Annotated in this window: 63 protein-coding genes and 2 pseudogenes; 15 read left to right on the top strand and 50 right to left on the bottom strand. The window is 57.3% G+C overall.

Annotation, left to right across the window (positions count from 1 at the left end):
- Window positions 1-758: 758 nt before the first annotated feature.
- The 5 genes from DXT77_RS05645 to DXT77_RS05665 form a co-directional block, all read right to left on the bottom strand.
- Window positions 759-1,616, bottom strand: a complete 858-nt coding sequence (locus DXT77_RS05645; RefSeq protein WP_119426919.1) for an SDR family oxidoreductase — start codon at window positions 1,614-1,616, stop codon at window positions 759-761.
- 272 nt (window positions 1,617-1,888) lie between these two features.
- The gene (locus tag DXT77_RS05650) at window positions 1,889-2,266 is read right to left on the bottom strand and encodes a Rho termination factor N-terminal domain-containing protein (RefSeq protein WP_119426920.1); all 378 of its coding nucleotides are present in this window, start codon (window positions 2,264-2,266) and stop codon (window positions 1,889-1,891) included.
- A 168-nt stretch (window positions 2,267-2,434) separates the two neighbouring features.
- The gene (locus DXT77_RS05655) at window positions 2,435-2,674 is read right to left on the bottom strand and encodes a hypothetical protein (protein WP_119426921.1); all 240 of its coding nucleotides are present in this window, start codon (window positions 2,672-2,674) and stop codon (window positions 2,435-2,437) included.
- A gap of 3 nt (window positions 2,675-2,677) precedes the next feature.
- The gene (locus DXT77_RS30050) at window positions 2,678-2,926 is read right to left on the bottom strand and encodes a DUF6555 family protein (protein ID WP_119426922.1); all 249 of its coding nucleotides are present in this window, start codon (window positions 2,924-2,926) and stop codon (window positions 2,678-2,680) included.
- A gap of 408 nt (window positions 2,927-3,334) precedes the next feature.
- Window positions 3,335-4,459 carry a sensor histidine kinase KdpD gene (locus DXT77_RS05665; protein ID WP_119426923.1) on the bottom strand — a complete coding sequence of 375 codons (1,125 nt, stop codon included), beginning with the start codon at window positions 4,457-4,459 and terminating at the stop codon, window positions 3,335-3,337.
- Window positions 4,460-4,908: 449 nt separating this feature from the next.
- Between DXT77_RS05665 and DXT77_RS05675 the strand changes: the two genes are divergently transcribed.
- On the top strand, window positions 4,909-5,634 hold the full coding sequence (locus DXT77_RS05675) for a hypothetical protein (protein WP_119426924.1): 726 nt from the start codon (window positions 4,909-4,911) through the stop codon (window positions 5,632-5,634).
- Between the two features lie 220 nt (window positions 5,635-5,854).
- Here the strand turns inward: DXT77_RS05675 and DXT77_RS30055 are convergent.
- Window positions 5,855-5,935 (bottom strand): annotated as a pseudogene (locus DXT77_RS30055) (general stress protein); the annotation flags it as partial.
- A 63-nt stretch (window positions 5,936-5,998) separates the two neighbouring features.
- Window positions 5,999-6,163, bottom strand: a pseudogene (locus tag DXT77_RS30060) (general stress protein); the annotation flags it as partial.
- A gap of 318 nt (window positions 6,164-6,481) precedes the next feature.
- Between DXT77_RS30060 and DXT77_RS05685 the strand changes: the two are divergent.
- Entirely contained in the window at window positions 6,482-6,778 is a 297-nt protein-coding gene (locus tag DXT77_RS05685) for a hypothetical protein (protein WP_119426926.1), read from the top strand.
- A gap of 227 nt (window positions 6,779-7,005) precedes the next feature.
- Here the strand turns inward: DXT77_RS05685 and DXT77_RS05690 are convergent, their stop codons facing one another.
- From DXT77_RS05690 to DXT77_RS30350, 34 genes are all read right to left on the bottom strand, one after another.
- Window positions 7,006-7,800, bottom strand: coding sequence for a DNA adenine methylase (locus DXT77_RS05690; protein ID WP_119426927.1), 795 nt, complete (start codon window positions 7,798-7,800; stop codon window positions 7,006-7,008).
- Between the two features lie 150 nt (window positions 7,801-7,950).
- Entirely contained in the window at window positions 7,951-8,493 is a 543-nt protein-coding gene (locus tag DXT77_RS05695; protein WP_119426928.1) for a lysis system i-spanin subunit Rz, read from the bottom strand.
- A complete protein-coding gene (locus DXT77_RS05700) occupies window positions 8,475-9,038 on the bottom strand; it encodes a glycoside hydrolase family 19 protein (RefSeq protein ID WP_119426929.1) in 564 nt (187 codons plus the stop codon). Before DXT77_RS05700 ends, DXT77_RS05695 begins: the two co-directional genes overlap by 19 nt.
- Before the next feature lie 30 nt (window positions 9,039-9,068).
- Window positions 9,069-10,118 carry a phage late control D family protein gene (locus tag DXT77_RS05705; RefSeq protein ID WP_119426930.1) on the bottom strand — a complete coding sequence of 350 codons (1,050 nt, stop codon included), beginning with the start codon at window positions 10,116-10,118 and terminating at the stop codon, window positions 9,069-9,071.
- Between the two features lie 88 nt (window positions 10,119-10,206).
- Window positions 10,207-10,413, bottom strand: coding sequence for a tail protein X (locus DXT77_RS05710; protein ID WP_119426931.1), 207 nt, complete (start codon window positions 10,411-10,413; stop codon window positions 10,207-10,209).
- Window positions 10,388-11,233 (bottom strand): phage tail protein, encoded by an 846-nt coding sequence (locus DXT77_RS05715; protein ID WP_119426932.1) that lies wholly within the window; start codon window positions 11,231-11,233, stop codon window positions 10,388-10,390. The genes DXT77_RS05710 and DXT77_RS05715 overlap by 26 nt, the downstream gene beginning before the upstream one ends.
- A gap of 9 nt (window positions 11,234-11,242) precedes the next feature.
- Complete coding sequence (locus DXT77_RS05720) at window positions 11,243-13,696, bottom strand: phage tail tape measure protein (protein WP_119426933.1); 2,454 nt, start codon at window positions 13,694-13,696, stop codon at window positions 11,243-11,245.
- A 152-nt stretch (window positions 13,697-13,848) separates the two neighbouring features.
- A complete protein-coding gene (locus DXT77_RS05725) occupies window positions 13,849-14,163 on the bottom strand; it encodes a phage tail assembly protein (protein WP_178083442.1) in 315 nt (104 codons plus the stop codon).
- A gap of 10 nt (window positions 14,164-14,173) precedes the next feature.
- Window positions 14,174-14,677 carry a phage major tail tube protein gene (locus DXT77_RS05730; protein ID WP_119426935.1) on the bottom strand — a complete coding sequence of 168 codons (504 nt, stop codon included), beginning with the start codon at window positions 14,675-14,677 and terminating at the stop codon, window positions 14,174-14,176.
- 12 nt (window positions 14,678-14,689) lie between these two features.
- A complete protein-coding gene (locus DXT77_RS05735; RefSeq protein WP_119426936.1) occupies window positions 14,690-15,856 on the bottom strand; it encodes a phage tail sheath family protein in 1,167 nt (388 codons plus the stop codon).
- Between the two features lie 103 nt (window positions 15,857-15,959).
- Window positions 15,960-16,337: a hypothetical protein gene (locus tag DXT77_RS05740; protein WP_119426937.1), complete on the bottom strand. Its 378-nt coding sequence runs from the start codon at window positions 16,335-16,337 to the stop codon at window positions 15,960-15,962.
- Between the two features lie 9 nt (window positions 16,338-16,346).
- On the bottom strand, window positions 16,347-17,882 hold the full coding sequence (locus DXT77_RS05745; protein WP_119426938.1) for a phage tail protein: 1,536 nt from the start codon (window positions 17,880-17,882) through the stop codon (window positions 16,347-16,349).
- Window positions 17,879-18,484 carry a phage tail protein I gene (locus DXT77_RS05750; RefSeq protein ID WP_119426939.1) on the bottom strand — a complete coding sequence of 202 codons (606 nt, stop codon included), beginning with the start codon at window positions 18,482-18,484 and terminating at the stop codon, window positions 17,879-17,881. The genes DXT77_RS05745 and DXT77_RS05750 overlap by 4 nt, the downstream gene beginning before the upstream one ends.
- A complete protein-coding gene (locus tag DXT77_RS05755; protein ID WP_119426940.1) occupies window positions 18,485-19,369 on the bottom strand; it encodes a baseplate J/gp47 family protein in 885 nt (294 codons plus the stop codon).
- Window positions 19,366-19,692, bottom strand: a complete 327-nt coding sequence (locus DXT77_RS05760; RefSeq protein ID WP_119426941.1) for a GPW/gp25 family protein — start codon at window positions 19,690-19,692, stop codon at window positions 19,366-19,368. Before DXT77_RS05760 ends, DXT77_RS05755 begins: the two co-directional genes overlap by 4 nt.
- A gap of 5 nt (window positions 19,693-19,697) precedes the next feature.
- On the bottom strand, window positions 19,698-19,967 hold the full coding sequence (locus tag DXT77_RS05765) for a hypothetical protein (protein ID WP_256662907.1): 270 nt from the start codon (window positions 19,965-19,967) through the stop codon (window positions 19,698-19,700).
- A 54-nt stretch (window positions 19,968-20,021) separates the two neighbouring features.
- Window positions 20,022-20,573 carry a phage baseplate assembly protein V gene (locus DXT77_RS05770; RefSeq protein ID WP_119427027.1) on the bottom strand — a complete coding sequence of 184 codons (552 nt, stop codon included), beginning with the start codon at window positions 20,571-20,573 and terminating at the stop codon, window positions 20,022-20,024.
- Between the two features lie 32 nt (window positions 20,574-20,605).
- Window positions 20,606-21,127: a hypothetical protein gene (locus tag DXT77_RS05775; RefSeq protein ID WP_119426942.1), complete on the bottom strand. Its 522-nt coding sequence runs from the start codon at window positions 21,125-21,127 to the stop codon at window positions 20,606-20,608.
- Between the two features lies 1 nt (window position 21,128).
- A complete protein-coding gene (locus DXT77_RS05780; protein WP_119426943.1) occupies window positions 21,129-21,785 on the bottom strand; it encodes a hypothetical protein in 657 nt (218 codons plus the stop codon).
- Window positions 21,782-22,102, bottom strand: a complete 321-nt coding sequence (locus DXT77_RS05785; RefSeq protein ID WP_119426944.1) for a hypothetical protein — start codon at window positions 22,100-22,102, stop codon at window positions 21,782-21,784. The genes DXT77_RS05780 and DXT77_RS05785 overlap by 4 nt, the downstream gene beginning before the upstream one ends.
- A 2-nt stretch (window positions 22,103-22,104) precedes the next feature.
- Window positions 22,105-23,100, bottom strand: coding sequence for a major capsid protein (locus tag DXT77_RS05790; protein ID WP_119426945.1), 996 nt, complete (start codon window positions 23,098-23,100; stop codon window positions 22,105-22,107).
- 63 nt (window positions 23,101-23,163) lie between these two features.
- Entirely contained in the window at window positions 23,164-23,508 is a 345-nt protein-coding gene (locus DXT77_RS05795; protein WP_095139914.1) for a head decoration protein, read from the bottom strand.
- On the bottom strand, window positions 23,505-24,674 hold the full coding sequence (locus tag DXT77_RS05800; protein ID WP_119426946.1) for a head maturation protease, ClpP-related: 1,170 nt from the start codon (window positions 24,672-24,674) through the stop codon (window positions 23,505-23,507). The genes DXT77_RS05795 and DXT77_RS05800 overlap by 4 nt, the downstream gene beginning before the upstream one ends.
- Window positions 24,671-26,149, bottom strand: a complete 1,479-nt coding sequence (locus DXT77_RS05805; RefSeq protein ID WP_119426947.1) for a phage portal protein — start codon at window positions 26,147-26,149, stop codon at window positions 24,671-24,673. The genes DXT77_RS05800 and DXT77_RS05805 overlap by 4 nt, the downstream gene beginning before the upstream one ends.
- Complete coding sequence (locus tag DXT77_RS05810) at window positions 26,149-26,355, bottom strand: phage head-tail joining protein (protein ID WP_095139911.1); 207 nt, start codon at window positions 26,353-26,355, stop codon at window positions 26,149-26,151. The genes DXT77_RS05805 and DXT77_RS05810 overlap by 1 nt, the downstream gene beginning before the upstream one ends.
- 1 nt (window position 26,356) lies before the next feature.
- Entirely contained in the window at window positions 26,357-28,417 is a 2,061-nt protein-coding gene (locus DXT77_RS05815; RefSeq protein WP_119426948.1) for a phage terminase large subunit family protein, read from the bottom strand.
- 4 nt (window positions 28,418-28,421) lie between these two features.
- The gene (locus DXT77_RS05820) at window positions 28,422-29,012 is read right to left on the bottom strand and encodes a terminase small subunit (RefSeq protein ID WP_119426949.1); all 591 of its coding nucleotides are present in this window, start codon (window positions 29,010-29,012) and stop codon (window positions 28,422-28,424) included.
- Window positions 29,013-29,177: 165 nt separating this feature from the next.
- A complete protein-coding gene (locus DXT77_RS05825) occupies window positions 29,178-29,522 on the bottom strand; it encodes a phage holin family protein (RefSeq protein ID WP_119427028.1) in 345 nt (114 codons plus the stop codon).
- 191 nt (window positions 29,523-29,713) lie between these two features.
- On the bottom strand, window positions 29,714-30,196 hold the full coding sequence (locus tag DXT77_RS05830; protein WP_119426950.1) for a hypothetical protein: 483 nt from the start codon (window positions 30,194-30,196) through the stop codon (window positions 29,714-29,716).
- Window positions 30,193-30,528 (bottom strand): hypothetical protein, encoded by a 336-nt coding sequence (locus DXT77_RS29690; RefSeq protein WP_147406985.1) that lies wholly within the window; start codon window positions 30,526-30,528, stop codon window positions 30,193-30,195. The genes DXT77_RS05830 and DXT77_RS29690 overlap by 4 nt, the downstream gene beginning before the upstream one ends.
- Complete coding sequence (locus DXT77_RS05835) at window positions 30,525-33,224, bottom strand: bifunctional DNA primase/polymerase (protein WP_119426951.1); 2,700 nt, start codon at window positions 33,222-33,224, stop codon at window positions 30,525-30,527. The genes DXT77_RS29690 and DXT77_RS05835 overlap by 4 nt, the downstream gene beginning before the upstream one ends.
- Window positions 33,221-33,427: a TraR/DksA C4-type zinc finger protein gene (locus DXT77_RS05840; protein ID WP_119426952.1), complete on the bottom strand. Its 207-nt coding sequence runs from the start codon at window positions 33,425-33,427 to the stop codon at window positions 33,221-33,223. Before DXT77_RS05840 ends, DXT77_RS05835 begins: the two co-directional genes overlap by 4 nt.
- On the bottom strand, window positions 33,420-33,908 hold the full coding sequence (locus DXT77_RS05845; protein WP_119427029.1) for a phage regulatory CII family protein: 489 nt from the start codon (window positions 33,906-33,908) through the stop codon (window positions 33,420-33,422). Before DXT77_RS05845 ends, DXT77_RS05840 begins: the two co-directional genes overlap by 8 nt.
- A gap of 139 nt (window positions 33,909-34,047) precedes the next feature.
- Entirely contained in the window at window positions 34,048-34,257 is a 210-nt protein-coding gene (locus DXT77_RS30350; protein ID WP_119426953.1) for a Cro/CI family transcriptional regulator, read from the bottom strand.
- A 118-nt stretch (window positions 34,258-34,375) separates the two neighbouring features.
- Here DXT77_RS30350 and DXT77_RS05855 point away from each other — a divergent pair, with 118 nt between their 5' ends.
- The 8 genes from DXT77_RS05855 to DXT77_RS05895 all read left to right on the top strand — a co-directional run bounded on the left by DXT77_RS05855 (window position 34,376) and on the right by DXT77_RS05895 (window position 38,697).
- Complete coding sequence (locus DXT77_RS05855; RefSeq protein ID WP_119426954.1) at window positions 34,376-35,173, top strand: helix-turn-helix transcriptional regulator; 798 nt, start codon at window positions 34,376-34,378, stop codon at window positions 35,171-35,173.
- A 353-nt stretch (window positions 35,174-35,526) separates the two neighbouring features.
- Entirely contained in the window at window positions 35,527-35,898 is a 372-nt protein-coding gene (locus tag DXT77_RS05865) for a hypothetical protein (RefSeq protein WP_119426956.1), read from the top strand.
- 10 nt (window positions 35,899-35,908) lie between these two features.
- Window positions 35,909-36,184 carry a hypothetical protein gene (locus DXT77_RS05870; RefSeq protein ID WP_119426957.1) on the top strand — a complete coding sequence of 92 codons (276 nt, stop codon included), beginning with the start codon at window positions 35,909-35,911 and terminating at the stop codon, window positions 36,182-36,184.
- Complete coding sequence (locus tag DXT77_RS05875) at window positions 36,181-36,564, top strand: hypothetical protein (protein WP_119426958.1); 384 nt, start codon at window positions 36,181-36,183, stop codon at window positions 36,562-36,564. The genes DXT77_RS05870 and DXT77_RS05875 overlap by 4 nt, the downstream gene beginning before the upstream one ends.
- Complete coding sequence (locus DXT77_RS05880; protein WP_119426959.1) at window positions 36,561-36,803, top strand: pyocin activator PrtN family protein; 243 nt, start codon at window positions 36,561-36,563, stop codon at window positions 36,801-36,803. Before DXT77_RS05875 ends, DXT77_RS05880 begins: the two co-directional genes overlap by 4 nt.
- A gap of 167 nt (window positions 36,804-36,970) precedes the next feature.
- Complete coding sequence (locus tag DXT77_RS05885) at window positions 36,971-37,435, top strand: hypothetical protein (RefSeq protein ID WP_119426960.1); 465 nt, start codon at window positions 36,971-36,973, stop codon at window positions 37,433-37,435.
- Window positions 37,432-37,707, top strand: coding sequence for a pyocin activator PrtN family protein (locus DXT77_RS05890; protein WP_119426961.1), 276 nt, complete (start codon window positions 37,432-37,434; stop codon window positions 37,705-37,707). Before DXT77_RS05885 ends, DXT77_RS05890 begins: the two co-directional genes overlap by 4 nt.
- Before the next feature lie 93 nt (window positions 37,708-37,800).
- Window positions 37,801-38,697 carry a DNA adenine methylase gene (locus tag DXT77_RS05895; protein ID WP_119426962.1) on the top strand — a complete coding sequence of 299 codons (897 nt, stop codon included), beginning with the start codon at window positions 37,801-37,803 and terminating at the stop codon, window positions 38,695-38,697.
- Here DXT77_RS05895 and DXT77_RS05900 read toward each other — a convergent pair.
- The gene (locus DXT77_RS05900) at window positions 38,663-40,150 is read right to left on the bottom strand and encodes a ParB N-terminal domain-containing protein (RefSeq protein WP_119426963.1); all 1,488 of its coding nucleotides are present in this window, start codon (window positions 40,148-40,150) and stop codon (window positions 38,663-38,665) included. The two genes, DXT77_RS05895 and DXT77_RS05900, sit on opposite strands and share 35 nt — an antisense overlap.
- Before the next feature lie 128 nt (window positions 40,151-40,278).
- On the bottom strand, window positions 40,279-41,412 hold the full coding sequence (locus tag DXT77_RS05905) for a site-specific integrase (RefSeq protein ID WP_178083443.1): 1,134 nt from the start codon (window positions 41,410-41,412) through the stop codon (window positions 40,279-40,281).
- Between the two features lie 102 nt (window positions 41,413-41,514).
- Between DXT77_RS05905 and dusA the strand changes: the two genes are divergently transcribed.
- Both dusA and DXT77_RS05915 read left to right on the top strand, forming a co-directional pair.
- The gene (dusA, locus tag DXT77_RS05910; RefSeq protein WP_119426965.1) at window positions 41,515-42,525 is read left to right on the top strand and encodes a tRNA dihydrouridine(20/20a) synthase DusA; all 1,011 of its coding nucleotides are present in this window, start codon (window positions 41,515-41,517) and stop codon (window positions 42,523-42,525) included.
- An 84-nt stretch (window positions 42,526-42,609) separates the two neighbouring features.
- Window positions 42,610-42,981, top strand: coding sequence for a DUF2388 domain-containing protein (locus tag DXT77_RS05915; RefSeq protein WP_119426966.1), 372 nt, complete (start codon window positions 42,610-42,612; stop codon window positions 42,979-42,981).
- Here the strand turns inward: DXT77_RS05915 and DXT77_RS05920 are convergent, their stop codons facing one another.
- Entirely contained in the window at window positions 42,982-43,812 is an 831-nt protein-coding gene (locus tag DXT77_RS05920) for an undecaprenyl-diphosphate phosphatase (protein ID WP_119426967.1), read from the bottom strand. It abuts the gene before it with no gap.
- A gap of 506 nt (window positions 43,813-44,318) precedes the next feature.
- On the opposite strand from DXT77_RS05920, the gene DXT77_RS05925 reads away from it, so the two are divergent.
- The 3 genes from DXT77_RS05925 (at window position 44,319) to DXT77_RS05935 (ending at window position 47,773) form a co-directional block, all read left to right on the top strand.
- Window positions 44,319-45,059 (top strand): winged helix-turn-helix domain-containing protein, encoded by a 741-nt coding sequence (locus DXT77_RS05925; RefSeq protein WP_085713182.1) that lies wholly within the window; start codon window positions 44,319-44,321, stop codon window positions 45,057-45,059.
- A gap of 292 nt (window positions 45,060-45,351) precedes the next feature.
- A complete protein-coding gene (locus tag DXT77_RS05930; RefSeq protein WP_119426968.1) occupies window positions 45,352-45,996 on the top strand; it encodes a helix-turn-helix domain-containing protein in 645 nt (214 codons plus the stop codon).
- 382 nt (window positions 45,997-46,378) lie between these two features.
- Entirely contained in the window at window positions 46,379-47,773 is a 1,395-nt protein-coding gene (locus tag DXT77_RS05935) for an undecaprenyl-phosphate glucose phosphotransferase (RefSeq protein ID WP_119426969.1), read from the top strand.
- 290 nt (window positions 47,774-48,063) lie between these two features.
- On the opposite strand, the gene DXT77_RS05940 is transcribed toward DXT77_RS05935, so the two are convergent.
- From DXT77_RS05940 to galE, 6 genes are all read right to left on the bottom strand, one after another.
- The gene (locus DXT77_RS05940; protein ID WP_119426970.1) at window positions 48,064-50,142 is read right to left on the bottom strand and encodes a YjbH domain-containing protein; all 2,079 of its coding nucleotides are present in this window, start codon (window positions 50,140-50,142) and stop codon (window positions 48,064-48,066) included.
- A complete protein-coding gene (locus tag DXT77_RS05945; protein WP_119426971.1) occupies window positions 50,139-50,903 on the bottom strand; it encodes a capsule biosynthesis GfcC family protein in 765 nt (254 codons plus the stop codon). Before DXT77_RS05945 ends, DXT77_RS05940 begins: the two co-directional genes overlap by 4 nt.
- Window positions 50,900-51,565: a YjbF family lipoprotein gene (locus DXT77_RS05950; protein ID WP_119426972.1), complete on the bottom strand. Its 666-nt coding sequence runs from the start codon at window positions 51,563-51,565 to the stop codon at window positions 50,900-50,902. Before DXT77_RS05950 ends, DXT77_RS05945 begins: the two co-directional genes overlap by 4 nt.
- Before the next feature lie 12 nt (window positions 51,566-51,577).
- Window positions 51,578-52,639, bottom strand: a complete 1,062-nt coding sequence (locus DXT77_RS05955; protein ID WP_119426973.1) for a polysaccharide biosynthesis/export family protein — start codon at window positions 52,637-52,639, stop codon at window positions 51,578-51,580.
- A gap of 143 nt (window positions 52,640-52,782) precedes the next feature.
- Window positions 52,783-53,019 (bottom strand): hypothetical protein, encoded by a 237-nt coding sequence (locus tag DXT77_RS05960; protein ID WP_003226528.1) that lies wholly within the window; start codon window positions 53,017-53,019, stop codon window positions 52,783-52,785.
- Window positions 53,020-53,247: 228 nt separating this feature from the next.
- Window positions 53,248-54,264, bottom strand: a complete 1,017-nt coding sequence (gene galE, locus DXT77_RS05965) for a UDP-glucose 4-epimerase GalE (protein WP_119426974.1) — start codon at window positions 54,262-54,264, stop codon at window positions 53,248-53,250.
- Between the last annotated feature and the right edge of the window lie 214 nt (window positions 54,265-54,478).

A 54,478-nucleotide genomic window follows, 5' to 3' on the forward strand; every position in this document is an offset into this window, starting at 1 on the left:
AAAAAACATCAGAAGAACCTGTGGCGATGGAGTTGGTGCCATGCCCTGGTAAAGGGCAGTTAGATGGGTCGCTCTTACGCGCAGCCGGCTTGGCCATGGTGACGTCCTGTCAAAAGCTCTCTTGGGCAGTAGAATCTATCACGAACTCCGCGCCCACCAGCACTTTTTGACCAATCGCGGATCTTGGTAGGGGACTGCTTTCGGCCAGAAGCGGACGCTGCCAGTGAAATTCAGCGTTAGCGTTAACGAGCCGGCAAGGATGATGTGTTAATAACTTAGCCCACCCTTCTGGGTCTCATTATCCGCCACACTAATGCCGCGGTGATAAATGCACCAATTACGGTTCCTGGCATGACAACGAAGGCCCCCAGTAATCCAAGACCAAAGTCATCTGCTAACTCAGCTCTTGATTTGGCTCCCGTGTTCGCCATTTCAAACATCACGACTGCTTCACTGAGCAACCAGTAGGCTGAAGGGAGTGCTATGAGAAAGGCCAATATAGTGATTGCGGCACGCTTATACATTCTGAAAGCCTAACGATGAGGGTTTACGGAATTCAGTATAAATCAGGCAGCTCCTAGCCGAGCAGCAGCCACACGCGAATGGGGCGCTATGCGTCGCGGGGGCTGCTTTGGGTCGATGGCAGCCTACCGTGACAGGCAGAAAGCGGCCAATAGCTGCCAGTCACGCATGGCAATTTTCGCTCCAAAAGTGTCCTTCTAGGAGGACAGTATCGTGGCGACAGCTTGTGTTCTCGTTCAAAGAATGGGCTTGCCTCCAGTTACGGCATACCGCGATCCGGAGATGTAGCTGGCCTCATCAGAACCGAGCAGTACGAAGATAGGCGCCACCTCCACCGGTTGTCCGGGTCTACCCATCGGGTAGCCGGAACCAAATTTACGGACTGCCTCGTCGGGCATGCTCGATGGAATCAGCGGTGTCCAAATTGGACCTGGTGCCACGCAGTTAACCCGAATTCTTTTTTCTGCCAGCAACTGGGCTAGCCCTGCCGAGAAGTTGGCAATGGCGCCTTTAGTCGTTGCATAGGGAAGAAGCTTGGGTGAAGGGTCGTCTGAATTGACTGAGCTGGTATTGATGATGGAACTGCCTTCAGGCATTGAGGGGAGCGCGCGCTGGCAGAGGCGGAAAATTGCGGTAATGTTCACTTCGAAGGTCCTGAGCCACTCGTCATCATTGATCTCTTCCAGCGTCTCATGGGTCATCTGGAATGCCGCGTTGTTTACCAGGATGTCGATCCGGCCGAAGTGAGCCACGGTTTTGTCCACCAAGTCATAACAGTGCTGTTTCTGCGCAAGATCGCCGGAAAGCAGCAAGTACTGTTGCCCGGCTGCTTCGACCCAGCGGGCGGTTTCCTCGGCATCTTCATGCTCATCCAGGTAGGCAATAGCAACATCCGCCCCCTCACGGGCGTATGCAATGGCTACAGCGCGTCCAATGCCACTGTCCGCACCAGTGATCAAGGCGATCTTGCCGGCCAGTCGGCCATGGCCTTTATAGGTATGTTCACCGCAGTCCGGGGCGGGCTCCATCTTGCGTTGCGAGCCGGGGATCTGTTGAGGCTGGGAGGGGAAAGGTGGAGTGGGATACTTGCGCATGGCAGAAACTCCTCGAGTGGGAAACGCACATACTTTGTTCGAAAGCAGCGATGCCCAAGTGTTGGAACGCATGTACTTACACGGCGACGAATGGGCATAGGGGCTGTTACCCGGGGCAAAACAAGATGTCGCCGTCGCACTCGACGATGGTGCACATGTTCTGCTGGGCCTTTCTCAAGGGTGCGGGAAACCATCCCCGACGGGCATCTACTTACCGTTCTTGAACACAGAAGAACAACCTTCCTTGGAACGCGACGGCCTCCCTTACAGGCTCAGCCGATTTTGGCCAGTGCTTCGACAAGTTCGCTTTTGCGCATGGTCGAGCGCCTCGCGATGTGATGCTTGCGTGCCCGGTCCATAAGTTCGGCCTTGGTCATTTCTTCCAGTTGCTGACCTGGCCGCGGCTCTCCCTTCCGAGTGGCGGCGGCACGTTTGCCAGAAGACTTTCGGGCTTTTTTCTTGGCTGTCTCGCTGTTTTTTTGTCCGGAGCCGCCCTTGCGCTCGCCGCCGCCGGACTGCTTGTTGACCGTGGCCCAGGCGCGCGCCTCGGATTCTTCTTTTGAAACGCCCTTGGCCTCGTAGCTCTCCTCGATATGCTCGGCCTTGCGTTTTTGTTTATCGGTGTACTTGTCTTTGTCTCCGCGCGGCATGGTGGTTGACCTCCTCTCGATTAATTGGTTTTTCGCTCCGCTCGCAGTCGGCGCGGACATGAACCACGTCCGCCTTGGCGTGATTAAGGACATAATTTCAGGTATCGGCGGCCGCGGGTGGCTAACCAAAGCAACGGGCGCTAACCATCCAATTAATGCCGATTTTAATCAGCCCATCATCAGCCTTTTGATGCGTATCCAGTCTTGATATGCAGCATTCCTTTTCTCATCAGCCAAAGCTTTGGCTTCAGAAAACTGCTGCCAGATTTCACTATTGGTTGTGCCGACTTCGATGATCAGATACGCAGCCTGGTCCAGTCTGTCAGCATCACGAAACATCTGCGTGTTGAGTGCTATTTCAGCATCCCAGCTACTGTCAGCGTTCTGCCTGGTCAATGGATGCTTCATTTTCTAAACCTCGTCCCACACGACTGGAGCAGGTTCTCGCCAGAGGACATCTGTGACCCCGAAACGCTCAGCCATTGGCTTGGACATGCGCTTCAACGGTGGTTTGCCGGGTTTGGGTATCGGAGCGATTCCTGCATCACAGCACGCCCAATGCCAAGCGTGTGCATTACTCATTTCGCCAGTACGAATCACGAAAGACGTCGGAACGCCATGAAGCTTGTACTCGACTATCCATGAACGGACTTTGTTCACGACACTCTCCTATGCTCATAAGCAAAGGATCACGTAAGCGTGCGAATAATTCAGAACATTTGCTGACCAATTGACATCGTTGAAACAAACGCCAAATTTATTGTACAAACACTAGGAGACTGTACAGATTACGGAGCAATCCTATGTCAACGGCAGACTTGCTTGTTTCGTGGAGCAAACGCTGGACGCTGCGAAACGGCGTGGTGGTTTGCAGGGGATGTGGTGCTTCTCAAGCCGAACGCGATAAAGGTGCCGCCTTTGAGCATGCTATCAGTTGCCCCAACGCCCGCACTGGAATGAAGCCCTGGGAAGATCTCCTCGCGGCAGCGGATAGCGACAACTCACGTCGATGAGAGGGTTATGTGGAGGGATTATCATTGAAGCGAGCATGACCTGGCGCTGCCTACATCAGCCAAGGGGAAGCGTCACAGTGAATGTCGTACCCAGCTCTAATGAAGACTCGACACCGATTTCCCCACCATGACCTTTCACGACTTCTGCGGCGATAAACAGTCCTAGCCCCAAGCCCGCTGACGGCCCGTCTTCATTCTCGGCAAACGCAGAGTAACGCCCTTCTGGCGTGAACAGAAAAGGCATTGCGCTTGCGGGGATGGGATCACCAAAATTTTGCACCGTGAAATGCACTTCTCTTGCAGTTTTTTTCAATGATGCTCGAATAGGCTGCTGACGGTCACCATGCTGAACAGCATTGTTCACCAAGTTGGAAAATGCCTGTTCTATCCGCAGTGGATCGAATTGACCTACAACGGTGGCGGAGTTAGTCAGCGCTATTTCAGTATCGGGGAAGCGAGCGGCGACCTCTGCCAGGATGGATTGGCAAACGGCACTAAGGTCAATCTGCTGCTTGTTTACCGGAATTCCATTACCGAGGTTAGACCGCGCAAGATCCAGCAGGTCATCAACAATCTGATTGGCCCGACGAACGCTGACGCCAATTTGGGTCGACAAGTGCGAACGCCGATCGGTGTTTTCACTGGACTGTTGAAGTAGATCAGCGGACATCATGATGGCACCCAGAGGGCTGCGCAAATCATGACCAAGTACGCCCAATACCATTTTTCGCGTGGTCTCGACGGCTTGACCATAGGAAGCAATGGACTCAACCAATGCCTGATCGATCGCCTCATTAAAACGGATCATGTCCTGCAACTGGTGACTTTCACCCGAAAACACTTCAGCCAACCAGAGCCTTAGTACCGTTGAACGCAGCGCACGATATTCCGAAACCATCTGGTCAAGCGTGAAGCCGTCCATCAATCGCAGTACGGCGTGAGTTTGCGCTGGTGTCTCTTCATCCTCTGGTGGCGCTCGGCCCTGCGATTTATCGATCTGCTCCTGCTCTGTCTGAAACTTACGCATGTCCGATGCAACGCGATGAAGAATCTGCTGAGCGTGATTTCTGAGGCCTTTCTGATCCGAAATTGGCACAGGAGTGACCACCGTCCGAGCGAAATGCTCCCACTCAACCAAAATCGACTCCATATTCGAAAAAATGAACGTCGAAAGCCTCATGCCGTTCTCCCGCTGCTGAAAGGTCACGCTCGGAGGCGCATCTGCAAGCCTAGGATACTGAGGTTAATAGATAAAGATCCGACTAGACCCAATGTGTCTAAGCGTGATGGACCACAATTTCTAGATGATCGAAGAAAGGTTGTGATTGCTGAGTATCTGAATGACCGCTTATGGCCGAAAGCTGACAGCCAGAGCTGACCTTTTATGGTCGGTAGCAGTCGTCACACGCCACACTCAATGAAGTCGCAAGGCAGCTAAATAGCCCCCCCCTCGGAAAACACTAGAGTACGAAACACAGGCAGAACGATTCAGCCAATCTGTTGCGTCGACCGGTTGAATCCACAGCCAGAAAGCAGTCGTTCGTTACAGCTCGTCGCCTCATCCTCGCTCAACGCTTCGGCCTCCATTACTGTACATAAAAACAGTATTTGTACAGCGAATCCGTTTCCATGAATTTCGACCAAGCCAAATCCCTACGGCTCCAGCGATGGCGCGACACTCTCGACGACCACGACTTTCGTATGCAAAACCCTGAAGGCCACCGGGAAACTCTCCACGAGATGACTGCAGCCCTCCATGCAGAGAATCTAATCGACCAGCTTGAACAATTCGACATGAATGAGATGGCGAACGCTGCCTACTGGCACGCAGTCGAGGAGCTGCAAGATTCGCCAAGTCATTACCGCGGGGCTTCGACTTACGACGTCGTGCAGGTCGATAACGGTAAGCTGCTGGGCACGATCAGCCGTTCGATATTCAACTTCGCTACCGACAAACCCCGAGGTGCATCCTTCACCTATGACGGGAAGGTGTACTCAGGCCCGGAAGGAATACATCTGGATCTGGGGCTCTCTAGGAATATCGGCAAGATTTCGGGACTAATCCTGTATATGTACGGGAAGCAGTACCAACTGATTGAGACTGAACGGGTAATCAGAGGTGTCAACCTCCGGCCCATCGATGACCCTCTCACTTACCGGGCTTTAGTGGATGCCGCCCAAATCGCAAAGGAAGAGCGCGATCTGCATGCGTTTGAAAAGGTGCGACCACATATTGAATCAGCGGCGTTCTGTATCTGTCCCTCCTGCCTTGATCGCTTTGGCCCACGGGACGACTGCCTGATGTGCGCCGGAAGGGGATTTGTTACAAAGCTAGCATTCACGGATCTACGTTGAGCATCCGTACGGACGGTAATATCGCGGTGCGGGAGAAACGCTCGAAATGTAATGAATACAGTCAAGCAAAGGCTATCGAGTAGATAGCTAACGCGACCACAGTAATCCAAACCATTGTGATACAAACAAAAGTACAGATAAACCAAAGCTGCATAAATCCACCTCATTAAGTTGCGCCAGGCCTCGCAACAGAAAGCGAGACCTGACGGCTTACGCTGCTTTACGATTTATGATTCCCTCCATGGCTATGCTGACCACCTTTCTTGCCAGCCTCAGAAGCTTTTTCGGGATCATTGGCGAAATTTCCTCCATGGCCCGAACCGCGATTCTGCCCTTCTGAGGACGACTCACTAGCCTGCCGGCCACCGCCATGACTGTTTTCACCACCCTTCTTGCCGGCTTCGGACGCTCGTTCTGGATCATTCGCGAAATTTCCGCCAGAAGCATGACCACCTTTGCGTCCTGCTTCAGACGCTTTTTCGTGATCGTTTGCGAAATTGCCAGGATTGTTATTTCCGCTATTAGCCATTTCATTTCTCCTAGAGATTCTCGTTACGGACTGTGTTGTCCGCTAAATTACGAAAAACAAACATGAGCAAGAGTTGTAAAAAATTACGACATCCACGACCAGCGGCTCCTGGAAATTAGTTCAAACAATACAACATACCCCCGACTACTGGAAAAGCCTCACTAACCAATTGATAATCCACAAATAAGACACATCATATTAAAGCCACCATATAAAGACCTATACAAACCCTTCGCCAATGTACAAGAAAAAACATCGAAGACATGGCCCTTTGCCTTATTTTTTAAGATTACATTAATAAAAAAGGAGGCATAAAAGATGCCACTAACTATTGCTCCAAAATATAATGACTCTCTACAAAAACTGATATTACTTAGCCCGATAGTTTCCGAACTTACATTTGGAATAATTGAAAAAATCGATAATGAGGCGCTAAAAAATTCAGAAGAGATCACGGTAGCGCTGCTTGAAGGCAGCTTTGAATTAATTGGCGCCACTCCTAGCTCGATAGATTCCTTTATAACTATTTTACTAGAGCTAGAGCGTTCAAAAGCTTTACCCCATGATGAGGCCCAAGCCTTTACCTATTTAACATTAGACCTGGGACGCTCTTAAATTCAACTCCATCATAAATAAAACCCTTACTCTACCGGGACCAATCAGCAGCATTTGGCATTGTTCGAGAGTGCATCCAGAACTTACTGGGCGCGACGATAATAGCTCGTATCTAATATACACTCGACCTAGATATTCTCCAGACATATACACAAATCGTTGAGGCACCAAATAAAACCAATCGCCCGAGCCATCTATTTTCTAATTTTTTCACCGCGAAAAAAATTTCAGAATAATCCCGCTAACGCTTCCGGCTGCCAGTTCATGATTACCAGTTCGCCACTGACTTCGGCCTTACCCTGCCGCTGATTGGCTGTGGTGTAACGGATGTCCAACGTTTCGAAATGGAAGCCTTCGAACACGCGCCGGATGTCGGGATGATCGTTGATGCTGACCATCACTTTGCCTTTGCAGCGCCGCATGAAGTCGGCCATGCGCTGGTAGTTCTCGAACGGAAAATCCACGCCATAACCGGCGGTCTGCCAATATGGGGGGTCCATGTAGTGAAAGGTATGGGCGCGGTCGTAGCGTTCAGCGCATTCAAGCCAGGGGAGGTTTTCGACGTAGGTGCCGGACAGGCGCTGCCACGCGGCCGAGAGGTTTTCCTCGATGCGCAGCAGGTTGATGGCAGGGGCAGTCGTCGCCGTGCCGAATGTCTGACCCGAGACCTTGCCGGCGAAGGCATGGTGCTGCAGGTAAAAGAATCGGGCGGCACGCTGGATGTCGGTGAGGGTTTCAGGGCGGGTCATTTTCTGCCATTCGAACACCTGTCGCGAGCTGAGCGCCCATTTGAACTGGCGCACGAATTCTTCGAGGTGGTTCTGCACGACGCGGTAAAGCGTGACCAGGTCGCCGTTGATGTCGTTGAGGACTTCCACGGGCGATGGCTGGGGCTTCATGAAGTACAGAGCGGCACCGCCGGCAAAGACTTCAACGTAGCATTCGTGTGGCGGAAAAAGCGGAATGAGGCGGTCGGCCAGGCGGCGTTTGCCGCCCATCCAAGGGATGATGGGTGTAGACATAAAAAGCAAGACCTTTACTGTATATATAAACAGGTGCTAGGCTCGCCGCGCTTTGTGCACGGAGCAAGAGCCTTGGCTGGACTTGCAGGGACCATCTGCAGGGACGGCGGTCGATCCGGATGTTGACGCATCCGGACCGGCCGCTCTTTTTCACTTCGGTGTTGAGACTTCTTTGGCGTATGCCTGACAGGCCGCAAGGGCAATCAGCCCCCGGTCGCCGTCCTCGGTGACGCCGATAATTCGTAGAGCATGCGCTGGGTCAAGTTCGGCTCTTGTGGGGCCATGAACCACGCTGCCGGTGGTGGCGGTGGCTGGCATCGATCCGTTGCCGGCGCCGGTGGTGGCATCGAGGAGGACTGACAGGCGCAGATCAGCAGTGGCAAGGCGGTCGCGCAGACGATCTTGATCACGTTGGACATCGCTCAAAGCTCGGTAGTGGGTTTGCTCACTGGATGCCAGGCGCTGCTCGAGCGCGAGGCGCTTGTCTTGTTCGGCACGCTGCTGGGCGGCCGAGGCCAGGGTCATTTGGTTGAGGGTTTCGATGTGGAGGCGAGCCTGCTCGGCGAGTTGTTTGCCGAAGCGCCAATCCTGCACTTGCCAAGTGATGGCCGTGGATCCGCCGACCAGCGTTGCCAGCAGCACTGCTTTACCAAACAACCGATACGGCGCCGGGATCAGTTCACCGAGGCGCATAGCACCGCCCTCGCCCGCTCCCACAACTGCAGGCGATCCTGCAAGCCGTTCAGGCCGCCGTTGATCTTGCGGGTGATTTCCTCGAACTCGCCCTGATCCGCCAGGGCGTTCAGCCCTCGAACCCACCAAAACCACGCGGCCGACTCGGCGGCCCATTGCGGCAGTTCCAGCAGCTCCGGCGTGCGCAACAAACGCTCGTCGCCGAACAGCGCCAAGCTGCAGCGAAGATAATTGTTGTGGCCGGTGATCTGAATCAGGCCCCGGCCACGGTAGCGCTGGCCATCGCCATCGGCCTCGGGCGTGTTGCCCAGCCTTGCAGCCAGTGTGCCGGTGTCGTACTTGCTCAGGTACTGGTCGCCGCCCAGCTCGCGCACGTAATTGAGCTCGCCGGATTCGTGCCCGACCTGGGCGAGAAACGCGGCTTGGCGTTGCGGCGTGTTGATCTGCCGGTGGGCCATTGCGGCATTGAGCGCAGAAACAAAAATGCCCGCTTGGCGGCGGGCGTTGGGCATGATGCGTTGCAGCTGTTGTTCTGTCAGAGCCATGGGGTTCTCCTGGGTTATAGGAATGCAGCGCTACTGCTTGATCTGAACGACCTTCAAATCCTTCGCCGGCTTTTTCTTCTTGCCTTTGGCTTTCGCCTTGCCCTTTTTGCCGCCGTTGCACTCGACCGTGGTGCTCCAGCCGGCCTGGGTGAATACCTGCTCCACCGAGTCGACCAGGTATTCGCCATCGAGCCCGACCTTGAAGCCCTGGGCGTTGATCGATCGTTCGGCAAACAGGTCAGTGCGGCCCACCATCTCCAGCCGCACGCCAGCCGTGGAACGGTTGAACGCGGTGAGACGCGCTTGGGCCGCCGCTTCGGCGGCTGACTTGTTCGGGTAGATATGTCGGTCTGTATGCACCGGCGGCAGGCCGTCCGGTGATTCGTCGTTGTCGAGGGTGACTACGGCAAGCTTGCCGGTCTTCTTGTCCTGATGCTTGGTCGACACAGCCTTGTGGGTGTTGCGGTCGCCTAGTCTGAATTGGAAGCGGCTGACGTCCCGGCGATGGATAGTCACCGTGCCCAGCATCTTGCCGGATGCGCTTTGCCCGCCCTGACGCGGCATCACCAGCAACTTGCCGTCGGCCACCTTGGCGGTGCAGTCGTACTGTTTGGCCAGGCGTGTAATGAAATTGAAGTCCGACTCGTTGAGCTGATCGGCACGCGGTACCTTGGTCTGCACCGGACAGACTGCCTGCCAGCCGTTGCGGGCGGCGACGTCGGCGACGATCCGTGACAGCGGCACGTTTTCCCAGCTTCCGCTGCGCGTGGTCTTGCCACTGCCGCGCATGTCGCTGGCCTTGCCGGTGATCACCAACGTATCCGGCGGACCGGACAGTTCGATCTCATCAACCACATACCGGCCGATGCGGGTCAGTTTGGTTTCGGCGTAGCCCAGGTAAATCTCGATGCTGGCTCCGCGTGGCGGCAGCACCACCGCTCCGTCGCGGTCGTCGATGCGCAGTTCGAACTCGTCGGACTCCATACCGGGTTTGTCGGTGGTCTTCAGCTGCAGTAAGCGGTCATTGATCCGCTGGGTGATGTCGCCACCGTCGGCGACGATGCGAAAGGTTGGGGTCATTTTTGCTCCAAAAAAAAGCCCGCACAGGGCGGGCTTTGAAGGGGATGAAGCTAAAGGAGCAACGTGAACTGTGGGTGACTATAGTTCATCAACTCCATAGCGCTATGCCGTCCTCCGACGGCTGGGGCAGATCTGGTAACTCGATCACAATACCGGCGCGGTAAGGTTGAGGCTCGTCGGCCAGGCCTTGATTGGCATCCAGTACCGCCTCGACAGTGCCGTTGAGATGTCCGTAAGCGTGGTAGCACAGGGTGTCGAGCAGATCCCCGTCAGACGTTCTGCAGGTCATCGCCATATCGTACAAACTCCAAAGTGAATGCCTGTTTGCGCGGGATTCCGCCCTGCAGCAACGCGCTCTGTTCTTCTTCAACGTTCTTCAGGCACCAGGTGCCCAGCACGTCGCCATAGCCAGTGGTCAGTGTCAGCGGTTGGAACTGGGCGCCGAGGCTGCGCAGGGTGTCCAGTTGCTTGATGCCACCCTTGAAGCCGGGAAAGATCGCCCCCTTGAGGGTGATCTTTTCCTCACCGATCCCCACCGCCTGCTGCGCCGGCCGGCGGGTGAGGCGTTCCTGCGAGGCCCAGCGGTACTCCGTGGAGCGCCGCAGTTCATCAAAGGCGGCGGTGTCCAGGTTGAAGTAATACGGTACCGCCTTGGGATCTTGCGGCTGCACGATCAGCAGATGCGGAAACGGCTTCACCGTCTCGGGCACCGGCGTTGCGTCGCCAGCCAATGCACCGGTCGGCAGGATGTTCCCCAGCGACGGACTGACCTTGCCGGCGATCTTGTTGATCGCGGTCGACGCCCGGGCAGCCTGTTCCTTCAGTTGGCCCATGCGCTCATCGATCTGAGACACGGCACGCGTGGCCTTGTTGTAGGTGGCCACTACCTGCCCGACCTTCGCTTGGGCAGCATTCACCCCACGCATCACGCGCTGCAGCTTTTCTCCAATCGCCGGACCGACGAAGGGAATACCTTCAAGCTCCGAGGCCGCGCCGCTGATCTCGCTGATCGCGCCGTTGACCGGCCCCATCATGCCGTCGAGGCTGCGCCGCCCGGCCTCCCCTGCTGCTGCCAGTTGCTTGAGGCCTGACTGCAGCTGCTCCATGTAGGCCATCAGCCCTCCTTACACATCCGGTTGGTCATACAGTTGACGGTTTTGCAGCTGCTGCGTGGCCTGCTGCATCTGCTGTGCAATGAAGGGCTGCAGCTCTCGCGCCATTTGTGCCGGATCCTTGGCATCGCCTTGCACGGTGATGTGCAGCGGCGCCGAGATCTGGACCTGTTGCTCGACTTTGGGCGCTTCGGTTTTGGCAGCCTGAACCGGTGTGGCCAGCAATGCCGGTGGAACTGGCAATGTGGCGGGTGCTGCAAGCGAGCGGGCCACATCACCCATTGCTGCAGGCGCTAATGGACCTGCGGCTGGCTTCGGTGCAAATGAGCGAGCAATGTCGCCCATCACCGGCGGCAAGTTTTGTCCGGCGTTGGCCATCATCAGCGGCCCGGCGTCCGGGACGCGCTTCAGCTCTTCAGGTGTACCGAAATACTTCTTGCCCAGGAACCCACCCAGAGCGTCACCACCCTGACTCCCCAAATAGGCACCAATCAAGCCGCCAACAATCGTGCCGATGACCGGGACCGCCGAACCGATGGCCGCCCCCGCAGCAGCACCGGCCAACGTACCCGCCAAACCACCTGCAGCAGCGCCGTAACCCTCGGCCTTCTCGTCCTGCGTTTCGGCGTTCTGGTAGGTGTCATAGGCCTTGAAGCCCGCATCCACCACAGCCACTACCGCCGTACCCTTGACCACGTCGCCGACGCCCGGCCCCTTGTAGTCGGTCTCTAAGCCGCCTCGGTGCCGCTTTCTGCCCTTCCTTTTCTTGCCGTCACCGTCGACATCAAAGTCACCGGCATCCAACCCGCCAGCCGAGCCCGGGAGGTTGGTGACGATCACTTTCTGCGGGATGTTCGGATTGCCCATCAGGGTACCGCGCCCGAGATTCATCAGGCCCTTGCCGACCTTGAATGCGCTGACAGCACCCTTCAGCGCAACCAATCCAGCCACGGCCGTACCAATGCCCAGCGTGACCCGGGGAAACTCATCGGCAAAGCCTGAGAGCTTGCGGCTGACGATGTTGATCCCGTCGGCCACCGCGTCGGTGACCGGCCGAATCGCATCGCCGATGCTGCGCATGGCGTCGTCCATGGACTGGGCCATCTCGGACCATTTTTGCGCAGATGTCTGCCGGCGCTCGGCGAGGTTCTTGTCGAGGATCCCGGTCGCGTCGGCCGAGTCCTTTTTCAGTTGTTCATACAGATCCTTGTTCTGCATGTACGCAGTCAAAGCGGCCTTGACCTGCATGTCGGCGAACAGATCACCGGTACGCAAAGCCTCCTCCAGCGACTTCATCATGGCCTTGGCTTTCTCGGGATCGGCCTCCTTACTGATCGCCGCCGTAGCCTTGGCCATCTCGGCGGCCCGCTTCGGATCGGTCGCCTCGATGTATTTTTGGGCCAGGGCAAAGCTGGATTCCAGCGTGGACCTGCCGTTCTGCAGGCCGGTTTGCAACGACTTCTTGTAGTCGATACCCGCTTTCTCGTAGGCCTTGACCGTCTCACCGGAGCCGATCTTCTCCATCCAGTTTTTCAGGTTGTTGGCCGCTTCGTCCGAACCGCCGGCCGTCTTCATCTGCACCTGCAGCATCGCGCCCAGCTGCGTCACCGAGTCCATGCCGGTGATGCCGAGCTTGCCCATGCCCGCCAGCAGTTCAGGAAACCACTTGGCCATGTCGACGGCCTCAAAGCTGCCTGCCTGGCCCTGATAGGCGATGGCTTCCAGTGCCTGCTGCATGACCTTGGGGTCCGTGATCTTGGCGTTCTGCCCCAGGGCGTTGATCATCTTGGCCGTTTCGGTGCCTTCCGATCCCTGGCCCACGGCAAACTTGGCCGCTGTCGGTGCATAGGCCAGGGCCTTGTCCAGCTCCATACCAGCGCCGACCAGGGCATTGACCACTTCAGCCACCTGATTGCGTGCCATGCCCGTATCGCGTGAGGTGTCGATCACGGTTCTGGACAACTGCGACTCTTCCGGCGAGTTGGCAATGTTGGCCTTGATCGCGATGTCGCGAATGATCGCGCCGTAATCGGCACTGACCTTGGTCGGAATGGCCGCTGCAGCAGTCAGCGCACCCGCTTGACCCAGGGTGCTTTTCAGACCCGACCGCCCCTCCTCGATTTGCCGATGCCCGAGCGCCTTGAGTTCGGCCCCAGCGGCCACACGCCCCATCGTGGCGTAAGCCTTGCTCAGACGGCCGACCTCGACGCCCTGTTTCTTGAGCAGTTCGAGGTTCTTTTCGTATTTGCTCAGCAGCTTGTCCGCACCGGCGGCACCGGTCATGTGTGCCTTGCGCCATTCCTCGCGCAGACGCATGGTGTCGCCGATGGTGTTCTGCAAAACGCGGGCCTTGCTGCCCACGCTGTCCAGATGCTTGATCTTGCTTTCGACGTCCTTGAACGCTTTGCCTACCGTCGGATCGACGGCGCCGCCAATGACAAAGCCGAGCGCGAGGTTCTTCGCCATGTGCGTGCCTTATGCGTCGGTGGGGTTGAGTGGCTCAATCGGAGAGCCACCAGACCAGTTCGTTGAAGGGCATAGCCAGGATCTCGGCAGCCGAGAATCCGCTCTCCCGGGCCATGCGTGTGGCCAGCATCTTCAACGTGGTTCCGTCGCATTTAGTCGTCCGTGACCAGACGAAAATACCCGGCCTGCAGACGCATGTAATCGACCATTTTGAGCGCGACCAAATCCGTCTCCGGGGTCTGGGTCAACGAGGCAAACAGCGACAGTTCACGCTGCTCGGCATCACCGTTGGAGGCCGCTTGCGCGGCCCGTACATCCCGCACGCAAGGTGCACGCATCGCCAGGCGGTCGACCTGAACACCGTTGAGTTCGGTCGGGTACTTGAGGCTGATTCGGAAACCTTCCTCGGTGAGTTCCATCCACTTAGGGAGTGGCTGTTCGGGTGTCGTTTGAATTGCTTGAGTCATTGCGTATTCCTTACAGGCCCAGGGCCGAACGTTCTTCTGCGAGCTGGTCGACGCCGTCGATCACCAGCACCATGCCGACCATGTCGATCTCGTAAACCACCCGGCCGCCGACTTCGAGCTTGTAGTAGGTCAGCGCCATGTTGTGTTTGGTCTCGGCTTTTTCACCGGCCTTCCAGTCCCCCATGTCGACCTCTTTCAGTCCGCCGCGCATGGTGACGATGACCGAGGTGACCTTGCCCTGGAGGCCCTTGAAGGTGCCGCGAAACACCGCATTGCAGGCCGTGCGGTCGGACAGCCCGAACCACTTCAATGCCTCACGGCGCACCCCGTTGGTGGTGAAGCCGGATTCGAGCTTTTCCACCCCGACCGGAATCTCGATCTCGCCGGCCATACCGCCGCCCCGGTAGGTTTCGGTTTTCAGCACGACCTTGGGCAGGGTCAGGCTTGGCACCTCGCCGGCAAAACTCACGCCGTCGATAAACGCCGCGCAATTGGACAAAACTTCAGGTTTCATCAGGAGGCCTCCTTAGGCAGGCTCAAGCACTTCAGTCATCCATTGGTTGGTGACCTCAAAAAGGAAATTCGGGTTCTCGGCCGGCGGCACGTCGGTGAAGCGGATCCGCCAGAACACTTTGCCCTGCTCGATCTGGCTGGCCGTGTTCAGTTCCTCATCGGCGAACACCTCGAAGTTGATCACCGCGCCCTGATTTTTCAGGTCGCGCATGAACGCTTCCAGGCCGTCGGTGACGTCCTTGACGTAGGTCTTGGTGATCGAGCGGTCGACTGCCCATTTGTGCCCGGCCTGCACCGCATCCATGATCATGAACAGCGTGCGCACGCGGGTGACGAACGCCCATTTCGGGTCGCTCGACAGTGTGCGATTACCCCACAGGCGGTAACCGTCGTCGCGGATGATCGTGGTGATGTTCGCGTTGTTGAGCAGGTTGGCCCGGCAGGTGTCGTCGCCGTCCAGGTACTCGACAGCGCGGGTGGTACCGGTGATGCCGGTGAGTTCTTTGTTCGAGGGCGAGGCCCAGAAACCGTAGGTCGCATCGGTCCAGGCAAACAGACCCGCTGCCCATGCCGAACCAGGCGCATCGACTGTCTTGCTTTCTTCGGTGTCCCAGTACTGCACACCGGGGTCGACCATGAACAGGTTGCGGCTGCCGAAGTTCTTGGCGTAGGCCATGGCGGCCTCGTCGGTGGTGCCCGGTCCGTCGATGACGCCGATGGCTCGAAGCTTCTGCGCGAGGCCGTCGATGGCCGTGGCCACCGCCTGAGTGGCCGAATGACCTGGTGCGATCAGCAATCGCGGCTGGGCATTGAACAGGCTTTTGCCATCGAGCAGCGCCTGCAGGCCGGTACGCTGACCTGACACCAGGACGCCACCGATGATCGCCGAAGTCTGAAGCGCCGGGTCGTCCATCTTCGGCACACCGATGGCGACGATCACCGCCTTGGCCTTGGCGTAGATCGCCTTGCAGGCTTTGGTGATCGCGGAGTCAGCGCCGAACGCCGCGATGGCTTCGCGCTCGGTGGTGATCAGTTTGAGTTCGCCGGCCTTGGCGGTGCCGCCGCCGAGCAAGCCGGGAGTGAAGGTGTCGCACAAGCCGATGATCGACGAGGACGGTAACGTGATGGTGCGCGCGCCGGTATCGACCGCTGTGGTCGTGACGCCGTGAAAAAAACTCATAGAGTCGATCTCCAGAAACAGAAAAGCCCCGCATGAGCGAGGCCGTCAGGGATGTTCGTGTTGCAGGTTGTGGAAAAGAAAACGCCCCAGTAGTGTGGGGCGTCTATGGGGCTTGGCTGGGCTCCGGTTCAGGATCTTCAGGCCACGGAAACTCGGCCTGAATTTCCTGATAGCGCGCCACCGCTCGCGCCTGGGCATCCTCCCAGCCCGGCTCGTTCATCAGTTTCAGACGACTGACTTCGGCGAACAGCCGGTCGGTACCGGTTTGAATATCGGAGTAAGCCGCGTTACGCAGGCGCTCGATTTGCTCACGGGTGTAAGGCACAGGATCGGTCGCTATCGGCTTTCCTTCCGGACCAGGGACAATTTGTTTGCCAGACGACTGGGCTGCAAACAGGGCCTGAAACTCCTGATTGGAGAGCTGCACATTGTCTTCAGACTGGGCGTTGAACGCCCCGGTTGATGGCGAATAGGTATGCATCGAAAGACCTCAGTTACTCAAGACGAAAACGGTGAATGCCGCTGCACCGCTGACCGAGCTAGTCACGTTCACCGTGTTTTTTGCAGCGTCGTCAAAACTCATGCTGGTGGCGTAAACCGGGCCACCCTTGGGGCCGAGGTGCTGCGCCCATGTACCCAAAAACTTATTGGCCACAGCAATCGGAAGCGCCACGGTCAGACCTGCGGAGGACGCCGTCACCTGCTGCCAACTGAGGGTTAAACCACCCAGCCAACTTGGAAGACGAATCCAGCCGGTGGTTGCGAATGTGGCGGAAAAGCCGAATTTGAGCTTGGCCGGCGTGACGATTGTCGCGTCATTGGTGCCGGTATCGGTTTGCACTTGTGTGGCGATCTTGGCCGTACCCAACTTAACTTCCGTGGCCTGCGTCGCCAGCGCCGCCAGAGCGGCGATGTCGATGTTTCCCTGATTGATCGGCGCGTTCCAGGCCTTGATGCACCACATGATCGCCAAGTTGCGAGGACGGGTTTCGCTACCAACGTTGCCCGTCATTGGTACGTCAGAGTTGCCGCCAGTACCCGCTCCACTGATGACCACCGCCAGACCCGTGCCCGAAGGGGTAGCAGTCGTTACTGTTTGCCGCAGAGCATGCAAGTGATTCTGAAACGCATGGTCTTGCCAGCTACCAATTGCCCGTCCAGCATCGACGCCGCGCCCATGATCCCAGCCCCGCAGGAACTCGCCACGCGACTCGGGTAAGCGGAAATTGCCGGCGCCCTCATCACCCTTGTTGAAGAGCGTGCCGAGGAACGCCGCCAGATCGGGATAAACCGCAATACTCTTGACCGAACCATCAAGCTCCAGAAACCCGGGTGGGATCTTGTCGACCGGAATCGGCGCCATGACGCCAACCGGCAACGCTGAGGCCTGGGCAATCATCGCCTCGATCTGCGTCTTGGTGTAGGTATCGGTGATGCCCATGCCGGCCAACGTGCTCGGGTTATCCCCCTCCACCACAAGGCCGCGGTCGTTGACCTTGACCCGCGTGAACTGGCCCGGCGTCTTGTTCTTCGGCAGCACTTCCAGAATGGCCGCGTCTACATAGGCCCGAGAGGCCAGCACCACGGCCGGATCAATCTTGAGCTGGATGTTTCCGGTGCTGGTGACGATGAAGTTCATACGCACAATCTGCGTGCGGCCCGAACCTTGTGATAGCAGCGGTTTGAAGCTCGGCGCGCAGTTGGCCACCGCCACCAGGTCACCGTCCGCGTCGTACAGACCGATCTCCCGGATCCACTTGCCGCCCTCATCGGCCGGTATGATCTGTTCAGCGATGATCACCGCCGAATTGACCGGGTCAATGAAGAGCCGATTTAGCGGTTTGCGCCGCCATTCGTTGATCAGCTTGGTCTGGGCTTCACTGGGGACGACTGGGTCGATGTTGTTGGCATCGCCCACGCCCATGTCGGTGATTTTCCAGGGAATGCCGAGCGCGTCGGCATTCGCCTGTTTGGCCATCCCTACCTTGGTGAGGATGGCGAAGAACTGAGAATTCGCATCAGTCATTGATAGATGTCCAGAGTGTCGATGGTGTGTTCGCGCCCGACCACGCCGAAGCTGCCCGTGGCTTCAATGTCACGCATCACTGGCGGGTAGACGTCGATCTCGTCGCCTTCGTAGAGGGACGCTGCAATGTTCAGGTCGCCTTGCGTTTCAAGGCTGATGGCAAGGCCGGTGAGTTGCCGGCTGACGGGTTTGGCGTCATCGATCAGGCGTTCGAGTTCGAGGTACATGTCCTCGGTGATGCCGGTGTCGAGTACGCCGACCTTCAGGGCGAAGGTGCCCGGCACGCCCTCCGGCACGGTCTGCCACCACTCCAACACCTCGATCAGGTAACCCAGCGGCTCGACCACCCGCCGCAGTGCGCCAATGGTGCCCTTGTGCTTGTGGATGTAGAACGAGGCCTTGATCGCGGCGCGCTTGACCGACTCTGGCCACGCTGGATCCCAGCGATCCACCGACCAGGCCCAGGCCAGGTGCGGCAGCAAGTGCACCGGACAGGTGTCGGGGTTGTACAGCGTCCGTAACGGGATCAGTGTGGTCTCGGCGAACGTCGCCTCGATACCCCGTTCCAGGGGAGTGCTGTTGAGCGGTAGGAGACTGCGCATTCAACCTCCCAGCACGACGGTGTAACCCGTGCAAAACGCGGCCTGTGCCTTGGTGGGTTTCAGATCCTGCCAATCCATCAATTCCACCCGACCGACACCGGCGACGTGCAGCTGCGCGTCGACACCGGACCGGGCCACTTCGACGCCCAGTCGGCGCCGTGGATTGATCCAGGCCTCCAATCGACGAATTGCCTCAGTCAGTGCCGCGTCGTTCTCCGGGCCCGCGCCTCTCATGTGCAGCACGGCGTCGACGCGGTAACGCAGGATCTCCGCCCCGCGCACGGTGACCCGGTCGCCGACCGGTCGCACGTCGTCATCGTTCACAGCCGCCGCGACCAAGGCCAAAAGCTCCGGCCCGGCCGTGCCGTCGCCCTCCAGCCCCAGCACCGTGACATCGACACAGGCCGGCGCCGGGCTTTCCGCCGTGGCATCGGCGACCAGCGCCGAGGCGTTGCGTGCATGAAGGATGTAGCTGTTGCGCGGGCCGGCCGTGGTCAGACCTTCGTAAGCCAACTGGATGCGCTCGCGCAACGCATCATGAGATTCCATCACTGCCGCAACCGGTGGCACGGCCAGCGGATCCGCAGCCTGAATCACCAGGCGCTTCAGATTGACGTTGGCGGCCAGGTGATCCAGATCGGCACCGGTGGCATAGGCCAGCAATTGGGCCTTGGCCGCGTCGTTGACCCGCGCACGGTTGCCAAGCTTGATGTAGCTGCCAACCTCCAGCAGCTTGGTCACCGGGTCGCTTTCCAGCGAGGCCGTCCAGTTCTGGCCCATGTGCCCCCGGAACACACCCAGCGCTTCGCTGTACGTATCCTCAAAGTCCAACGGTTCCAGCACATCGGGGGCCGGCAGCTCCGACAGATCTATCAGGGTGCTCATACCCACACCTCCAACGTGCCGCGCTCACCGAGGTATTCGCCGCTGATTCTGAAATTGATTTGACCGCCCAGGACGGAGACCACCACGACGCGCTCCAGCTTGAGCCGAGGCTCCCATCGGTTGAGCGCCCGCACGGCCTCGGCCTGCGCCGCGCTTTTCCAGCCTTCGTTGATGGGCAGGTCGACCATGCGCCGCAACTTGCTGCCGTACTCCGGGCGTTCGCGGCGGCTCAGCAGCGGCGTGCCGAGAATGTCCGCAACTGATTGACGAAGATGCTCGATGCCGGAGATGGGCTGCCCGGTGTGGCGATCCATTCCGATCATCGGGATTACTCCTGGAGGGGCTCAAACTCGGCGTGGTTCTTGAGGCAGGTCAACGCGACCTCATCGGAGATGTCGACCGAGACCTTGCTCTTCGCCACGGCCAACGTGCGGCCGTCCGGAAGGATGACCGTGCGTGAGGTGTAAAGAGTGTCGCGGAACGTCGTGACCCGCGCAGACGCATTACCAGGGAAACCCTGAGTCAGTGGGACCAGCCCAGGTACTGGCGCCCCTTCATGCGGGTCCTGCGTTTCTCCATCATTTTTTGGTTTGCTCATGAATGCTCCAGCCATGAAAAAGCCCGCACTCGGCGGGCTGGGTTAAAGGTTTCGCTAATGCTTGTGGTGGTTGCTGTTGCCGGTGGTATCCAGAATCGCGCCGTCGCTGGTGATGTCCTGCGAGGCGTGCAGCGTGCCGTCGATGTTGACCGGCCCCTTGATGTTGACCGCGCCCTGCAGATTGATCGTGGCCGACTTCACCGTCACAGCGTCATCGGTAATCTCGGCCTGGGTCGCCCCGACATTGATGGTGACCATGCCCGTCGGCAGGGTGATGCTGTAGCTTTTTGCCTGCCAGTCGTAGATCAGGGATCCGCCATCGTCGAAACGCCAGACTTCGACGTGATCGCGGTTGTCTGGCGGCGGTCCACCGTTGCCGTACAGACCGGGGATGAACGTGCCTTGTGCCACGTCGCCGCTGGCACTGATCAAGGTGCCTTGCTCGTCAATGCTGGGGGCTCGCCAGTGGCGTGCCTTGCCTGCGGCGACGCTGTGCCAACGCACCCAGCCACTGACCCATTCACCGTCCGAGACGCGGCACACCGGAGGCGATGCGGCGAGATCCACCGCGACCACGTAGCAGTCCTTGACCAGACCGGCGAGCATGCGGTCGTGCTGTGCGGCGACATAAGCCGAACTCACAACACGTCCTCCGGACGGAACGGACCATCGCCCGGCTCCATGTTCAGCACCAGGGTGCCCGGTGGCTGATCCGGCCATGGCCATTCGGCCTCACCGAGGTAGATCTGTTGCGTCCACTCCACGACCCAGACGGTGTAACCGTCCAGCTCGGGCTTGGTCCAGTCCGGCATGGCCTGCACGAACTCCGCCGGTTCGACCGCCATACCCCAGCTCTGCATGCGCAGCAGCGCGGCGAGGTGGCCAGCCAGAAACACCGCCTGTTGATGGTGATCCGGCTGAATGGGATCGGTGATCACCCGCGCCTCGAACTTGCAGGCCAAGCCGATTTCACCTGTTCCCGGATCGAGGCCTGGTTCCATCTCGGCCAGCTCGATCAGCACCGCCGGCAGTGGTAAACGATCCAAGTCATTCGGCCATATGGCCACCGTCTGCACCCATGGCAAATGGTCCTGAATACGTTGTTCGATGGCGTGATAAAGCTGCTCAAGACTGAACGGCTCGTCGACTTGATCGGCCACGTCATTTCCCCCTCAGGTGCTTCTGCAGCTCAAAGTTGAGTTCCTGCTGCAGGACGTGCAGCAACTGTTCGTCGGCCCTGCGGATCCAGCTTTCGAAGTGTGGCCGCGCCTGCTCCAGCGACACCTTGGCTTTCGCCAGCGGAAAGCGGCTGCCGTGTTCAGCGATCCAGCCCGAACTGGCCCCGCCCGCCCCACTGACATCGCTGTCGGGGTAGTCACTGGCGTCAAAATGCTTGCTGGCCGTGCGGATCCAGACGTCCGCACTGCTGCCATAGACCTTTTTGAAAAACGCCCCCTGAAAGCGCCGGCCGGCCACCGACACACCGGATCGACTCTGCCGGGGCCGGCCGATGCGACTGGCCTCTATGGCATTCAGGCCGAACCACAGCTTGCCGCTGTTCGCACCACCGCTGACCGGGTAAGCTCGCAACCGCTGCCGCACAGCAGCAACCGCAATACGCTCCTGTCGGCCAACGGCGCGAGCAATTTGCGTGGCGAGCCATCGCAACGTTTTGTTGATGGCTCGCCGCTGTGCAGCAGCAGCGGCTTTCGGCACCAGGGCGGCGAAATCCTGAAAAGCTTTCAGATCTGCCGCCGAGGTCTGCAGCGAAATCATCCCTCCGCCGGCCGAGGGCTTGAAGTAGCTGCCGACACTCACGGTCGCTTCCTCAGGATCAAGGCGACCAGGCCATCACCGGTGGGCTCAAGCTGCAGCAGGTCGTAGTCCCCACCACCGTCCAGGTCCGGTACATCAACGCTTACCAGCAGCCCCTTGCTCAGACCATCGGCGTCAGCAACACGGACCTCGAAGCGCGGCTCGCGAATGGCGGTGTTGATCCGACCCATCCGCGGTTGTAACCAGGGCGCCGAAAACATGCCCAGCACCGGTTCACTACGCCCTTCGATCCGCGCACGGTCGCCCAAGGTTTCGAACACGACGCTGTCGACATCGGCCATCAGCTCGCGAATGCCCATGACTACATCTCCAACAGGATCTGCGCCAGCGGCCGGGTGCACATGTGCAGTGGGTTGGACTGCGCCTCACCGGCCATGCCCTTGTTGAACGGCAAGGGTTCGATCTTGCTGTAGTACGGCACGCCTTCGGTGTTGACCGTTTCCATGTAGTCGGCCGGCGCAAACACCGAGATGTACAGATCCGGAACACCTTCGGGAATCAGCAGGGCCTTGTCGTCGTGCACGAACGTCACGCCCGCGATCTTGCCGCGATAACGCTCCCAGGTGATGCCGCCGTAATCGAAGCTTTCACGCGCGTCACCGCGCAACGAGGCCGCTTGCTGCGTATTGAGGTAGGTGTCTTTCACCTCCTTAAGTTTCAGCATGGCGTTCCAGAAGTTCTTGCCACAGAATGCGCGCGAACCACTACGGGTAACGCTCCCCAGAGCGTCTTCCTGCAAATCCAGGGCATCACCACACTTGATACGAAAGTCCTCGTCCGAGCCACCAAAGCCCATCGACAAACTTTTTCGTTTCACACCGAAACGGTCATAAAGATCGAGCAATACCGTTTTGCCGTCAGCGTCGTAGATCTTGCCGTTCAGCGCGCCCAGCCGCTGGAATTCATGGGTGACGTCCAGTTGGCGGCGCGCCTTGGCCAGACGTTTGTTGACGACGTCCTGCACCGACTGCAGCTCGGAGCGCGTACCGAAGGCGCGAATACCCTGGATCTCATCAGCCTTGATGGTGAAGCGCTCAGGCAGATGCACGGTGTTGAACGGGATCAGGTTGCGTTTGCTGCCCGACACCACCAGACCGGAGGTGCCGCGCTCACCGGCCGGTACCAGGGCGAGGGTGTCGCCGTCTTTCTCGATCTGCACCGTCAGGGTGGTAATGCCTTCCTCCTGGAACAGACCCAGGCTGCCAATGCGCCCGGGTACGTATTCCTGTTCGTTGATGGCGGCGGTCAACGAGGACACCGAAAACGCCTCGTCGTTGAAGATTTGAATGTCAGCCATGAAGCAGTCTCCAGAAAACAAAAAACCCGCACAGGGCGGGCTGAAAATTTGATGGCGATCGTCTTAGCGAACGATCACGTTATGGGCGGCCAGCGCTTTCTCGGCGGCCAGATCCAGGCCGGTCAGGTGTGCTTCGCTGACCTCGGCCAGACGCACCACGGCGCGCCCGCGACGGACAATGTCGGACGTGCTCAGCGGGCCGAAGAGAATCGCCTGCGCGTTCTCACTGCCGTCTTCAGCGGTCGGGTTATACGGCGCGAATTCGCCGGTGGCGGTGACCAGACCCAGGATCTGACCAGGCTCCAGCGCCGGGCCGGCGGCGACGTTGATTGCTTCGCGGGAAATGGTGCCAGCGCCCTCGGACAGGAGGAATTCGCCGGCGTGCATCGGTTCACGTTGAATGTTCATGCAGTAGCTCCAGTAAGTGAGGTTCGTTTGCCGGTCTGCGCCGCTTGCCGTGCGGACCAGATCGAGGGCTGGTCGATTTGCTTGGCCTGCACTTTCGGCGGAAGGTCATCGGCCAGTGGAAGGCTGTTATCGATCTCGAAGCCTTTGCCGCAGCCCACCAGTTTGTCGAAGAGCCGGGCACGCACCGTCGAGGTATCCAGGCCCGCCGAAACGTACTCGGCACTGAACTCCGGTAACCGCGCGGCAACGCACAAGTCGTTGATGGCTTTGGCCTGGGTCAGCGACGCCTGCACCACCGCTTCGCTTTCCAGCTTGGTGACAGCGAGCAGCGGCTCGATCAGGTTGCTGATACCCGCCGCCGTGCAACGCTGGCTGATCAGCAACGCCAGTTGTGCAGCATTGGACGCCGGCGCCGGCGGGTCATCTGGGATCGGCGGCTCAGGGTCCGGTGTGGGTTCGGGTTCCGGATCAGTCGGTTCATCCAGTTGAGCCAGCAGCGCGGCCGGTGCATGCTGGAAACGCTGCAGCACGGCGCCCTGCCCCAAACACGCTTTGACTTTGACGCCGTCGCCGATCTCATCGGCCAGACCCAAGGCCACCGCTTCGTTTGCCGTCAACCAGGTCTCGGCCGCCACCAGGCGGCGCAACTCGGGCTCATCGATGTCAGGAGCCTTGGCCTTGTAAGCCGCGATGATGGCTTCCATAGTCTGGTCCAACACATCGGCGACCTTGCGAAAGCTCTCGGCGTCGCCGGCGGCGTAGGTCCACGGGTTGTGGATCATCAACATGGCGTTGGACGCAATCACCACACGGTGCGCCCCGCACACCGCAACGCTGGCTGCGCTCGCGGCCAGTGCATCGATCCGGCCAGTGCAACGCTCACCCAAGCGCGACAACGCGTTGTGCATCGCCAGTCCGTCAAACAGATCACCGCCGACACTGTTGAAGGCGGCGACCACCGGCGACACGCCGTCGTCCATGGCGCGCAGATCCTGGACAAACTGATTGGCGGTAATGCCCCAGGTACCGATTTCGCCGTAGACGAACACTTCAATGGTGCGTTGCTCGGCGTCGCCGTTGGCCTGCATGGCATACCAGCTCTTGTCAGAGACCTGCACGCGCTCGCCGGCCTTATTGTAAATGCGCGGTCGCGCCTGTTTGCTCATGATTGCTCCTTGTCGTCGAGCGACTCGATGACGTCGAGGGTGTTGTAGTTGAGGCCCAGGCGAACGGCCCGGGCGAGGTCAGCGGCGTTTTCCGCATCAACCGTTTCGGCGTCGTAGCCGGTGCGCAGCACCATCTCGCTGCGCGAGGCGAAACCGGCCTTCACCTCCATCGTGCGTGCCTGTACGTCCTGCACCGGCTGGATGTAGGCCCAGCCCTGCGGTACCCAGCGGGTGCGCAGATATTCGCGTCGACGCTGGGCGTAATCCTCCAGCTCCAGCGCACCGGACAGCACCGCCATGTCCATCCACGCAGCACGGACCGGCCGACACAGCTGATGTACGTAAACGCTGAACTGGAGCTGCTCAAGCCGACGGCGAAACTCGTTGAGCACAACGCGCAACGCGCGGTCGTTGATCTCGCGCATGTCGCCGGTGAGAATCTCGTAAGGTGTGCCGGTACCGGCCGCAGCGGCCATCAGTTGCTGCCGCATGAAGTCCGGGTAGTTATTGCCGGCGTCCGGCGGTTTGGAGAACTCCACCTCTTCGCCCGGTCCGAGTTCCTGCATGGTGCCCGGCTCGAGCGCAACCATTGGCGTGAAGCCGTCGCGGTCGGTCACCAGCGGCTGACCGGTGACAGGATCGCGCGGCAAGGGACCGGAGTCCGGCGGCGGGCGGGTGATAAAACCCGCGAACAGGTTGGCCACCTCCTGGCGAAACAGCACCGCGTCGTCGTAGTTGTCGAGGCTGCGCAGGCGCTTGAGTACCGGCGACAAGCGCGGCACGCCCCGCAACTGTCCGGGCTCCAGGGGCTCGAAGATGTGCAGCACTTGCGTGGCTGGCACGCGCACCAGCTGGTTGTAGCCGGAATTCAACGACGAGGGATCGCCCGGGTGCGAACGGTACATCCAGTAAGCCACGCGCTTGCCGACCGGGTTGAACTCAATGCCGGCGCGAATCACGTTGCCATCGCGGGTGGTTTCGAATTTGTCGTGCGGCACGAACTCCGGTGCGAGCAACTGCAATTGCAACGGCACCGCATGACCATCGTCCAGACTGCGTGGTCGCAACCGAATGAAGCATTCGCCCGAGGTTTCGACCGTGCGCGCGGCGAGCGCCTGCTGACCGTAGAAGTCGGTCAGGTCATCGGCGTCCGACTCATCGACCCAGTCTTCCCACAGCTCCTGCAGTCGCTTGCGTAGCGCGTCATCGTCCGTCTTCGGCCGGGGGTTGATACCGGTGCCGATCAGGTTACTGACGCGCTTTTCGATGACGTTGAAGGCATACGGATCGTTGCGCACTGCGGCCCGCGAACGTGAACGCAGATTGCGCAGCGCTGGCGTGTTGATGGTGTTCAAGCCATTGTCGGGCGCATCCCAGCCAGCGGAACGACGGCCCTCCCCGGCGCCTTCGTAACTGGCCTTGATGTTCGACGGCAGCAAGAATCCGTTACGGGTCAGCGTCGGATAACGAGCCATTACAGTCCTTTGCCTCCGTGATAAAGCCGGACCACGCGTGAGCGCGGCCCAGCAGCGTTGAGCAGCGAGGTGCGGATTTCTTCGCGCGCCTGCAGAAGCTCGTTGATGGTGCGGTACTCGACGGTGCGGTCGCCAAAGCGAACGGTTTTTTCACCGCGCGCGATGGCCTTCTCGATCACGTCGAGGTGCTGTTGGGTAAAGGACATATCAGCGTCTCTTCAGATAACCGCTGGTAGAACTGCGGCGTGGTGATGGCGATGCAGCAGGTCGCGTGGGTGCGAGAGGTGCAGCCGGTGTAGGCGGTGTAGGCGGTGTAGGCGGTGCCAGTTGGGCTTGCCGGACAGCAGCCGGCGGCGCTGTTTCGGCAATTTGGGCTTGTTCAATACGCTCGGCCTGGACAGGCTTGGCCGGTGCATCGTCGAACAACCCGGACTGCGCCAGCGCCTGACGCACTCGATCCCAGTCGTGTTCCTGGTAACGGTTGATGCCGAGGTAATGGGCCATGGCCAAGCAGTACACGATCAGATCGAGGGCTTCGTTGCGTTCGGCTTTACCCTTGACCCACTCGATGCGCTTGTGACCGCGCACGTAACGCACGACTTTGCGTTCGGCGACGCACTGAGCAAAGAATTCGTCCGGTAAGTCGTTGGCGAAGTGCAGAGAGCCTGGCCCGTCCGGAAACGGATAGCGGTTGTAGATCCAGTCCTTGGCCGTGTCAGTCCCGACGAACCACAACTCAGCACCGTTACGTTCGGTCTGGCCTTTCCAGGTCACGTCGACCAGGGACGGGCGCTGCGCGATGACTGGCCTACCCGGCTTACTTGCGCCTTTAATGGCGAAGACGTTGCGCCAACGACGAACGCGGCAGAACTGATAAACCTCATCGGTGTGGTGACCGCCGGAGTCGACGCCAACGGCAAGAATGCCCAAGCCGACACCGCAAGGATGCCGGTAGCGAGTTTTGAGTTTTTCGTCCAGCACGGACCAGGTGCGCTCGTCGGCTGGATCGCCCCAGATGACCTGGTGATCCACCACCCAGCGCTCCATGCCGACACCAAAACCCATCACCATCATTTCCAGGCGGTTGGCCTGGACGTCGACGGCGCCGGTCAGCATCAGCACACCGGCCGGCATCGTGCCCAGGGTGTAGATCTCCTGCCGTGCCCTGGCAATCAGCACTTCTGCCTTGGTCTGTTCGAGTGCGCTGTCCCAGACCTTGGCCAGACGGGTGTTGTAGAACACCTGCATCAGGCTGGTATCGCCTTGAGCCTGGGCTTTTTTTGCGTCTTCAAACTCGATGGCAAGCGAGGTCCAGTCCATCCAGCCGGTTGGTGAGTACAAGGCGCTGAGATGAAATCCCACCGTCTTGCCGTCGCCGCTACCGTGCGCACGCCACTCGCCCCGGGCGAGCATGTCACTCTTATGGTGCTCCTCGATGAGAACGTCACAGTCCAACCCGGACGCCGTGCACTTGTAATGCACGACACTGAAGTCGGCGGAATAGAGGAGGTTTTCCCACTCCAGCACCTGCATGTGCCCACAGTGCGGACAAGGCACGTAGTAGTGGCGCTGATCGCTGGACTCGAACAGATCGGCGATCCGCGAGGCGCCTTTGATCGTAGGTGAACTGGAAAAGTAGATCTTGGCATTGCGGCCGAAGTTGGTCGCCCGCGTCTCTGCCAGCTTGATCGGATCACCTTCCTGGCCGACGTCGTTCTCCCAGCGGTCGACTTCGTCCCCGTAGATGTAGCGTGCCGACAGCTCCGACAGGTTGGCCGCAGAACCTGCGGTAGTGACGTACAGCGAGCCACCCTCGAATTCCTTGGTGTCCATAGTGTTGCGCGCGTCCCGCGAGCGAGTGGCCGCAACCCGCTCGCGCAACACAGGAGTGGCTTGGATGGTCTTGCTAATCCGCCCCGATACCCGTTTGGACAGGCCGAGACTGGGCAGTAGCGCCAGGATGTTCGAGGGGGCCATATGGATCAGGCCGCCCATCCAGTTCAGGGCGATCTGCGTTTTCATCAACTGCGAGGCCACCATGGTGACCACGCGCCTGCAAGGATGAGCCGGCGACAGGCAGCGCATTGGCTCGCGGGCATAAGGTGTCCGTGAAGTGCGATACTGGCCGGGCTCGGGGGCACCGGTGTCACGCGGGATCCGCATGTAATCGTCGGCCCATTCGTCGATCCAGAGATCGGGATCGGGCCGCAGGCCACGAAAGTAATTCTCACGGTACACCTTTGCACCGTCAGAAAATTCCGTGTGCATAGGTTCAGTTCGCTGTTAAGGCATGTTCAAGATCTGCTGAAGAAAGGCGCTCGGCTTCTTCCAGCGTTTTGCGGATTGTCGCGGTGAGGTGTTTTTCGATCTGCCAGGGATCGGTCATGGCTGCCAAGTCATAAGACAGCTGAGGCAACGGTCCGAACAACTGGTCGCGCAACAAACGACCGGCATCGTAAGCACCGGTCTCGACGGCCTCCCTCGACACCAGCGAACCTTGCGCCTTGCCCAGCTCGATCTCGGCGAGTTTGGCCATGTTGTGCTCGCGCAGGGCGCGAGACTTCTGGTAGTCCGGATGCTTGCCGTCGCTCGGCATCAGCTGCGGCGGCGCAGCCGTGGAAGTCGGCTCCGTCAGGGGCGACAGTTGGCTATAAACGTCACGCTGAATCCGATCTTGTTGGTGACGATCGGCGACGGCGGCCTTGCTGGGGTCGCTGGTTTTATCGAGCAGCGCCTCAGTGGCTTCCAAGTCGATCTTGCCGTTTGCGGTGAGCACCAGCCGATCCTGACTGGCCAATTTGGAAACATAGGATTTGGCCCAGCCGCGCCGGGCCGCAAACTCCGTTTTGCTGATGATTGTCATGGTTAATTCTCCAGTTCACCCACGAGTTCACCGCTAGTTCACCTGTTCACCTCAGTTCACTAAGCTGGTGAACCGTCCGCTAACACAGTCCCGCGGGTTTCCGACCCCGTGTCCTTCAGATACCCCTAGGGTCCCCGCCGGTTTTCGGCGCCCCAGATCGGTGCATCACCCTTGCTCGCCCCCGGCTGGCGGGACTTCGCAGACGCCCAGCCGCTTGGCAGCCCAGCGTTCGTACAACCCGATGGCCACATCGGCACCGGCCATTGCCGTCAGGCAACCCAAGGCGCCCGCCGTCCAGAGCGTCATGCCTGCCGCGATCATCAGCATCATCGCCGACACCCCGCAGACAATGCAGGCCCCGGACCGAAGCGCGAGGCGGCGCAACAATGCCCACCCCCGCGCACCATCCTTGTCTGCTCGCCACATCTCACCGGATACGCCGCCGACCAGAGCCAGGACGATCACCAACCAGATCGGCATTTCTGCCAGCGCTTGCTGCTCATTTGTCATGTTGTGCCTCAAGTGAAGGAGCATGCCGAACACAAAAAAGAAAACCCCGCCGGAGGGCAGGGTTTTCAATGTCGCGGCATACGCCAGGACGAAGTGCACAGCACGTGCTCGGGGAAGCGCCAAGGCGCAGAATCCATATCGTGGGGACTTTTTACCCCCTGAGTACGGAACCGAAAAGGGGGCATTTTCGGTTATCCAACTTGACGCAACTTTGAGGCAACTTTGAGGAGACTTTGAGGTAAAGCGCCCCGACCAACGGTCAGCCACTTACGTGCGTCCTTGCGCTCGGCCAGCACCTCAAAGAGTCGGACATGAAGGCGGTGCACAAGATCGTAGTAGGTTTGCTTCGCCTTTGAGACGTAGCCCAGTTCGTGCATCTGCGCTGCCCATGTCGGTGCAGGGGCAAAGCCGTAACGCATAACTGCCAACTGTTGCAGCCTTTCACCCCGACCATCTTGCCGGGCAATCTCAGAAAGGGCCGCACCAATTTCCTGCGCAATTGCATCTGGACCCGCACCAGCGCCGAGAAGGATCCGAGAACCGGGTGTGCCCCGCGGCGCACAACCGCCCCACTCCATGATCGTCGCCATCGGGCTACCCATGCCTCCGGCTTCACCGGCGTTTCGGCATTGCTCGCCCCAATGGTTCAGCAACAACTCCATCGCCTCAATCATTGCCCTGCCCCCCACAAAACCGAACCCAACACAGAAATACCGCAACCCGACACAAACCCAACACAAATAAATCCCTTTAAATTCAATGCCTCAAATAGATTTGAGCTGAGTGTGTTGGGTTTGTTGGGTTTATCAGTCTTCGCATTAGAAAAAATTCCTTTCGCCGAATTCGTTGCAAATAACGTCATGCATGCGCGTGCGCGACACAAAACCCAACACACCCCACACAACAGCCGCGAAGGCATGTATTCCGGGCACTGAACGTGTGTGGAGTATTCAAAATCAACCCGACACACACTCAACACACCCAACACACTTTTGAAAATAGTCATGCTGCAAGCGCCTTGATGTGATCCCAGCTGTCCACGTGCCAGCCCGCCAGCCTGGCATTAGCCCGCCAGTTTTCCACCTGCTTGCCCAGCTCGGCCGCCTTGAGTGATGGGGGCGGGGAAGCATCCAGGTCCGCGGGAAAGAAAAACGCGCCAAAACGACGGTTATTGCCGTCAGTCCAAGGTATTGCACGCGATTTATCCACCTCGGAACTGATGAACAGAGAGAACTTCGTCTGACTCATCACATGCTCTTTGTTGCGCTGACACCATTCGAGAAACAACGAATAGAGGTCGGTCGATAGACACGGTCCCCAAAGCCCATGCCCCAGCTCGCTGTACTTCCACAGATGCAAGAATGTTTGCCAGCCGGCCCGACTCAAGGCCACCAACCGCTCACGCGCCTCGGTCGATGGCGGCCGCGTGCGCTGGTTGAAGTCCCCTAGATCGACCGACAGTAACCAACCGTAGAGCGCCGCCACCCCACCCTGCTCCAGTTCACGACCAATTGCCTTTTGCCGAGCGACTGGTAGGGTCTCCATAGGCCACATGACCAGCATTCTTCGATCACTGTCGCTGATTGGCCACGGAAGAATCTCGTTGCTGAGAAATACCGCATTCATATGGTTGGCCTCTTCCCAGCCATTAATGAACTTCGACTCCATCCGCACCGTTTTACCAGTGATCAAGTGCTTGATCTTGCCCACCTGGTTGTAACGTTGATCGCGACTGACCACCTCTTCAAAAACGGACCACAATTTGCGGCTTTGCCACGCGTTGAAACTGCTTTCCAACTGCGTCTGGCCAACAGTCGCCGCGTATTGGCCGTAAAGCATGCCGAGTGCGTCAGCGAACAAAAGGCTTTTGCCCGAACCTTCCATGATCGAGTGCATTAATACAGCGGTGTCCATCTTGGCGCCCAAGTGCTGCAGCGGATACGCCAGCCAGCGAGTTAACCAATCGGTCGCGGCTTCATCATGATTACAAAGAAATGAGATCAGCCAACGCAGGTTGGCACACGCTGCATCATCCCTGACTGGCTCAAGCGGCAACCCGTCAAAGGTATTGATGTACACCGCAGGATCCTTCGTCATGGTCGGATCAAACACGATGTGTTCAACATCGACGGTGCGGCGCTCGCTGCTGTTCAGCCACAACGGGTAAGTGTCACCCAGCGCCATCTTCACCGCGCCCTCGGCTATGCGCCGCTTCTTTTCCCGATCCCAAACGTCTTTGGTGCCATCGATGTAAACGTAGCGATCGGTTGGAGACATCCCGAATGCACCGCCCTTCTTCCCAGCCATGCGGCGCGCCTGCTCGATCTCGCGAACATGGTCGTCAGAAATTAGTCTCTTTCCGGTGTCGTCCAACCAGGCTTTGGCCAGTGGCTTGCCCACACGAGCTTCGAAAGCGGACTTCTTCATTACCTTCGTTTGGTCGCAATCCCACACGTGCGTGGTGCCTTCTACCAGCGCAAAACGACGCAGAATGTAGTCCAGCGTTATGACCTCCCCCGCCCCCCCGTCAGGAGCAGGAGCGGCCTCGCTGGACGGGCGTGTTTCGTCGGAGGTCGGCCCGCTCAATTCACCGGATGGGGTGGGGGGAAGATCATTAGGATCTGGACGGGCGGCGTGTTGCATACCCAACATTCGCGCAGCATCCTTCACAGCCTTCGACTGGTCGCCGCCGTGCTCGAGTAAGCAGAACACTTCAAAGGCGTCGTTCTGATGTCCGTTCGCGAGAGGGTCAGCACCGTGGTGCGAGTAAACCTTCCCTTCACTGATCGTTACCCCTGGCAGACCGGTGCTGCTTTGAGGGTACAGCCACTTATTGCCTCGCTTGATGTACCCATGGGCGCGAAGAAGCTCCGCAACATCGTGACAACGGTTGAATTCATCAATTACAGAGGGTCGTTTGCCGCCACCGAGCGCAGGACGCTTTTGGGCTTTGACCGGTGGCTTCGGTGGCGCAATCGCCCATGGACACGCAGCTTCAGCATCTCGCTTAAAAAACTCCCAATTCTGCCAAATGGTAAGCAACTCTTTGGTCAGCGTGGGCAGCCCTTCAGTAGCACGTGGAGCGGTTTTCCAGATGTAAGGTTTGCCGGTACCGGGATGAATTGATGGTGGAAATACGTCTTGCACCAGTCCGGCACGTAGTTCAAAGACCGTGAAGCGTTTGAACGGCTCGGCTTCGGTTCGCGCAGCGGCTTCTGCGGCAAGATCACCCAGCTCTTTCGCAGCCTTGGCCTTGTCCATAAATCCTTTGAAAATCGAACCGTCCGGGTCTTTTTCATTCGGCCATGACAGTGAATGACGCGTGAGCTCAATGCCTGCCGGCACCTTGAATACCACCCGAAATCGCAGCGGATTCCCGACGATAGTCGGGAACACCACTGTCATCGCATCAAGATCAAGCCCCAAGAGTTCATACAGAACATGACGCGTCCATTGAACGTCATCAACGTCCAATGAACAAACGCGGCTCGGCCCGAGCACGACGCCAAGGTTATGATTTGGGTTTCGTTGCCAGAACGCCTCGGCTGTCTCGGCATCGGTGATATAGCCTCCGGGCTTATTCCACCCTAGCCCTTTCGGAGCCTTTTCACCTGGATCAATCGATACGAGTGCCAAGTCAAAAGCATTGATGTAACGCTTTGCCCATGTTGCGATGGCTGTTCCTTTGCCCGATCCACTCATCGCCGGGCCTCCCGCAACTCCTGACAAGAGACGCAGGTCTCGCAACCTTCAACCTTCTGCTGTCGAAGCAACGGGATCGGTTCGTCGCAGTCGTCACAGAACTGCGCGCTAACGCGGCTCGATTGCACGCGGCGACTGCGATGAATAGCAACATCAAGCAGGTATTGCGCCTGCTCGTTTGCGCGGTCGATATCATCAGCCATTGATGCGATCCTCCATCGCCTGACGAGCTCCTGCCATGATGCCGAGGACTTCTCGAATTACATCCATTCCGTACTTTTCGAGATCCACGACTTCATGAAGCTCCCAGACGTTGTCCGCCGCGCCGTCGTGCATCTTGGCCACGAATTCACCGGTTTCCCCGAGAAGCTTACCAACCGCTTTCAAGGCATCACGGGTTGCCGGTACGGGCACGGGCCGGTACCAAACCGCACCTGCTGGACGCATCAATGCGTCCAGCAAGCGTGGATCAGCGGTCAGCCTGATCACTTCCTCAAGTTCATCTGGATTCAGCCAGCGGCGTTCTTCATCGAGCTTGAGTTTCTTCTGGAGGGTGTCGTTGTCCAACACCATTTCAAAGGCAAGGGCGGTAATTCCGCCCTTATAGTCACGACCAGCGCGATAAATCGCTTGGCGTAGAGGCAGGACCGGACCTGCGTCCGGCAAAAGATCTGTGCGACTCATAACCGTAAATCCCCTATTTACGGTGTAGCCATAGCTCAGGGTAAACCCTATCCTACGACCACGACCGATGTGCATGTGCTGTGTATCGTCGTAGTCGGGCTGGGGGATTCTTTGGTGAGAGGCCCCAGCTCGACACTTTTTAGGCGGCCCTGGCCTTGCGGCGGGATCCGATTGGACGAATCTCCACGGCTGTACAGGCCCCCTTTTCATCAACTTGAACTCGGATATCCCGAGCTGAGTTGAGCATTTGAGAGACTGCGCTTTGCGATACCCCGATCAGTAAAGCGAGCTCTGGTTGAGTCTTACCCTGGGCGAAATCTCCTAAGGGAATTCCTATTTCGTTTGCCATCCACGCTTCCTCGAGTGGGCGTTGCGATGCGGATATTAGTGTTACTTCTTTTAAACAGCAAGCGAAAAAGACGTAGGACTGTTTTGAAAAAATAAGTCTTCCTTATAAATTGCGATGCATGATTACCTCGATCCCACTTACTGCCGACGACGAAACCCGAAAAGCCGAGGCTATGCGCTTGAAGGCTATTTATCAGGATCGCAAACGGCACGATCCCTCCCTTACCCAGGACAAAATCGCCGACATGTGCGAGTGGGCTGGGCAAAGCGTTGTCAGCCAGTACTTAAATGGCCGAATCCCTCTCAACATCGGAGCGCTGATCAAGTTTTCGAATGTCTTGGACTTTTCGCTTGATGAGGTAAGCCCACGTCTCGCTGCTTTCGCCGAAATGCCCCGCCTGCGGCATTCGCAAGGCAGTAGTCAAAGCTCAAGATCCACCGACTGGGAAATGCATCAGATTGAAGTGTGGGATGACGAGACGCCTCTCGGGCCTGATGAGGTGGAGCTGCCATTCTTTAAGGAAGTGGAATTGTCTGCGGGTAATGGATCTCAGGTGAGGCTTGAAACAAACGGACGTAAATTACGCTTCGGGAAACGGACTCTTAAAAGAAAAAGCATTGATCCTGCATCTGCAGGTTGCGCTCCCGTAACTGGTAACAGCATGGAGCCAGTGCTTCCTGATGGCAGTACCGTGGGTGTAGACACCGCCAATACAGTCGTTCAAGACGGCAAGATGTACGCGATAGATCATGATGGCCAGTTGCGCGTGAAGCTCCTCTATCGGTTGCCTGGCTCAGGTTTACGCCTGCGAAGCTACAACACCGAGGAGCATCCGGACGAGCGATATGATGGCGACTATGTGCAGCAGCACATTCGCATCATCGGGAAGGTGTTCTGGTACTCGGTAATGCTTTAGACAATGCCTTTCCAAAGGCCCCCATGTGGGGTCTTTTTTTCGCCCGCTAATTTTATTTCCCAGTATTTATAAGTGATACTGTTGACATATTTAATCAGTAACACTAATTTTGCATTGGTATCCACCTCTCACCAAAGAGATCAACTCATGCAAACCTCACAGCATCGCAATACTCGCTGTCCTGTTTACCTGCACCCCTCCTTATGCACCAGTCGCGGCGCTGTTGAAGACCTACAGCGCCGCACGGGGCTACTCGCCATCAGCAGCCCCCACCGCCGCACCGCCGCTGCTACGCAACTTATCACCGCTGCCGCATCCGAACCTGCTGCTGGTTCGCACGGAGACGATGCGGCATGAATAACTACCTCATTCCCCTCACTAAACAAGACCTGTTGCATCACATGCTCCAGGTTGGTGGTGGTGCCGTGTGCCCTCTTCAACGACCAGAGCAGACCATCTATGTAAGCTTTGATGTGGAGCTCACTCAAAACAGCGCAGTCGTTAGCGTTGAATTGGGAGGGCACACCGGCGAACTGACCCTCAAGCGATCGGATCGAGCCAATCACCTACACCTGCGGGACTTCATCCAAGATATTGCGAACGGCAGAATTGAGTCAGCTCAACCCGCTCCCCCCGAGCAGTCCGGCCGCCTTGCGCAAATTGATCGAGCACTTGCGGACTCGGAAGCATTGCTTGACCGCGTCCGCAAACTGATCGCCGCCTGAGGACTGCGCCATGAACCGCACCTTGGACGAAACAGCCGCATTGCTCGGAATCAAGCCCCGCACCTTCCGCAAGAGGTTGCGCGAGCTAGGCATTCTCAACAGCAGTGGCGACCTATCCAGCCAGCACCGTGATCGCGGCTGCCTGTATTCGGACCCCCGCAGCACCGTTATTCCGTCACTCAACAAGTGCCGTCATTACTCCGTGGTGATGGTGAAGGAGGAAGGGATCGAATGGCTGGCCAAGAAACTTGGAATCATCATTACGAAAAAGGACGCCGCTGCATGAAAACCAACAAACTCAATGCCTACACGCAAGCCCTTGGCGCCCTGAAGCTGATTCCGATCTACTTAAACTGCCCGGGGGTAGTCAGTCGCGCAACGCTCGTTGGTGCTTCGTCGGAAGCAATCCAATTGCTTGAGAGCATGCCCGTACTGAGTACCGAATTGGCCGAGGTATTCCGCTGCGTCAACAACGTAATCCTGGAAGGACAAGTCGCCTACGTTACGCCAACCAACTCGCCAGAGTTCCCATTCGGCGCTGTGGTGGCTGACGTCAAGGGCAACATTTGTGCGGCTGCAATGGGTAAAAGTAAAGAAGGTCTCGCCGAGCTGATTCGCCTCAAGTTGCTGCCCCCATTGGAGGGGTTCGGGGAGAACGCAGCGTGAGCAACACACTTGAACAATTGCGACGTCAGTTCGCTACTCCATGCCCGACCCTGGCAGCAGTTCGGGAACAGTACTTCGCACACATTCGCACCGACCGCTACCTACTTGCCGAGATCAAGGCAGGCCGCATCGCGCTGGTCGTGAAGCGTCTGCACGGGTCGGCTCGCGCTCAACGAGTGGTGTACCTGCACGACCTGGCGGAGTTCCTTGATACCCAAGCAGCGAATCAAGCGGCTTGATTTCAACGGTCACGCCTGCCGTCCAGAGAAAAAAGGCACAACACATGAAACCCATGAATACGGCCGATCTCTTCGGAAGTTTCACCTGGGGTAACTATCACGCAATCTTCCTCCGCTGGCCTCTCACCAAGCATCCCGGCGGAGGGTTTTACTGAGGCTCACAGCACATGACCACAATTCAAATTAGCGCACTGATTACCCTAGTCGCCTTAGCTGGGCTGCTCATCTGGGGTGGCTACATCATGGGCCGAAGTGATGGCCTAGAGAAAGGCCTGCTCGAGGGTGAAGACATCCAACGCGCCGCAAACGCTAAATCCATCCGCGAATTGCAGGCCTCCCTGCAGTTCATCCGGGCCGATCACGCGCGTCTGACACATATCTGCAAGCAACTTGAAGCCAGCCCATGCTTCGGCCCGAAAGAACACCAAAAACTGGTGGCCGTTGGCGATCTGTTGCGGATCGCCGCAGAAACCTTCAGCGCTTTTCGCACCGGCAAGAAGCTCGAGCGTGATGCCCGAGCTCTGCGCGAGAATGTGCTTACAATGGCTGCGCAGTTACAACCAGAAATCAAGAGTAGCTTGGCCGGACAATCACTCCCCAGCTATGAGCAAGTAGCTGAGGAGGCTGCATGAAAACTTTATTTCTGCTTATGGCCCAATACAACGGGCTGACCATTATTCCACTTAATCAAGTGTGTAAAGACTATTTCACACATCTAACTACCGATATGTTTCAACGCAAAGTAATGGCCGGTCAAATTCGAATCCCCATCACTAGGCTTGAATCCAGCCAGAAAAGCGCAAAAGGAGTTCATATAACTGATTTGGCCATTTATCTCGACAAACGACGCGAAAGCGCGATCAAAGAGTGTGCACAACTTAACAGTCAACCAAGATCCAGTTAATGGAGCACGGCGTCGCTCACATACGGCGCCAATACCATGATTGTAATTTCATACCAAAAGCAATATAATTCGCAAATTTTCTGAGAATACCATATGCTGACCCCTCTTCGTTACCCAGGCGGCAAAGCCAAACTAGGTGCTTGGTTAGCACACCTCCTCCGCTCAAACAATATAGATGGGAGCTACATCGAAGCGTATGCAGGAGGAGCAGGAGCGGCCATCTATCTACTAACAAATAACTACGTTAAAGATATTGTCATTAACGATCTCGACCCTGCCATTTATAGCTTCTGGATGTCAGTAACACACAACACGCCAAGCTTTATTAAAAAGTTAATGAACACCGAGGTCACCCTTGAAGAGCGTGAAAAACAAAAAGAAATATACAACAACCCATTCAAACATACTGAGCTTGAACTGGGCTTTGCCACATTCTTCCTAAACCGCACCAATCGCTCAGGCATCATAACTGGTGGAGTAATTGGAGGAAAATTCCAAACTGGCAAATACAAGATTGATGCGAGATACACGAAGGAGAATCTTGCAGAGCGGATCAGAAACATTGGGAAAATGCGCGAAAAAATAGCAATACATTGCGAAGACGCACTGCATTTCATAAAAAATATCGACACCAACAATAACAGCTTAATAAACCTCGACCCCCCCTATTACAATAAGGGCAGTCAGCTTTATTCAAACTTCTACAAACATGAAGACCACATTAGCATCTCGAACCAAATACATAACATTTCGACTCCGCTGATAATCACCTACGACCACTGCGAAGAGATTCAAGAAATTTACGAAGACCATCAGAGTCTAACTTTCAATATTGTATATTCTAGCCATCTCGATAGGCCCGTGGCGCGCGAACTCTTAATTTACAAAAATATTAGGATCGATCCGCTCCCGTTCACATCAAAGCAGATCTCCCCGATAAAAAATGGGTCACACTCTAAGGCACTGCTACCTCATCCCACAGAAGTTTGAGAAGATGATAGAAATCATCCCAGGTATTTTTTACCTTCTCATCTCGCGGATTAAATATATCCGAGTGAATATACTTCTGCATAGATGGAATTGAGACAAGCTGCCCATTAAGAAGGTCCTCAATTTTCTGATGATAGTCATCTCCATCTGAAATCCTACCATCCCTGATCAATTTATTTTTGATCAAACGAAGCATGTCTTTGATAGTTACACTATCCAGACTTCCTCGATTCAACTCGAATCTTCCCACGTAATGTCTGAAGGTTCCTTCAACGAATGCCCGCACAAGCATCATTCCAGCAACCGGGCATTTTTCGAGCATCGTGAGCTCTTTATATATATCCCTTAGTTTCAGCTCATCCTTGGGCAATACGAGTGGATGACCGCCTTTGGTTACGTACTTTGCGCGATTGGCGCTGTGCGTAGTAGGCATCGAACCACTTTTTGGTCCCGAGCCCGAAGGAGAGGATCCCCCCCCATCAGGATTATTCGAACTAGCCCCTGAGCCCGTGTTCGACGGTCGACCACCAACAGCACCAACTTGACCAGGAGCAATTGCTGGCGCTCCAACCTCACCTTCCCCGGATGCACTACCAGACTCAACCGCTGGACCTCGAGCGGACACACACTCATTGAGCCCAGCCTCACGCCTCACAACTTCAATGTAGTGGTCACGCCCTGGCGCTGTCATCATCGAGAACGATCCGTTGTCTTCACTTCTTTTTACATGGACCTTTCCCCCTTCAAGATCGGAAATTAATCTTTTAACAACAGCCAACGCGACAATAAGCGGAGCGTCGATGACGAGCTCATCATCTTCATCAAATTCAAATCCTAGCAGACGAATATTTTTCTGAGCATTGAAATAACGACCCATTGTTGTTATCGCAATATCCTCTGGGACTTCAATATCGTTTTGGTCAGCCCAAAGCAAAAGTTTTGCCGCACGCCAGTAATTGCCTTTTTCACCGATCGACAGCTGGTAATACTCCTGCTGAAGCGAGCCCCACTGTTTACGGCCCACGCCTCCGTTCTCACCGGTGTGAATTCGGGAAATATATTCATTGACTACCTCCGGATCTTCACCGACCTGGACGTCGATTTTGTGAATGAGATTCCCATTTTCTTCGGCTAAACGAGCAAGTCGCTCAAAACGTTCCTGTACACTCTTTTCAGCACACAGGTAAGGTCTGTTGAGTAACTTCAATGCTGAAATGCGTCGATTCCCATCTTTGACAATGAGCTTGTTCCGTTGCTTCAATACTACGATAGGCTCAATCGTAAGGCCGCTCTCAGCAATGTCTTTTGCGATAGCGAAAAAAGAGGCTCCAAAAGAGACCATCTTGGCAAGACACGCACTCTGGTCAGGCGCATAGCCCAATCGAGGGTTGTGCTCGTCGAGCAAAAGAGTATCAAGCGAGACATTTTTTTTGTCCTTGAAACCGGTTCTCATTCCCTAGCGCTCCAATTTCTTATGGTAGTGGCACATTGGCCATTGCGCGAGAATACCGGCACACCCACTGCAAGAACAACCACTGGATCCAAAGCCATGGAAGACTCACGGCAAATAGCCCAGACTGGTCAGGGTTGCGCGTCCTTTTCTCTTTGTCCCAAAGCCACGGGTGGCCGCAGGATGCGCTCAATCCAGCTCCATTGTGCGTATGGATCACCGCGCCCTCTCAAGTGGGTATAACGGCGAAGTGAGTTCCAATCCCGGTGACCAGACACGCTCGACACTCTCGGGATATCCCAATCCATCTCAAACAATCGGCTGACTCCATCGTGTCGGAGATCATGAAAATGCAGATCCTCGATCTCCAAGAATTTGCATGCCTTAGCCCAACTTGTTGATACAGAAGACGAATTATAAGGAAAGATCTCGGCGTTCGACTTTGGCATGGTTTTCAAGATTCGCCACGCCTCGTCAGGAATGGAACACCAAACATCATTGCCGATTTTCTGCCCGGGATTCTTCATATCTCTAACCAGCACTCGCTGGCCAGCCTCATCCACATCAGACCATCGAATGCGGCAGATCTCATCCTGCCGCCGCGTGGAGAACATCGCGAAGCCGATCACCTTAAGCATGTTGATCGAACTAGGGCGCCGCTGCTGAATGCCTAGAAAGTGCTCCAGGATCTTATCCAGCTCGTCCATCGCCGGGCGCCGATCTCGTTCGCGGCTTTTCATGTTGTAACCCAACTTTCTTAAAACCTTTCTTGCATCTGCCATTGCATGGGCATCGACCTCATACCCCCAAGCTGGGCGAGCAATCGAGAGGACAGCCCCAAGGTGAGCCAGATCATTGCCGGCTGTCTGCGGCTGGACACCGCCACCCTCCTTGCTCATACGCCAGAGCGCAAAATCCACCAAGCGCTGACTGTTGATATCCGAGTCAACGGTCTGGCCAAACTCCGACGCTGCAATAGCCTTCAGAGTGGCTTCCTTTGTTTTACCGAGCGGCCGGACTTTCTCCATTTCATTCAGATACTGAGTGATCATGTCCTGCACGGTGACGCCCGTGCGGTTCGCACGCTCAATCGCACCAGGCTGATCCAGCTCTGCTTCACGTCGCCGCACCCATACTTGTGCCGCCTGTTTCCGGGCGAAGGTCTGGCTCTCTTGGTAGACTTGCGCTCCATCGCGAAACAGGCGTATCTGTGCCGTGTAACTGACTGAGCCATCGGTGCGTTTTCGAGCTCTGATCGTTGCCATAATCGACTGGTACAATTCCGAAAGTGATTGGTACATTGTACCAGTGAGACGAAAAAAACGCCTGAAAACGCCTAAAAACCTGCTTTAAACACGTTGAGTAAAATGGTACCAAATACCCACTCCAGCCCAGTAAACTCAAGCCCTGCGCTATCTCGGCGGTTCTCCGTTGCACCTATGATGGATTGGACTGACCGTCACTGCCGGTTCTTCCTACGCCTATTGTCGAAAAACGCCCTGCTCTACACCGAAATGGTCACCACCGGCGCTTTGCTCAACGGCGATCACGAGCGTTTCCTCCGTCACAACGAAGCCGAGCACCCGCTGGCGTTGCAACTGGGCGGTAGTGTCCCGCAGGACCTGGCCGCTTGCGCACGTATGGCGCAGGAGCACGGTTATGACGAGGTGAATCTGAACGTTGGCTGCCCGAGTGATCGTGTGCAGAACAATATGATCGGGGCGTGCCTGATGGGGCATCCGCAGTTGGTGGCGGATTGTGTGAAGGCGATGCGTGATGCGGTGTCGATTCCGGTGACGGTGAAGCACCGGATCGGGATCAATGGGCGGGACAGTTATGAGGAGCTGTGCGATTTCGTCGGTACGGTGCGGGATGCCGGGTGCACGAGTTTTACGGTGCATGCGCGGATTGCGATTCTGGAGGGGTTGTCGCCGAAGGAGAACCGTGACATTCCGCCGTTGCGTTATGACGTGGCGGCGCGGTTGAAGGCGGATTTTCCGGAGCTGGAGATCATTCTGAACGGCGGGATCAAGACGATGGAGGCCTGCCATGAGCATTTGCAGACCTTTGACGGGGTGATGCTGGGCCGTGAGGCTTATCACAATCCCTATCTGCTGGCCGAGGTGGATCAGCAGTTGTTCGGCAGTTCGGCGCCGGTGATCACCCGGGCCGAGGCGTTGGCGCAGTTGCGGCCTTATATTGCCGAGCATCTGGCGACGGGCGGGGCGATGCATCACATCACCCGACATGTGCTGGGACTGGGCACCGGTTTCCCGGGGGCGCGCAAGTTTCGGCAGTTGTTGTCGGTGGATATTCACAAGGCCAAGGATCCGCTGGCGTTGCTGGATCAGGCGGCGGAGTTGTTGGCGGGTCGTTGATCGACGCGTTGAATGTGCGGGCAACGAATGAGCGTTGCCTGCTGCTGTGGTTCTTTTGATGTACTGACAGGATGTCTTTTGTTTATGCCCGCGTTGAATTTCTCTGGCTTCAAGCGCTGCACCTTCCTTGCTTTGTTTTGCGTCACGTCCAATGTTCAGGCCCACTGCGACGGGTTGTGTCTGGGTAACACCGATACGCCATGGGAGGTGACCAAGCTGTCTGGTTTCACACTTGTCTCTTTGCTGCTCACGCCCTTTACGGCCTCGCAAGAAACCACCGACAGCCATAAACGCGTTTACTCCGCTGCGGAGCTCGAGGACGCGCGGCTCTATCTCGCCAGCGACGGCATGCTGCAAGCCGCATATTTCACGTCAGCCTTGCAGCGTTTTCGTCAGGAATCGCCTGATATGGAGTTGAGCGACCTCGCCGTTGCCGCGCTGATCAGCAGTCAGTGATCAAGCCGCCGCTTCCGTCCAGTTCACCCAGCCAAACACCCACGTCGCCAGGATCAGCAAACCAAACGCGATCCGGTACCAGGCAAACGCGGCGTAGCTGTGGTTCGCAATGAACTTGAGCAAGCCGCGTACGGCGATCATTGCGAAGACGAATGCGGTGACGAAGCCCAGGGCGAAGACCGGCAGGTCGCCGGCCTGGAACAGGTCGCGGTATTTGTAGCCGGAATACACCGCCGCGCCGACCATGGTCGGCATTGCCAGGAAGAACGAGAACTCCGTGGCGGCCTTGCGCGACAGGCCGAACAGCAGGCCGCCGATGATGGTGGAGCCGGAGCGCGAGGTGCCGGGAATCATCGCCAGGCACTGTACGAAACCGATCTTCAGCGCGTCGGACCAGGCCATGTCGTCGACGTGCTCGACACTCACTACATGATTTCGTTTTTCTGCCCATAACATCACGATACCGCCCACCACCAGTGCGACCGCCACGGTGATCGGGTTGAACAGGTAATGATGAATGGCGTCGGCAAATAACACGCCGAGAATCACTGCCGGGAAAAATGCGATCAGCAGATTAAGTGTGAAGCGTTGTGCATTGCGCTGGGTCGGCAGGCCTTTGACGATCTCGAAGATCTTCGGGCGAAACTCCCAGACGACAGCCAGAATGGCACCCAGTTGAATAATGATGTTGAACGCCATCGCGCGTTCGCCACCGAAGTCGAGCAAGTCGGCAACGATAATCTGGTGGCCCGTACTGGAGATGGGCAAGAACTCGGTGAGACCTTCTACCGCACTTAAAACCAACACCTTGAACAAGGTCAGTAAATCCATTAATCCTCCGTCAGAACGCTCTTCAAGAGCGCCCGGTCAACTGCATTCAGGCATTGGGTATCAGCAATTAAACAATTGGCAGATCTACAGTCATTGCCCGATTTGGTGACGGAGAATATGTCTTATCAAAAGACACACTCAAGCCATGTTAATAATCGTCTGTCTGTGAACTTGTTCACTTAGTGGCAAAAATAACCTTGCGCCCCTAAAATGTGACCCACCTCACACTCCCCTGATTCTGGCGACGAACCATACTGGCCATAGGACATAAAAACCGGTCGCCATAATTACAAAATAGTGGCACCATTGCACATCGCCACCATCTAACGACGTTCGTTTCGTTAGTTCAGCACCCCGAGAAAATCAACTAAATGCTTGAAAAGCTTAATTATTGTTAAAAAACTCGGGAGCCACGTCTAAAAATCGCGCGAATGTTACCAATTGTCAGTCACAGATGAGAACCGGTGCTTTAACATCCCGATGTCCGCACTTTTTCGAGTCAAGGCATGATGCTTACAGGGAACTTAGCGACTAGAAGCTCGCACCAGACAAACGACGCGCCAGGTGTTCTTGCCCTGGCGCGTACCCGTGCTGTGGCCGAACACTTCAGAGCGCTAATCGCCAAACATGTGCAGACCGGTCTGGCGCTGGAAGCCGACTCTTTCACTAGTTCATATCAGCCAAACGAATATCACGGCGCCTATCGCGCCATTTTCATCGTCATCGATACTCCGCAAGCACTGGAAGACAATCTGGCGCTGGTGGAGAACCTGCGCACCGAGAACTTGAAGCCGATCATTTGTGCGGTGATTACCGGTCGCGGCGCCCACAACAAGATCAAATACCATCTTGCCGGGGCAGACTTCTGTATCAAGCTCAATACCCTTTCCGATGAGGGCGGCGAGTTGCTGAGTGAATTCTTCAGCAGTGAAGAATGGCTGCGTGACATTGATCTGATACTGGACCCGACCCGTATCTGCCTCTCCGACACCAGCAAGAAACTGGACATTTCCTTTGCCGAGATGAAGATCCTGGAAGCGTTTTCGCAAACCAGCAATCACATTCTCAGCCATGACGAAATCGCCGGCATCATGGGGCTCAACACGCATTTCTACGACCCTCGCGCGCTGGAAAAATCCATCAGCCGCTTGCGTGGGAAAATCAAGGACGTGTACGGTACGAACGCCATACAGAGCATTCGCGGGTATGGCTACCGTCTGATGAGGGGGTTGATCTCGACCGCCTGAGTCAGGGAAATCACCATTTGCAGCATACGAGGGAACGTCTGATGCAACGCTACAACACTCCACGGTCTCACCGTTTTATTTGCAATATCCATCCAATAAAAAGCTGTCAATTGAATGAGCGCTGCAACACTTAAACATAACAATAAATCATTACTCTAAAAGCAGACCCAGTGGAACTTGTCGCGGGCCATAATTGGGCCCAGACCCTGCCTGTCGATTATTTCCGAGCGCGTTATAACTCGTCTGCCGATTACCTTTTAGCCAAATTTGGTGCGTTATTCAGGAGAGAGACATGGAAACCAGTACAACCCTCCCACGCAAATATTTTGTTGTCGTGACCAATAACTCCGCGTCGCAACGTGAACTCGAGAGCATTCTCTCCAGTGAGCGTTTCAACTCGTTCGGTACGTCCCAGGCACAAATGTTTGTTGAAGGTGTTGCTTCGCCCTCTTCCACTCCCACGCTCATGGAGTTCACTTACCCACGCGGCACAAGGAAAAGCGTCGCTCGCAGTATTGAACATGATACACAGCGCATATTGGCCACCCTCGAGTCCGAGTGGCTGGCGGCACAATCGGTAAACTCGCTCCAGAACTCACCTGCAATGGAAGACACCGGCTCCATTGAAGGCAATATTCCCTGCACGGAGGCCTGGCATCTGGACAATGACCAGGGCGCACTCGTCAAGGAAGGTGTCGAGATCAGCCTCACCGGCCTCGAAACCGCACTGGTCAGAAAGATGCTGCACCACGAAGAGCGTGTTGTCAGTCGCGACGATCTGATCCTCAGCATCGGCCGGGAACCGGAACAATATCGCGGACTGGAAATGTGCCTGAGCCGTCTTCAAGACAAGTTCAAAAGTGCCAGCAATGGTGAACGGCTGTTTCGTGCCGTGCGCAATCGTGGTTATTGCCTGATCCAGGAAGTTGTTGCCTGAGCACAGCCTCCACATCCAGAAATTGAAGCAAGTGCAATAACAAAAATAAAAAAGCACTTTGCTTGTTTGAACCTCCTTTTCAGTAATGCTTCCCTCCTCACCCTTCCTACGATAGCAAACAGATTATTGTTTGTTCACCCTTTGCCCTTTGACCTTTTCTAACGTTCGATTATTTCCCCAATCAATTGCTTGGCACTTTGCCACCTTGTTAGAACTCGTCAGACAGCTTCTTCCCCAATAACTTAGTCTATTGATTGACGACAGTTCGGCATACCGATGTTGTTACCTCAGAACATGGGCACCTAAAACAAAAACAACTCTGCTTAACAACTCGGATTTCAACTGTCGAAACCTGAATGGAAGTCTTTTGGGGATATCGCATATGGATCTCACTCTACGTATCAACCGAAACACCGGCCTCAAGGGACTTACCTTCTGGGGCCAATGGGCGCTGGCACAGTGCTTTATTGTTTCACTGTTATTTGTATTGGCTGAGCAGCACACGGGAACGGTCGAGTTCTATTACCGGATGTGCACCATGCTGGCCGTGCTGGCTTCGGTTCCGGCCTACACGTTCAGCGGCGCCTACCGAAAGCGCGACAACTACCTGACCGGTCTCGGGCGGCTGCTGATGGGCTGGTCGATGACCATGGCCGGGCTGACCTTCATCGCGTTCATCTGCAAGGCTGATGAGCTGTTTTCGCGCCAGGTGATTCTTGACTGGGCGGTGTACGGTTTCCTCGGTCAGGCGCTGCTCTATGCGCCCCTGCACGCGTTTTCGAAGTACTACCAGCGTTCACGCAAAAGCGAGCACAAGACCCTGATCGTCGGCACGGGCGAGCTGGCTCTGGGCCTGGCGAAGAAGCTCAGCGAACAGGAAAACCTGCCGCTGGTGGGACTGGTCAGCAACGGCACCGTGCCTGCGCTGGACGCGGATGCTCCACGGGTCGTCGGCGATCAGGAAAACCTCCTGGAGCTGATCAAACGCCACGATATCCGCCGTCTGTACATCACGCTGTCTCTGTCCGAAGCGGCGAAGATCGAAGCCATGTACGGCGATCTGCTGGATGCCAACGTGGACGTGGTCTGGGTGCCGGACCTGAACAGCCTGACGCTGCTCAATCATTCGGTGAAAGTCGTGGACGGCCTGCCGGCGATCTACCTCAATGAAAGCCCGCTGACCAGCCGCCCGACCGCTGCCCTGAGCAAGAGCCTGATGGAGAAAAGCGTCGCACTGCTGGCCATCATCCTGTTGAGCCCGGTGCTGCTGCTGATCTCGCTGGCGGTGAAGCTCAGCTCGCCGGGCCCGGTGTTCTTCAAACAGGATCGCCATGGCTGGAACGGCAAGGTGATTCAGGTCTGGAAGTTCCGCTCGATGCGCGTGCACGATGACCATGAAGTCAAACAGGCCAGCCGCAACGATTCGCGCATCACCGCCGTCGGGCGCTTCATCCGCCGCACTTCGCTGGATGAGCTGCCGCAACTGTTCAACGTGCTGCAAGGGCACATGGCCCTGGTCGGCCCGCGTCCGCATGCCGTGGCGCACAACAACTACTACTCGGGCAAGATCCTCGCCTACATGGCGCGTCACCGAATCAAACCGGGCATCACTGGCCTGGCGCAGATCAGCGGTTGCCGGGGTGAGACCGACACCCTCGACAAGATGGAGAAGCGTGTCGAGATCGACCTCAAGTACATCAACAACTGGTCGCTGTGGCTGGATGTGAAGATCTTGGTGAAGACGCCGTTTACCCTGCTGTCGAAGGATATTTACTGAGACGCAGCGCTTCGAAAGGCAACACCGCAAGGGGACGAAAGTCCCCTTTTTTGTGGGCGGGATTTGGGAGGTTGGCGGGCAGCTTGCGAGCACGGTGGGTAAGTTGAATGGGTGTCGACAGGACTGACGTCAATCGCGAGCAGGCTCGCTCCCACAAGGTTTCGGTTAATGCTGGAGATCAGGTATTACCCGATAACCTGTGGCAACGGTGGATGGATCAGGATCAGCATCCACCCCAAGCCAAAACGGGAGCCCAAGAGCTCCCGTTTTGGCTTTCCGGTCTCCCGGACTTACTCGGTAATCTTCCCGAAGTTGCGATAGAACATGTCGTCCTCACGGCTATCGGTCATCGAGTGCAGCTGGAAGCTGCGGCTGAGCCTCGCACCACCGTCACGGGTCAGCGGCGCCCAGACCAGGTTGGCCCGGCGCATGGTCGACATGCTCATCATCTCGTCGAACGGAATCGACAGATAAATGCCCTTGTCGAAACTACCTTCGCCGTATTCCGCACTGCCCGCCGTGGTGATGGTCGCCCAGGCACCGAAGCGCACGCCGTTGGAAAACTCCCGGGAGATATCCAGCGTGCCGCCAAAGTCGCCAGCCAGATAACGCCCGACGCTGACCGCCGCCAGTGTTTCGTAGGGCAAATCGGTGTAACCGGTGATATGACCGGTCAGCACCGAGTAGTCCCGCAGGCCGAAACCCTGATCGAATTCGCGCTGACGCACGTAGTTCAGATCCGCACCGATCGCCCAGCGCTCGCCGGTAGGACGGAACAGCACCTCGCCGCCCACCCCGGCGAACATCGACTCCAGATAACCGCCGTAGACCATGCCGTACAGATCCTTGTCCAGTTGCTCGGCGTGGCTGACCTGAAATAACGGCATGGTGGTGTCGGATGTGGTCAGGTACTGACGCAAGTCCGTACGCACACGCGGCAAGCCGCTGGGTGCGTCGTATTTGAACTTGTCGAAGTTGTTCGTCAGGTTCTGGCTGAGCATGCCGCTCCACCAGGTGTTGCGGTTGAAGCGGAACTCCGCGTCCAGATCCGCACTGAATTGATAGAGCAAGCCATCCGGGCCACCGACGTTCTGCTTGAAGCCCAGACCCGCGCCATAGCTGAAGTGCTGCAGCGGCTGGGTGTAGAGCGTCTTCTCGTTGTGTGGCATCGCCGGGTTGACCTCGGTGGTGCGGTGCAACGCTTGCAGCGGTTCCTCATTGTTGATCACTTCGCGGAAGGTCTGGCGCGGCACGCTGGTTTCTTCCAGCGGCAGGTCGTAACGCTTGTTCACCAGGGTGAACCAGTCGATGTCATCGTTGACGCTGTTGTCCAAAACCCGGCTTGCACGCCCCACCGCTTTGGAGGAATGGAAGTAGCGCTGCTGCTCGCCATACACGATCAACTCGGAATCGCGCTGGGCGATGCGCTCGACCCGGTAGCCCGCATTCTGTTGCAGGCGTTGCGATACGTTGGCCCAGTCAACCTGATCCATCGAGGTGGTCGGTGCCTTCGCCGGCAGCGGCTCCGGCGGTGGATCGAAGGTCTTGGCCGGCGCCTTGCGGCTGACGAAATTGGTGTGGAAGGTGACGCCGAACATCGCTGTGTTGCCCCGCTCCCACGCGGCGCTCACGTCGAGGGAGTCCGTCACCTTGAACACCGCGCCAAGGTTGATCGGCGAGTCCTGCTTGATCACGTTGTCCTTGGGTTCGTGTTTGTAATCGTTGCCTTCGTATTCGAGTTTGAGGCTCAGGCGATCCCAGGGGGTCTGGTAACTCACGCCGCCGAAGAACGATGGCTGGCCGCGAAAGTACGAACCGGCGTTGACGTCGCCGGTGCCTTCCAGGGCTGGCCGGGTCTTGAAACGGTCATCGAGATAGCCGAACGGGTTGTCGATATCGCCGCGATTACCGATGTAACCCCAGGCGATGCCGGCGCTGAAATCCAGGTTGTCGAAGCGCTTGTTGGCCACCAGGAATTCACTGGCGAACAAACCCGTACCGCCGACGTCTCGGAAGCCCAGGGAAATATCGGGGGCCCAATGGGTTTCCTCCCAGAGCCGGACTTTGACGTCGACCGCCTTGTCTTTATAGCTCTGGTTGCCGCTCATGGATTCCGGGCCGTAGGGACGGTTGGTGATGGCGGTGTAGCGGAACGAACCTTCGAGCCAGTCCAGCGGCTGCAACGAAACGCTGTAGCGGCTGTAAGGCTCGGTGCGGTTGGCGTTGACGCTCAACTCGCCGGCCGGGGACATGCGTGCGGTGGGCGTCTGCAACAGACCGGTGCCACCAAAATCGCCCTGGGTAATTCGCGGCTCGGCATGGACCAGGCCGCACGGCAATAACAACACAGCTGCAAAACGCAAATTCAACGAACCACCTCAGCCAACTGCGTGGCAATAAATTCGGCCAACTGCTGATTCAGTTCAGGGATAGGCGGATCCAGATCATCGTTTTTCAACGGCACCAGAATCTTGCTGCCGGCAACGGGAAACTGCCCGCTCTCACGATTCCAGTGGGCGATGCCGACGCGCCGCGAAACACCGTTGGGCTGGATCAGCCACAGGTAATCGGCGTCGGCATCGTCCTCCAGCAGCACGCACCTGCTGAGGTATTCACGGGCCTCGAGCAACGGCTGATAAGGCAGTCGGCAGGTCCCGGCGACCGCGCCGAGCACTTCCACTTCATCGACCCGTTGCGGGTAGATCAGGCGATCGCCATCGTCGAGACGAATGTTGCGGGCGAAGCCGACTTCCAGCGCCACCGGGTCCAGGTCCGCGATCTGGCGCCCGGTGACCGGCATCTTCTGCACGTCTTCGGCCATGCGCACCGCCAGGGCTTTGCGGCTTGGCCGGTCGAACAGATCGGCCATGCGCTGCAATACGTCCAGATCGAACAGCACGCCGACCTTGAGCCGGGTCTGCTCTTCCAGCAGCGACTGACGCAGCAGCACACCGGCCAGCCAGTAACCCTCGGCGTTAGGCACGGCCTCGCTGATTACATCGGTCAATCGGCCGCCCGGCGGCAACGTCACCGGCCCGGGGTTGGCGACATCGCCAGTGACCATGACCGCCGCCTGACTTGCGCCGGCGAGCAACATCAAACCCGCCGACAGAACCCTCAAGCACTTCATGGCAGATGCCTGCGATCAGGGGTCAACTGGACGATCTTCACCCGTAGTTGCGAGGTCAGTTGCTGCTCGCTCTGCACAATGAAACCGTCCACCGGGTCGACCCAGTAACGATTGGTCGCCCGCAGGCCGATGGCCGGGACGTCGATACGTTCATCGACACGCAGCACGGCGTATTCCTTGTTCAGAATCTTCAGGGTTTCCACGGATTTGCGGGTGAAGCGGCTGTTGACGATCAGCCCGACTTCCTGGCCCTTGTAGAGGTCGATCCAGCGCTGGCTGGTCTGGCCATCGGTAACATGTTGCAGACCGCGCTTGAACGGCGAGGCATCGGACAGCCGCGTCCCGTCCAGGTCGCCCTCCGCGCCCAGGCCGATGCTGCGCACCGCGAGACCGTCGCGCAGCAGCAGGACCTGCTTGCCGGACGCCACCCAGAACTGCAGGTCATCGCGCTTGCGCACCAGCGCCAGCACACCGGAACCGGACGGCGTGGTGAGTTTGAGTTGCGGATAATTGACCTCGGCCACCTGGACCGGCGTCACGTCGATATCATCCGGGCCGACTACCGCCGACTTGAGGTTAGTCACCGACGCAACCATCAGCGGATTACAGCCACACAGCAACAAGGCCGCCATCAGGCAGACGCCAACATTCAGGATTTTCAAAGTCGGCGGGCCTTATTTGCTGTTGTTGGTGAATTCGCTCCAGTTCTTCGCAGCGGAAGCGCCAGTGCCGACAATCGATGCCGATGGCACCAACTGGCTGATCAGACGGTTCCAGCGAGTCACGTTGGCAGGCCCTACATAAACGACGTCCTGGGGGCGCACTTCGAAGTGCGTGGCGAGGACCATGGCAGTCGGCGATTCGGCTTCCAGTTGATAGATCTTCGCCGGCTCGACATCGAGGTTTTCCACCCCGCGAATGACGTACACGGCATTGCCATTGGCGGTGGTCTGGCTCAAGCCGCCGACCGAGCCGAGCACGTCGGACAGGTTCATGGTCGCCGTCTTGAAGCTCAGGGCGCGCGGCTGGTTGACCTCGCCCATCACGTAGATGCGCTTGTTGTCGTTGTACGGCAGATACAGTTTGTCGCCACCCTGGAGGTAGACGTTCTGCAACTCGGAATCCTGTTGATTGAGGGTATCCAGATTCAGGGGATAGACCCGCTCGTTGCGCGTCAGCAACAACCCGGACAGGTCGGCATTGTTGGTGTCGATGCCCGCCGAACCGAGGGCTTCGACCACGCTCAGCGGGTTGGTGGAAATCGCTTGCGGGCCCGCCTTGGCGACCGCGCCGGTGACCACGACTTTCTGGCTGGCGAAACGCAACACGGCGACGTCCACTTGCGGCTCGGCGATGAACGCCGACAGCCGTTGTTCGATGTCGTCGCGCAGTTGCTGGATGGTCCGGCCGGCGGCCTGGACTTCCTTGATGTACGGGTAATACAGCGTGCCGTCGGAGCGCACCAGACGGCCGTTGGCGTCGATCTGCTGCTGCGCGCCCGACGGTGCGGTCAGCTCGGGGTGATCCCACACGGTGATGTACAGCACGTCGTTGTTGCCGATGCGGTACTCGGCCGGCGTCGCCAGCAATTCCGTGGGCACTGACTCACGCTTCTGCGTGGCGCGGTTCATGGAGATCAGCTTGGGGGTGATCGGAATCAACTCGACCCGGCTGCTTTCACTGGCGCCCTGGCGGGTGATGCCAAAGGTGCTCAGGTGTTGACCGGGGGAAAACATGCAACCTTGCAGAGCGAGACTTGCCAGCATTAAAAGAGAAAAACTACGAGTCATAATGGCACTACGCTATTCAAGGGCGAATCCAAAACAAAGTCACCCGACTTTCGTCGGGCGACCTTGTACTGCACCAACAGTTACTTCAGTTAGTTGTGCGTGCCGGTTGTACCCGTGGTACCGGTGGTACCCGTTGTACCGCCGTTGGCACTTCCACCACTGTTGGACGCCGCTACGGCACTGGCAACCATTGCAGTACTGGCAGCAGGCGCTGTAGAAGCCGCGACACTGCCCGATACATTGGTTACCGCAGTAAGCGGTGCTTCAGCTGCGGATGCCCAGTTGCTCAACATCGTCAACAAGGCAATCGCCATCACTTTTTTCATATCAACTCCTTTCTAACATTGCACCGTTACATCGGGTGTTTCGTTAGAGGTGGTAGAGTTCAAGTCGCAAAAAGCGCGAACAAGATCCGTTGTTCTTTCACAGTCCTACGCAACTGATAAAAGTCGAACGGCAGGTTTATATCTACGGACTTGCAAAAGGCATTGCCAGTGTAATTTCCCGACGATATCTAACAACCTGACCGAAAATAACATTGGACTAAATGGCCATCATTCCAGATAGCCGTTGGGATGATTCGACTGCCAGCGCCAGGTATCGGTAACCATGTCCTGCAAGTTGCGCGTGGCTTTCCAGCCCAGTTCTTTTTCCGCTTTGGAAGCGTCGGCCCAACTCTCGGCGATATCACCCGAACGCCGTGGCATCACCCGAAACGGCACTGGCTTGCCGCACGCCTGTTCGAAGGCTCGCAGCACTTGCATGACGCTGTAACCGTCGCCGGTGCCGAGGTTCCAGGTATGAATGCCGGTGCGCCCGTCGATGGCCTGCAAGGCCTTCAGGTGCCCGTCCGCCAGGTCGACGACGTGGATGTAATCGCGCACGCCGGTGCCGTCTGCCGTGGGGTAATCGTCGCCGAAGACCGACAACTCCTGCAGACTGCCGACCGCCACCTGGCTGATGTAGGGCAGCAGGTTATTGGGGATGCCGCTCGGGTCTTCGCCCATATGGCCGCTGGCATGGGCGCCGATCGGGTTGAAGTAACGCAGCAGCGCGATGCTCCAGCGCGGCTCGGACTGGCTCAGGTCGCGCAGCACGTTTTCGACGATCAGCTTGGATTGGCCGTAGGGATTGGTCGGGATGCCGGTCGGAAAATCCTCGCGGATCGGCATCTGCTCAGGCTCGCCGTAAACAGTGGCCGAGGAACTGAACACCAGCCGGAAGACCCCCGCCGCCGCCATCGCCTGACACAGCGTGATGCTGCCGCTGACATTGGTTTCGTAATATTCGAGCGGCTTGCGCACGCTCTCGCCGACCGCTTTAAGCCCGGCAAAATGCAGGACGGCGTCAATTGAATGCTGCTGGAATATCCGGTCCAGCAACGCCCGGTCGCACACATCGCCGCGAATCATCAGCGCACTTTTGCCGCAAATGCCTTCCACGGCATGGAGTGCCGCGTCGCTGCTGTTGCAAAGATTATCCAGAACGACAACTTCATAACCTGCTTCAAGCAATGCGAGTGTGGTGTGCGAGCCGATATACCCGGCGCCACCCGTTACCAGAATCTTCATAGCGCGGTCCATAGTGGGAAAAGTGCCAACTAGCGTGTCAAGCCCAACTTGTTTAATGTGTGTATTGCCTCACATAAACAGGGCGACAACAACCCAAAACAAAAACAGTTCCATCACTGGCCAAAAATATTTTTAAAGGCCAAACTGTATTGCCCGGTACTTATTAGCACTCCCGCACTTTCACCACTATCAACAGATACCGACTAAAAATAAC

This window comes from Pseudomonas sp. 91RF, assembly GCF_003576265.1.
Classification (GTDB): Bacteria; Pseudomonadota; Gammaproteobacteria; order Pseudomonadales; family Pseudomonadaceae; genus Aquipseudomonas; species Aquipseudomonas kribbensis.

Bases quoted from the DNA above. Each gene is read 5' to 3' on its own strand.
- DXT77_RS05645 (WP_119426919.1), bottom strand. From the start codon at position 1,616: ATGCGCAAGTATCCCACTCCACCTTTCCCCTCCCAGCCTCAACAGATC.
- DXT77_RS05650 (WP_119426920.1), bottom strand. From the start codon at position 2,266: ATGCCGCGCGGAGACAAAGACAAGTACACCGATAAACAAAAACGCAAG.
- DXT77_RS05655 (WP_119426921.1), bottom strand. From the start codon at position 2,674: ATGAAGCATCCATTGACCAGGCAGAACGCTGACAGTAGCTGGGATGCT.
- DXT77_RS05665 (WP_119426923.1), bottom strand. From the start codon at position 4,459: ATGAGGCTTTCGACGTTCATTTTTTCGAATATGGAGTCGATTTTGGTT.
- DXT77_RS05675 (WP_119426924.1), top strand. From the start codon at position 4,909: ATGAATTTCGACCAAGCCAAATCCCTACGGCTCCAGCGATGGCGCGAC.
- DXT77_RS05685 (WP_119426926.1), top strand. From the start codon at position 6,482: ATGCCACTAACTATTGCTCCAAAATATAATGACTCTCTACAAAAACTG.
- DXT77_RS05690 (WP_119426927.1), bottom strand. From the start codon at position 7,800: ATGTCTACACCCATCATCCCTTGGATGGGCGGCAAACGCCGCCTGGCC.
- DXT77_RS05695 (WP_119426928.1), bottom strand. From the start codon at position 8,493: ATGCGCCTCGGTGAACTGATCCCGGCGCCGTATCGGTTGTTTGGTAAA.
- DXT77_RS05700 (WP_119426929.1), bottom strand. From the start codon at position 9,038: ATGGCTCTGACAGAACAACAGCTGCAACGCATCATGCCCAACGCCCGC.
- DXT77_RS05705 (WP_119426930.1), bottom strand. From the start codon at position 10,118: ATGACCCCAACCTTTCGCATCGTCGCCGACGGTGGCGACATCACCCAG.
- DXT77_RS05710 (WP_119426931.1), bottom strand. From the start codon at position 10,413: ATGGCGATGACCTGCAGAACGTCTGACGGGGATCTGCTCGACACCCTG.
- DXT77_RS05715 (WP_119426932.1), bottom strand. From the start codon at position 11,233: ATGGCCTACATGGAGCAGCTGCAGTCAGGCCTCAAGCAACTGGCAGCA.
- DXT77_RS05720 (WP_119426933.1), bottom strand. From the start codon at position 13,696: ATGGCGAAGAACCTCGCGCTCGGCTTTGTCATTGGCGGCGCCGTCGAT.
- DXT77_RS05725 (WP_178083442.1), bottom strand. From the start codon at position 14,163: ATGACTCAAGCAATTCAAACGACACCCGAACAGCCACTCCCTAAGTGG.
- DXT77_RS05730 (WP_119426935.1), bottom strand. From the start codon at position 14,677: ATGAAACCTGAAGTTTTGTCCAATTGCGCGGCGTTTATCGACGGCGTG.
- DXT77_RS05735 (WP_119426936.1), bottom strand. From the start codon at position 15,856: ATGAGTTTTTTTCACGGCGTCACGACCACAGCGGTCGATACCGGCGCG.
- DXT77_RS05740 (WP_119426937.1), bottom strand. From the start codon at position 16,337: ATGCATACCTATTCGCCATCAACCGGGGCGTTCAACGCCCAGTCTGAA.
- DXT77_RS05745 (WP_119426938.1), bottom strand. From the start codon at position 17,882: ATGACTGATGCGAATTCTCAGTTCTTCGCCATCCTCACCAAGGTAGGG.
- DXT77_RS05750 (WP_119426939.1), bottom strand. From the start codon at position 18,484: ATGCGCAGTCTCCTACCGCTCAACAGCACTCCCCTGGAACGGGGTATC.
- DXT77_RS05755 (WP_119426940.1), bottom strand. From the start codon at position 19,369: ATGAGCACCCTGATAGATCTGTCGGAGCTGCCGGCCCCCGATGTGCTG.
- DXT77_RS05760 (WP_119426941.1), bottom strand. From the start codon at position 19,692: ATGATCGGAATGGATCGCCACACCGGGCAGCCCATCTCCGGCATCGAG.
- DXT77_RS05765 (WP_256662907.1), bottom strand. From the start codon at position 19,967: ATGAGCAAACCAAAAAATGATGGAGAAACGCAGGACCCGCATGAAGGG.
- DXT77_RS05770 (WP_119427027.1), bottom strand. From the start codon at position 20,573: ATGCTCGCCGGTCTGGTCAAGGACTGCTACGTGGTCGCGGTGGATCTC.
- DXT77_RS05785 (WP_119426944.1), bottom strand. From the start codon at position 22,102: ATGGGCATTCGCGAGCTGATGGCCGATGTCGACAGCGTCGTGTTCGAA.
- DXT77_RS05790 (WP_119426945.1), bottom strand. From the start codon at position 23,100: ATGGCTGACATTCAAATCTTCAACGACGAGGCGTTTTCGGTGTCCTCG.
- DXT77_RS05795 (WP_095139914.1), bottom strand. From the start codon at position 23,508: ATGAACATTCAACGTGAACCGATGCACGCCGGCGAATTCCTCCTGTCC.
- DXT77_RS05800 (WP_119426946.1), bottom strand. From the start codon at position 24,674: ATGAGCAAACAGGCGCGACCGCGCATTTACAATAAGGCCGGCGAGCGC.
- DXT77_RS05805 (WP_119426947.1), bottom strand. From the start codon at position 26,149: ATGGCTCGTTATCCGACGCTGACCCGTAACGGATTCTTGCTGCCGTCG.
- DXT77_RS05810 (WP_095139911.1), bottom strand. From the start codon at position 26,355: ATGTCCTTTACCCAACAGCACCTCGACGTGATCGAGAAGGCCATCGCG.
- DXT77_RS05815 (WP_119426948.1), bottom strand. From the start codon at position 28,417: ATGCACACGGAATTTTCTGACGGTGCAAAGGTGTACCGTGAGAATTAC.
- DXT77_RS05820 (WP_119426949.1), bottom strand. From the start codon at position 29,012: ATGACAATCATCAGCAAAACGGAGTTTGCGGCCCGGCGCGGCTGGGCC.
- DXT77_RS05825 (WP_119427028.1), bottom strand. From the start codon at position 29,522: ATGACAAATGAGCAGCAAGCGCTGGCAGAAATGCCGATCTGGTTGGTG.
- DXT77_RS05830 (WP_119426950.1), bottom strand. From the start codon at position 30,196: ATGATTGAGGCGATGGAGTTGTTGCTGAACCATTGGGGCGAGCAATGC.
- DXT77_RS29690 (WP_147406985.1), bottom strand. From the start codon at position 30,528: ATGACTATTTTCAAAAGTGTGTTGGGTGTGTTGAGTGTGTGTCGGGTT.
- DXT77_RS05835 (WP_119426951.1), bottom strand. From the start codon at position 33,224: ATGAGTGGATCGGGCAAAGGAACAGCCATCGCAACATGGGCAAAGCGT.
- DXT77_RS05840 (WP_119426952.1), bottom strand. From the start codon at position 33,427: ATGGCTGATGATATCGACCGCGCAAACGAGCAGGCGCAATACCTGCTT.
- DXT77_RS05845 (WP_119427029.1), bottom strand. From the start codon at position 33,908: ATGAGTCGCACAGATCTTTTGCCGGACGCAGGTCCGGTCCTGCCTCTA.
- DXT77_RS30350 (WP_119426953.1), bottom strand. From the start codon at position 34,257: ATGGCAAACGAAATAGGAATTCCCTTAGGAGATTTCGCCCAGGGTAAG.
- DXT77_RS05855 (WP_119426954.1), top strand. From the start codon at position 34,376: ATGATTACCTCGATCCCACTTACTGCCGACGACGAAACCCGAAAAGCC.
- DXT77_RS05865 (WP_119426956.1), top strand. From the start codon at position 35,527: ATGAATAACTACCTCATTCCCCTCACTAAACAAGACCTGTTGCATCAC.
- DXT77_RS05870 (WP_119426957.1), top strand. From the start codon at position 35,909: ATGAACCGCACCTTGGACGAAACAGCCGCATTGCTCGGAATCAAGCCC.
- DXT77_RS05875 (WP_119426958.1), top strand. From the start codon at position 36,181: ATGAAAACCAACAAACTCAATGCCTACACGCAAGCCCTTGGCGCCCTG.
- DXT77_RS05885 (WP_119426960.1), top strand. From the start codon at position 36,971: ATGACCACAATTCAAATTAGCGCACTGATTACCCTAGTCGCCTTAGCT.
- DXT77_RS05890 (WP_119426961.1), top strand. From the start codon at position 37,432: ATGAAAACTTTATTTCTGCTTATGGCCCAATACAACGGGCTGACCATT.
- DXT77_RS05895 (WP_119426962.1), top strand. From the start codon at position 37,801: ATGCTGACCCCTCTTCGTTACCCAGGCGGCAAAGCCAAACTAGGTGCT.
- DXT77_RS05900 (WP_119426963.1), bottom strand. From the start codon at position 40,150: ATGAGAACCGGTTTCAAGGACAAAAAAAATGTCTCGCTTGATACTCTT.
- DXT77_RS05905 (WP_178083443.1), bottom strand. From the start codon at position 41,412: ATGGCAACGATCAGAGCTCGAAAACGCACCGATGGCTCAGTCAGTTAC.
- dusA (WP_119426965.1), top strand. From the start codon at position 41,515: ATGGTACCAAATACCCACTCCAGCCCAGTAAACTCAAGCCCTGCGCTA.
- DXT77_RS05915 (WP_119426966.1), top strand. From the start codon at position 42,610: ATGCCCGCGTTGAATTTCTCTGGCTTCAAGCGCTGCACCTTCCTTGCT.
- DXT77_RS05920 (WP_119426967.1), bottom strand. From the start codon at position 43,812: ATGGATTTACTGACCTTGTTCAAGGTGTTGGTTTTAAGTGCGGTAGAA.
- DXT77_RS05925 (WP_085713182.1), top strand. From the start codon at position 44,319: ATGATGCTTACAGGGAACTTAGCGACTAGAAGCTCGCACCAGACAAAC.
- DXT77_RS05930 (WP_119426968.1), top strand. From the start codon at position 45,352: ATGGAAACCAGTACAACCCTCCCACGCAAATATTTTGTTGTCGTGACC.
- DXT77_RS05935 (WP_119426969.1), top strand. From the start codon at position 46,379: ATGGATCTCACTCTACGTATCAACCGAAACACCGGCCTCAAGGGACTT.
- DXT77_RS05945 (WP_119426971.1), bottom strand. From the start codon at position 50,903: ATGAAGTGCTTGAGGGTTCTGTCGGCGGGTTTGATGTTGCTCGCCGGC.
- DXT77_RS05955 (WP_119426973.1), bottom strand. From the start codon at position 52,639: ATGTTTTCCCCCGGTCAACACCTGAGCACCTTTGGCATCACCCGCCAG.
- DXT77_RS05960 (WP_003226528.1), bottom strand. From the start codon at position 53,019: ATGAAAAAAGTGATGGCGATTGCCTTGTTGACGATGTTGAGCAACTGG.
- galE (WP_119426974.1), bottom strand. From the start codon at position 54,264: ATGAAGATTCTGGTAACGGGTGGCGCCGGGTATATCGGCTCGCACACC.